The organism is Nonomuraea coxensis DSM 45129 (assembly GCF_019397265.1).
In the GTDB taxonomy this organism is placed as follows: Bacteria; Actinomycetota; Actinomycetes; order Streptosporangiales; family Streptosporangiaceae; genus Nonomuraea; species Nonomuraea coxensis.
This window is the reverse complement of the sequence record NZ_CP068985.1, coordinates 8,310,828-8,367,243: the sequence shown is the minus strand read 5'-3', so window position 1 is coordinate 8,367,243 and position 56,416 is coordinate 8,310,828. Positions and strand designations below refer to the sequence as shown.

52 protein-coding genes, 1 pseudogene and 1 riboswitch (2 of these 54 only partly in view) are annotated in these 56,416 nt (G+C 72.2%); of the genes and pseudogenes, 28 read left to right on the top strand and 25 right to left on the bottom strand.

The genetic code is table 11. The annotated features are described in order from the left end of the window. Nucleotides 1–540, bottom strand: partial view of an alpha,alpha-trehalose-phosphate synthase (UDP-forming) gene (locus Nocox_RS39195; RefSeq protein WP_020546483.1) — the 5' end (the start) only. 885 nt of this gene lie to the left of the window's left edge; only the first 540 of its 1,425 coding nucleotides appear in the window; its start codon is at nt 538–540; its stop codon lies off the left edge, out of view. Nucleotides 541–571: 31 nt separating this feature from the next. Here Nocox_RS39195 and Nocox_RS39190 point away from each other — a divergent pair, with 31 nt between their 5' ends. From Nocox_RS39190 to Nocox_RS39165, 6 genes are all read left to right on the top strand, one after another. Continuing rightward, nucleotides 572–1,126 carry an RNA polymerase sigma factor gene (locus tag Nocox_RS39190; RefSeq protein ID WP_026215019.1) on the top strand — a complete coding sequence of 185 codons (555 nt, stop codon included), beginning with the start codon at nt 572–574 and terminating at the stop codon, nt 1,124–1,126. A 79-nt stretch (nt 1,127–1,205) separates the two neighbouring features. Next, nucleotides 1,206–1,347, top strand: a riboswitch (SAM riboswitch). Nucleotides 1,348–1,360: 13 nt separating this feature from the next. Continuing rightward, on the top strand, nt 1,361–2,596 hold the full coding sequence (thrC, locus tag Nocox_RS39185) for a threonine synthase (RefSeq protein ID WP_020546481.1): 1,236 nt from the start codon (nt 1,361–1,363) through the stop codon (nt 2,594–2,596). 23 nt (nt 2,597–2,619) lie between these two features. Beyond that, entirely contained in the window at nt 2,620–2,895 is a 276-nt protein-coding gene (locus Nocox_RS39180; protein ID WP_020546480.1) for a MoaD/ThiS family protein, read from the top strand. Nucleotides 2,896–3,135: 240 nt separating this feature from the next. Continuing rightward, the gene (locus tag Nocox_RS39175; protein WP_020546479.1) at nt 3,136–3,336 is read left to right on the top strand and encodes a cold-shock protein; all 201 of its coding nucleotides are present in this window, start codon (nt 3,136–3,138) and stop codon (nt 3,334–3,336) included. A gap of 340 nt (nt 3,337–3,676) precedes the next feature. After that, nucleotides 3,677–5,302, top strand: coding sequence for a chaperonin GroEL (gene groL / locus Nocox_RS39170; RefSeq protein ID WP_219495549.1), 1,626 nt, complete (start codon nt 3,677–3,679; stop codon nt 5,300–5,302). Between the two features lie 147 nt (nt 5,303–5,449). Then, a complete protein-coding gene (locus tag Nocox_RS39165; protein WP_020547445.1) occupies nt 5,450–5,746 on the top strand; it encodes a hypothetical protein in 297 nt (98 codons plus the stop codon). Here Nocox_RS39165 and Nocox_RS39160 read toward each other — a convergent pair. Beyond that, entirely contained in the window at nt 5,734–6,264 is a 531-nt protein-coding gene (locus tag Nocox_RS39160; RefSeq protein ID WP_026215212.1) for a YbhB/YbcL family Raf kinase inhibitor-like protein, read from the bottom strand. The genes Nocox_RS39165 and Nocox_RS39160 overlap by 13 nt on opposite strands. 99 nt (nt 6,265–6,363) lie before the next feature. Then, nucleotides 6,364–8,373, bottom strand: a complete 2,010-nt coding sequence (locus Nocox_RS39155; RefSeq protein WP_020547447.1) for a HelD family protein — start codon at nt 8,371–8,373, stop codon at nt 6,364–6,366. Nucleotides 8,374–8,524: 151 nt separating this feature from the next. Between Nocox_RS39155 and Nocox_RS39150 the strand changes: the two genes are divergently transcribed. Further along, the gene (locus Nocox_RS39150; protein WP_020547448.1) at nt 8,525–8,854 is read left to right on the top strand and encodes a hypothetical protein; all 330 of its coding nucleotides are present in this window, start codon (nt 8,525–8,527) and stop codon (nt 8,852–8,854) included. 258 nt (nt 8,855–9,112) lie between these two features. Here Nocox_RS39150 and Nocox_RS39145 read toward each other — a convergent pair whose 3' ends face one another. The 4 genes and pseudogenes from Nocox_RS39145 to Nocox_RS39130 form a co-directional block, all read right to left on the bottom strand. Then, on the bottom strand, nt 9,113–10,765 hold the full coding sequence (locus Nocox_RS39145) for a DNA repair helicase XPB (protein WP_020547449.1): 1,653 nt from the start codon (nt 10,763–10,765) through the stop codon (nt 9,113–9,115). Nucleotides 10,766–10,828: 63 nt separating this feature from the next. Then, nucleotides 10,829–11,179, bottom strand: coding sequence for a hypothetical protein (locus Nocox_RS39140; RefSeq protein WP_020547450.1), 351 nt, complete (start codon nt 11,177–11,179; stop codon nt 10,829–10,831). A gap of 17 nt (nt 11,180–11,196) precedes the next feature. Beyond that, on the bottom strand, nt 11,197–11,724 hold the full coding sequence (locus Nocox_RS39135) for a class I adenylate-forming enzyme family protein (protein WP_219495667.1): 528 nt from the start codon (nt 11,722–11,724) through the stop codon (nt 11,197–11,199). A 47-nt stretch (nt 11,725–11,771) separates the two neighbouring features. Beyond that, nucleotides 11,772–12,966 (bottom strand): annotated as a pseudogene (locus Nocox_RS39130) (RNA-guided endonuclease InsQ/TnpB family protein). Between Nocox_RS39130 and tnpA the strand changes: the two are divergent. Together tnpA and Nocox_RS39120 are read left to right on the top strand one after the other, a co-directional pair. Then, on the top strand, nt 12,947–13,372 hold the full coding sequence (tnpA, locus tag Nocox_RS39125; protein ID WP_219495548.1) for an IS200/IS605 family transposase: 426 nt from the start codon (nt 12,947–12,949) through the stop codon (nt 13,370–13,372). The pseudogene Nocox_RS39130 and the gene tnpA overlap by 20 nt on opposite strands. A 174-nt stretch (nt 13,373–13,546) precedes the next feature. Further along, nucleotides 13,547–15,208 carry an IS1182 family transposase gene (locus Nocox_RS39120; protein ID WP_219495547.1) on the top strand — a complete coding sequence of 554 codons (1,662 nt, stop codon included), beginning with the start codon at nt 13,547–13,549 and terminating at the stop codon, nt 15,206–15,208. On the opposite strand, the gene Nocox_RS39115 is transcribed toward Nocox_RS39120, so the two are convergent. Next, a complete protein-coding gene (locus Nocox_RS39115) occupies nt 15,114–16,319 on the bottom strand; it encodes an AMP-binding protein (RefSeq protein WP_020543662.1) in 1,206 nt (401 codons plus the stop codon). The genes Nocox_RS39120 and Nocox_RS39115 overlap by 95 nt on opposite strands. Nucleotides 16,320–16,627: 308 nt before the next feature. Here Nocox_RS39115 and Nocox_RS39110 point away from each other — a divergent pair, with 308 nt between their 5' ends. Further along, a complete protein-coding gene (locus Nocox_RS39110; protein WP_020543661.1) occupies nt 16,628–17,992 on the top strand; it encodes a hypothetical protein in 1,365 nt (454 codons plus the stop codon). On the opposite strand, the gene Nocox_RS39105 is transcribed toward Nocox_RS39110, so the two are convergent. Both Nocox_RS39105 and Nocox_RS39100 read right to left on the bottom strand, forming a co-directional pair. Continuing rightward, a complete protein-coding gene (locus Nocox_RS39105) occupies nt 17,989–20,358 on the bottom strand; it encodes a helicase-associated domain-containing protein (protein WP_020543660.1) in 2,370 nt (789 codons plus the stop codon). The two genes, Nocox_RS39110 and Nocox_RS39105, sit on opposite strands and share 4 nt — an antisense overlap. A gap of 66 nt (nt 20,359–20,424) precedes the next feature. After that, nucleotides 20,425–21,042, bottom strand: a complete 618-nt coding sequence (locus Nocox_RS39100) for a TetR/AcrR family transcriptional regulator (RefSeq protein ID WP_020543659.1) — start codon at nt 21,040–21,042, stop codon at nt 20,425–20,427. Between the two features lie 181 nt (nt 21,043–21,223). On the opposite strand from Nocox_RS39100, the gene Nocox_RS39095 reads away from it, so the two are divergent. Next, on the top strand, nt 21,224–21,844 hold the full coding sequence (locus tag Nocox_RS39095) for an HAD family hydrolase (protein WP_020543658.1): 621 nt from the start codon (nt 21,224–21,226) through the stop codon (nt 21,842–21,844). Nucleotides 21,845–21,933: 89 nt separating this feature from the next. Further along, nucleotides 21,934–22,332, top strand: a complete 399-nt coding sequence (locus Nocox_RS39090; protein WP_020543657.1) for a cold-shock protein — start codon at nt 21,934–21,936, stop codon at nt 22,330–22,332. A 13-nt stretch (nt 22,333–22,345) separates the two neighbouring features. Here Nocox_RS39090 and Nocox_RS39085 read toward each other — a convergent pair whose 3' ends face one another. Continuing rightward, entirely contained in the window at nt 22,346–23,983 is a 1,638-nt protein-coding gene (locus Nocox_RS39085) for an MFS transporter (RefSeq protein ID WP_020543656.1), read from the bottom strand. Between the two features lie 126 nt (nt 23,984–24,109). Here Nocox_RS39085 and Nocox_RS39080 point away from each other — a divergent pair, with 126 nt between their 5' ends. Both Nocox_RS39080 and Nocox_RS39075 read left to right on the top strand, forming a co-directional pair. Further along, nucleotides 24,110–24,958 carry a DUF3027 domain-containing protein gene (locus tag Nocox_RS39080; RefSeq protein ID WP_020543655.1) on the top strand — a complete coding sequence of 283 codons (849 nt, stop codon included), beginning with the start codon at nt 24,110–24,112 and terminating at the stop codon, nt 24,956–24,958. 101 nt (nt 24,959–25,059) lie between these two features. Then, nucleotides 25,060–28,095 (top strand): sacsin N-terminal ATP-binding-like domain-containing protein, encoded by a 3,036-nt coding sequence (locus Nocox_RS39075; RefSeq protein ID WP_020543654.1) that lies wholly within the window; start codon nt 25,060–25,062, stop codon nt 28,093–28,095. A 78-nt stretch (nt 28,096–28,173) separates the two neighbouring features. On the opposite strand, the gene Nocox_RS39070 is transcribed toward Nocox_RS39075, so the two are convergent. After that, the gene (locus Nocox_RS39070; RefSeq protein WP_020543653.1) at nt 28,174–28,383 is read right to left on the bottom strand and encodes a DUF2530 domain-containing protein; all 210 of its coding nucleotides are present in this window, start codon (nt 28,381–28,383) and stop codon (nt 28,174–28,176) included. 84 nt (nt 28,384–28,467) lie between these two features. Here Nocox_RS39070 and Nocox_RS39065 point away from each other — a divergent pair, with 84 nt between their 5' ends. From Nocox_RS39065 to thpR, 4 genes are all read left to right on the top strand, one after another. Beyond that, nucleotides 28,468–29,922: an NCS2 family permease gene (locus Nocox_RS39065; RefSeq protein WP_026214417.1), complete on the top strand. Its 1,455-nt coding sequence runs from the start codon at nt 28,468–28,470 to the stop codon at nt 29,920–29,922. 127 nt (nt 29,923–30,049) lie between these two features. Beyond that, complete coding sequence (locus tag Nocox_RS39060; RefSeq protein WP_033409256.1) at nt 30,050–30,502, top strand: MarR family winged helix-turn-helix transcriptional regulator; 453 nt, start codon at nt 30,050–30,052, stop codon at nt 30,500–30,502. A gap of 23 nt (nt 30,503–30,525) precedes the next feature. Next, nucleotides 30,526–31,749 carry an MFS transporter gene (locus tag Nocox_RS39055; RefSeq protein WP_020543650.1) on the top strand — a complete coding sequence of 408 codons (1,224 nt, stop codon included), beginning with the start codon at nt 30,526–30,528 and terminating at the stop codon, nt 31,747–31,749. Between the two features lie 31 nt (nt 31,750–31,780). Next, nucleotides 31,781–32,338, top strand: a complete 558-nt coding sequence (gene thpR, locus Nocox_RS39050; protein ID WP_020543649.1) for an RNA 2',3'-cyclic phosphodiesterase — start codon at nt 31,781–31,783, stop codon at nt 32,336–32,338. A 99-nt stretch (nt 32,339–32,437) separates the two neighbouring features. Here the strand turns inward: thpR and Nocox_RS39045 are convergent, their stop codons facing one another. Then, nucleotides 32,438–33,406 carry an aldo/keto reductase gene (locus tag Nocox_RS39045; protein WP_020543648.1) on the bottom strand — a complete coding sequence of 323 codons (969 nt, stop codon included), beginning with the start codon at nt 33,404–33,406 and terminating at the stop codon, nt 32,438–32,440. 75 nt (nt 33,407–33,481) lie between these two features. On the opposite strand from Nocox_RS39045, the gene Nocox_RS39040 reads away from it, so the two are divergent. Beyond that, the gene (locus Nocox_RS39040; RefSeq protein WP_020543647.1) at nt 33,482–34,513 is read left to right on the top strand and encodes a hypothetical protein; all 1,032 of its coding nucleotides are present in this window, start codon (nt 33,482–33,484) and stop codon (nt 34,511–34,513) included. Nucleotides 34,514–34,520: 7 nt separating this feature from the next. Here Nocox_RS39040 and Nocox_RS39035 read toward each other — a convergent pair whose 3' ends face one another. Next, nucleotides 34,521–34,898 carry a hypothetical protein gene (locus tag Nocox_RS39035; RefSeq protein WP_020543646.1) on the bottom strand — a complete coding sequence of 126 codons (378 nt, stop codon included), beginning with the start codon at nt 34,896–34,898 and terminating at the stop codon, nt 34,521–34,523. A 93-nt stretch (nt 34,899–34,991) separates the two neighbouring features. Between Nocox_RS39035 and lhgO the strand changes: the two genes are divergently transcribed. From lhgO to Nocox_RS43845, 6 genes are all read left to right on the top strand, one after another. Beyond that, nucleotides 34,992–36,161 (top strand): L-2-hydroxyglutarate oxidase, encoded by a 1,170-nt coding sequence (lhgO, locus tag Nocox_RS39030; RefSeq protein WP_026214415.1) that lies wholly within the window; start codon nt 34,992–34,994, stop codon nt 36,159–36,161. A 13-nt stretch (nt 36,162–36,174) separates the two neighbouring features. Further along, nucleotides 36,175–36,870, top strand: a complete 696-nt coding sequence (locus Nocox_RS39025) for a response regulator transcription factor (RefSeq protein WP_020543644.1) — start codon at nt 36,175–36,177, stop codon at nt 36,868–36,870. Then, on the top strand, nt 36,870–38,282 hold the full coding sequence (locus tag Nocox_RS39020) for a sensor histidine kinase (RefSeq protein ID WP_020543643.1): 1,413 nt from the start codon (nt 36,870–36,872) through the stop codon (nt 38,280–38,282). The genes Nocox_RS39025 and Nocox_RS39020 overlap by 1 nt, the downstream gene beginning before the upstream one ends. 65 nt (nt 38,283–38,347) lie before the next feature. After that, a complete protein-coding gene (locus Nocox_RS39015) occupies nt 38,348–39,007 on the top strand; it encodes a response regulator transcription factor (protein ID WP_033409281.1) in 660 nt (219 codons plus the stop codon). A gap of 97 nt (nt 39,008–39,104) precedes the next feature. Next, nucleotides 39,105–40,943, top strand: coding sequence for a GTPase family protein (locus tag Nocox_RS39010; RefSeq protein WP_020543641.1), 1,839 nt, complete (start codon nt 39,105–39,107; stop codon nt 40,941–40,943). Continuing rightward, on the top strand, nt 40,940–42,577 hold the full coding sequence (locus Nocox_RS43845) for a YfjP family GTPase (protein WP_020543640.1): 1,638 nt from the start codon (nt 40,940–40,942) through the stop codon (nt 42,575–42,577). Before Nocox_RS39010 ends, Nocox_RS43845 begins: the two co-directional genes overlap by 4 nt. 1 nt (nt 42,578) lies before the next feature. Here Nocox_RS43845 and Nocox_RS39000 read toward each other — a convergent pair whose 3' ends face one another. The 3 genes from Nocox_RS39000 to tdh are packed head-to-tail and all read right to left on the bottom strand — an operon-like array spanning nt 42,579 to nt 45,732. Continuing rightward, nucleotides 42,579–43,499 (bottom strand): LysR family transcriptional regulator, encoded by a 921-nt coding sequence (locus tag Nocox_RS39000; RefSeq protein ID WP_026214414.1) that lies wholly within the window; start codon nt 43,497–43,499, stop codon nt 42,579–42,581. A gap of 35 nt (nt 43,500–43,534) precedes the next feature. Then, entirely contained in the window at nt 43,535–44,704 is a 1,170-nt protein-coding gene (locus tag Nocox_RS38995; protein ID WP_020543638.1) for a glycine C-acetyltransferase, read from the bottom strand. After that, the gene (gene tdh / locus Nocox_RS38990; RefSeq protein ID WP_020543637.1) at nt 44,704–45,732 is read right to left on the bottom strand and encodes an L-threonine 3-dehydrogenase; all 1,029 of its coding nucleotides are present in this window, start codon (nt 45,730–45,732) and stop codon (nt 44,704–44,706) included. The genes Nocox_RS38995 and tdh overlap by 1 nt, the downstream gene beginning before the upstream one ends. A 162-nt stretch (nt 45,733–45,894) precedes the next feature. On the opposite strand from tdh, the gene Nocox_RS38985 reads away from it, so the two are divergent. Next, nucleotides 45,895–47,028 carry an ROK family transcriptional regulator gene (locus Nocox_RS38985; protein ID WP_020543636.1) on the top strand — a complete coding sequence of 378 codons (1,134 nt, stop codon included), beginning with the start codon at nt 45,895–45,897 and terminating at the stop codon, nt 47,026–47,028. A gap of 137 nt (nt 47,029–47,165) precedes the next feature. Next, on the top strand, nt 47,166–48,344 hold the full coding sequence (locus Nocox_RS38980; RefSeq protein ID WP_020543635.1) for a Gfo/Idh/MocA family protein: 1,179 nt from the start codon (nt 47,166–47,168) through the stop codon (nt 48,342–48,344). Between the two features lie 13 nt (nt 48,345–48,357). On the opposite strand, the gene Nocox_RS38975 is transcribed toward Nocox_RS38980, so the two are convergent. The 7 genes from Nocox_RS38975 to Nocox_RS38945 all read right to left on the bottom strand — a co-directional run bounded on the left by Nocox_RS38975 (nt 48,358) and on the right by Nocox_RS38945 (nt 54,972). Next, the gene (locus Nocox_RS38975) at nt 48,358–49,431 is read right to left on the bottom strand and encodes an SPFH domain-containing protein (protein ID WP_020543634.1); all 1,074 of its coding nucleotides are present in this window, start codon (nt 49,429–49,431) and stop codon (nt 48,358–48,360) included. A gap of 2 nt (nt 49,432–49,433) precedes the next feature. Next, nucleotides 49,434–49,865: an NfeD family protein gene (locus Nocox_RS38970; RefSeq protein ID WP_020543633.1), complete on the bottom strand. Its 432-nt coding sequence runs from the start codon at nt 49,863–49,865 to the stop codon at nt 49,434–49,436. Between the two features lie 72 nt (nt 49,866–49,937). Then, complete coding sequence (locus tag Nocox_RS38965) at nt 49,938–51,086, bottom strand: L,D-transpeptidase (RefSeq protein WP_246649683.1); 1,149 nt, start codon at nt 51,084–51,086, stop codon at nt 49,938–49,940. A 108-nt stretch (nt 51,087–51,194) separates the two neighbouring features. Then, nucleotides 51,195–52,325, bottom strand: a complete 1,131-nt coding sequence (gene fahA, locus Nocox_RS38960) for a fumarylacetoacetase (RefSeq protein ID WP_020543631.1) — start codon at nt 52,323–52,325, stop codon at nt 51,195–51,197. After that, complete coding sequence (locus Nocox_RS38955) at nt 52,322–53,095, bottom strand: hypothetical protein (protein WP_033409272.1); 774 nt, start codon at nt 53,093–53,095, stop codon at nt 52,322–52,324. Before Nocox_RS38955 ends, fahA begins: the two co-directional genes overlap by 4 nt. Beyond that, nucleotides 53,092–54,261 (bottom strand): homogentisate 1,2-dioxygenase, encoded by a 1,170-nt coding sequence (locus Nocox_RS38950; RefSeq protein WP_020543629.1) that lies wholly within the window; start codon nt 54,259–54,261, stop codon nt 53,092–53,094. The genes Nocox_RS38955 and Nocox_RS38950 overlap by 4 nt, the downstream gene beginning before the upstream one ends. 81 nt (nt 54,262–54,342) lie before the next feature. Then, a complete protein-coding gene (locus Nocox_RS38945; RefSeq protein WP_051112577.1) occupies nt 54,343–54,972 on the bottom strand; it encodes an IclR family transcriptional regulator in 630 nt (209 codons plus the stop codon). Between the two features lie 71 nt (nt 54,973–55,043). Here Nocox_RS38945 and Nocox_RS38940 point away from each other — a divergent pair, with 71 nt between their 5' ends. After that, nucleotides 55,044–55,679: a hypothetical protein gene (locus tag Nocox_RS38940; protein WP_157383101.1), complete on the top strand. Its 636-nt coding sequence runs from the start codon at nt 55,044–55,046 to the stop codon at nt 55,677–55,679. Here Nocox_RS38940 and Nocox_RS38935 read toward each other — a convergent pair. Further along, on the bottom strand, nt 55,669–56,416 hold the 3' portion of the coding sequence (locus Nocox_RS38935; protein ID WP_157383100.1) for an MFS transporter. 494 nt of this gene lie beyond the right edge of the window; only the last 748 of its 1,242 coding nucleotides appear in the window; its start codon lies off the right edge, out of view; the stop codon is at nt 55,669–55,671. The two genes, Nocox_RS38940 and Nocox_RS38935, sit on opposite strands and share 11 nt — an antisense overlap.

Sequence of the window (56,416 nt, the reverse complement as noted above, 5' to 3'; positions counted from 1 at the left end):
CGCCCACGGGGTGTGGCTGAAGTGCGCGATGCGCAGGTCGGGCCGCTCGGCCCTGAGCATGGCGGGGGTGAGCGTCAGGTGGTAGTCCTGCACCATCACGCGGGCGCCGTGCCCGGCCTCCTCGGCGAGGGCGAGCGCGAAGGCGCCGTTGTAGTCGCGGTAGGACTCCCACTCGCGGGCGAAGCGGATGCCGAAGCTGGGCGCGTTGGGGATGTCGTAGAGCAGGTGGTTGACGAACCACAGCGTGGAGTTGGCCACGGCGTTGTAGGCGCGGTGGAAGGTGGCCGCGGGGATGTCGAGCATGCGCAGCGGCCCGGTGTCGTAGCCGGCCTGGTCGAGGCGGCCGCCCGGCGACAGGCGCACGGCGCTGCGGTCGTCGTCGGACAGCGCCGCGCAGACCCACAGGACGCCGTCGCCTTTCGTGACCCCGGACAGCCCGGAGACGAGACCGCCGCCGCCCCGTCTCATGGTGAGGACACCGTCGTCGGAGACGGTGAAGGAGACCGGCCCTCTGTTGGAGGCCACGAGGACGCTGTTCATCGAAGCTCCCTCCGATCATAGGATCCCAGCTATGGCGCTTGATGAGCTAACCGAGGAACTCGCCCGATCCGCCGCCGCTGGAGATCATCGCGCGCTCGGCGAGTTGCTGGCCAGGATCGAGCCCGATGTGATGCGCCACTGCTCCCGGATCCTGCCGTACCACCAGGACGCCGAGGAGGCGTCGCAGGACACCCTGCTCGCGGTGGCCCGCAACATCGGCCGCTTCGAAGGGCGCGCCAGGTTCAGCACGTGGCTGCACATCGTCACGGCCAACTGCGCGCGCACCACCTACCGGTCGCTGAAGCGCAGGGCGGCCGAGCAGACCTCCGACGAGCTGCCGACGCAGAAGCCCGACGCGCGGCGGGTGAGCGTGATCGCGGGCTCGCGGCTCGACCTGCTCGACGCGATGGAGGCGCTGGAGGCCGACAAACCCGACCTGGCGCAGGCGCTGGTCCTGCGCGACATCGTGCAGCTCGACTACAACGAGGTGGCCGAGCAGCTCGGCATCCCGCTCGGCACCGCGAAGTCGCGCATCCACCAGGCCCGCAAGTACGTGCAGGCAGCGCTGGGTGAGGACTATCGGTGAGACGCGCTGTCTCATGTGCTGAGACAGGTGGTAACTCCGGCCACTTCAGCGGGTAGAGTCGGGTTCAACAACTTCATACAGCTCATCCAGAGGGGTGGAGGGACCGGCCCTGCGAAGCCCCGGCAACCCTCCCGGCTTTCGACTCGCGACCTGGCGAGGCCGACCGGGACAAGGTGCCAATTCCGGTTCGCGGTCAAGGTGGCCGTGGGCGAAGATGAGGGAAGGCCTCGCTTCATGTCGCACGACTTTGGTCCTGCCGTCGCTCTGTCCTGCCGCGAGTGCGGCGCCCGCTACCCGCTCGGGCCGAGTTTCGCGTGTCTGGAGTGTTTCGGGCCGCTCGAAGCGGCCTACGAGTTCGGCCGGGTGACCCGCGAGGACATCGCCGCGGGCCCGGCCAGCATCTGGCGCTACCGCTCGCTGCTCCCGGTCCCCGCCGACGTGGCGAGCAAGCCCAACATGAACCCCGGCTGGACCCAGCTGGTCAGGGCGGGCAACCTCGGGCGGGCGCTCGGCATCAGGTCCCTGCACGTCAAGGACGACTCCGGCAACCCCACCCACTCCTTCAAGGACCGGGTGGTCGCCATCGCCGTCGAGGCGGCGCGCACCTTCGGCTTCCACACGCTCTCCTGCTCCTCCACCGGCAACCTCGCGGGCGCGGTCACCGCCGCGGCGGCGCGGGCCGGGCTCGACGCCTGCGTGTTCATCCCGGCCGACCTGGAAGAGGCGAAGATCGCCATGGCCCGGGTGTTCGGCGGCAGGCTGATCGGCATCGACGGCAGCTACGACGAGGTCAACCGGTTCTGCTCGGAGCTGATCGGCGACCCGCTGGGCGACAAGTGGGGGTTCGTCAACGTCAACCTGCGCCCCTACTACGCCGAGGGCTCCAAGACGCTCGCGTACGAGATCGCCGAGCAGCTCGGCTGGCGGCTGCCCGAGCAGATCGTCATCCCGATCGCCTCCGGCTCGCAGCTCACCAAGATCGACAAGGGTTTCAAGGAGCTGATCGCCCTGGGCCTGGTCGAGGACACCCCCTACAAGGTCTTCGGCGCGCAGGCGGCCGGGTGCTCGCCGGTGTCGGCGGCCTACAAGGCGGGGCACGACGTCGTCCAGCCGGTCAAGCCGGACACCATCGCGAAGTCGCTGGCCATCGGCAACCCGGCCGACGGCCCCTACGTGCTGGACATCGCCCGGCGCACCGGCGGGGCCGTCGAGGACGTCACCGACGCCGAGGTCGTGGCCGCGATCAAGCTGCTGGCCTCGACCGAGGGCATCTTCGCCGAGACCGCGGGCGGCGTCACGGTCGGCGTGCTGAAGAAGCTGGTCGAGACGGGGCGGCTCGACCCCGAGGCCGAGACCGTGGTCCTCAACACCGGCGACGGCCTGAAGACGCTGGACGCCATCGCCGGCGAGTCGTCGCGGCCCACCGCCGTGATCAAGCCGTCCCTCGACGCGTTCCGCGCGGCTGTCTGACAACCAGGAAAGGCGAGATAACCATGAGCGTTACTGTGCGGATTCCCACCATTCTGCGCACCTACACCGGCGGAAACGCGGAAGTGAGTGGCGAGGGCGCGACTCTTCGTGACGTGCTCGCCAAGCTCGACGCCGACTACCCGGGCATCGGCGCGAGAATTCTGGATGAATCGGGCAAGATTCGACGTTTTGTCAACGTTTACGTGGGGGAAGAGGACGTCCGTTTCGCCGAGGGCCTGGACACTCCGGCCCCGCAGGGCGCGCAGATCTCCATCATCCCGGCGGTCGCCGGCGGCTGAGGCCCGTACGACATGACAGAAGGCGCCCCTAGCGGGCGCCTTCTGCTTTTCGGACCTATTCAAACGTTGAAGTACCTGGGCTGCGAACAAATGCGTCGTTCGCGGATTGACTCTGTTGCCAAACCCCTTGCCACAGGTATGGTCGAGGCGATCGTCTGCCTGATTTGACATTAAGTCAGACGATTACGGGTCTCGCGGTGGAATGGGCGAGATCCGTAGCCCCAGTAAGAGGAGTCGGAAGTGGCGCAGGGCACCGTCAAGTGGTTCAACGCGGACAAGGGCTACGGCTTCATCGCGGTAGACGGTGGTAAGGATGTATTCGTCCATTACTCCGCGATCCTGATGGACGGGTACCGATCTCTCGAACAGGGCCAGCGGGTCGAGTTCGAGATCACGCAGGGCCAGAAGGGACCGCAGGCCGAGTCTGTCCGCGCGGTCTGATTCATGTCACCTGGTATGCACCGGCGGGACACGTGCGGCAACGCAGTCCGTACGAGCTCGCCACCCCCGTAGTCGTCGACCGACGGCGGGCCACACGGTGAGCGGCCCGCCGTCCGCGGCGCGAACCCGGCTGACCTGCGCGGGAGCCTCTCCAGAAGGTCGTTCGCTTGCACTCGGCAGGGTAGAGTGCTAAACAGTTCGTTGGCACTCTGTGTGGCAGAGTGCCAACGAACTCGGGATCGAGACGATGGGGTCTGCCGAACGGAGATGCAGTCCCTGGCCGTCGCGGGCGTCGGCTCGGTCCAGGACAAGCCACCCTGCATCTGGGAGGTCTAGCCTTATGGCAGCCAAGATGATCGCGTTTGACGAGGACGCCCGGCGCGGTCTCGAGCGCGGTATGAACCAGCTCGCTGACGCCGTCAAGGTGACCTTGGGCCCCAAGGGCCGCAACGTCGTGCTGGAGAAGAAGTGGGGCGCCCCCACCATCACCAACGACGGTGTGTCCATCGCCAAGGAGATCGAGCTCGAGGACCCTTGGGAGAAGATCGGCGCCGAGCTGGTCAAGGAAGTCGCCAAGAAGACCGACGACGTCGCCGGCGACGGCACCACCACCGCCACCGTGCTCGCCCAGGCGCTGGTACGTGAGGGCCTGCGCAACGTCGCCGCCGGCGCCAACCCGATGGCCCTGAAGAAGGGCATCGAGGCCGCCGTCGAGCGCGTCAGCGAGGAGCTCTCCAAGCTGGCCAAGGACGTGGAGACCAAGGAGCAGATCGCCTCCACCGCCTCCATCTCCGCCGCCGACCCCGAGATCGGCTCGCTCATCGCCGAGGCGATGGACAAGGTCGGCAAGGAAGGCGTCATCACCGTCGAGGAGAGCAACACCTTCGGCCTGGAGCTCGAGCTCACCGAGGGCATGCGCTTCGACAAGGGCATGGTGTCGATGTACTTCGTCACCGACTCCGACCGGATGGAGGCCGTCCTCGAGGACCCCTACATCCTGATCGTCAACAGCAAGGTCTCCGCCAACAAGGACCTGCTGCCCCTGCTCGACAAGGTCGTGCAGTCCGGCAAGCCGCTGCTGATCATCGCCGAGGACGTCGAGGGCGAGGCCCTGGCCACCCTGGTCGTCAACAAGATCCGCGGCCTGTTCCGCTCCGTGGCCGTCAAGGCCCCGGGCTTCGGTGACCGCCGCAAGGCCATGCTCAACGACATCGCCATCCTGACCGGTGGCCAGGTCATCGCCGAGGAGGTCGGTCTCAAGCTGGAGAACGCCACCCTCGACCTGCTGGGCCGCGCGCGCAAGGTGGTCGTCACCAAGGACGAGACCACGATCGTCGACGGCGCCGGTGACGCCGAGCAGATCTCCGGCCGGGTCAACGAGATCCGCGCCGAGATCGAGCGCACCGACTCCGACTACGACCGCGAGAAGCTCCAGGAGCGGCTGGCCAAGCTGGCCGGTGGCGTCGCCGTGATCAAGGCGGGCGCGGCCACCGAGGTCGAGCTGAAGGAGCGCAAGCACCGCATCGAGGACGCCGTGCGCAACGCCAAGGCGGCCGTCGAGGAGGGCATCGTCCCCGGTGGTGGCGTGGCGCTGCTGCAGGCCGGCGCGAAGGCGTTCGACAAGCTGGAGCTGTCCGGCGACGAGGCCACGGGTGCCGCGATCGTCAAGAAGGCTCTGGAGGAGCCGCTCAAGCAGATCGCGGTCAACGCCGGTCTTGAGGGCGGCGTCGTGGTGGAGAAGGTCCGCAACCTGACTCCGGGTGAGGGCCTCAACGCCGCCAGCGGCGAGTACGTCAACATGTTCGAGTCGGGGATCATCGACCCGGCCAAGGTGACGCGCTCCGCGCTGCAGAACGCCGCGTCCATCGCGGCGCTCTTCCTGACCACCGAGGCCGTCATCGCCGAGAAGCCCGAGAAGGCCACTGCCGCTCCCGCCATGCCGGGTGGCGGCGACATGGACTTCTAGGTCTGTTCGCGACGCCGACGCCAAGAGCGGCCCGGGTTTTCCGGGCCGCTCTTGTTTCGTTTACCGGACATTACGTTTCACAATTGATCCGCTACCCGTAGTGAGGAAATGTGTGTGCGGAACACGCATTCACGAAAGGAGTGGCGGATGTTTTCCCGTAGCAGCCGCATTTTCGGCGCGGGCCTCGTGGCCGTGGCCGCCCTGACCGCGACGGGCGGTCCCGTCAGGGCCGACGACGGTCGCACCTCGCCGATGCGGCTTCCGTACGAGCTGTGGTTCTGTCCGGCCGGCGGCGCGTTCGGACTGCCGATGGTCGACTCCCTGGTGGGGCAGGTCCTGGGCTGCGGCGGCCGGACGGGGCCGGCGAGCACGCCGGCCCCGGCGACCACCGTGGACCAGCCGGGCACCACGGGGCAGGCCGTCACCCTCGTTCAGACGCCGTAGACCGGGACGAGGTGGCCGCGGGCCAGGGTGTTGGCGGTGATGTTGAAGCCGACCACCGCCGGGCTGGCGTCGCTGTCCACGCCCAGCTTGTCGACGCCCAGGGCGTGGACGGTGAAGACGTAGCGGTGCGCGGGGCCGGGCGGCGGAGCCGCGCCGCCGAAAGCCTTGACGCCGTAGTCGTTGCGGGCGTGGACGGCGCCGTCGGGCAGCCCCTTGAAGTCGGGGGCGCTGCCCGCGCCCGCCGGCAGCTCGGTCACCGAGGCCGGCAGGTCGAACAGCACCCAGTGCCAGAACCCGCTGCCCGTGGGCGCGTCGGGGTCGTAGCAGGTGACGGCGTAGCTCCGGGTCCCTTCGGGCGCGCCGGACCAGCGGAGCTGGGGCGAGACGTTCTGGCCCGTCATGCCCCAGTCGTTGAAGACGTGCAGGTCGCTCAGCCGCTCGCCGTCCTGGATGTCGTCGCTCTCGACCACGAGCGCGGGAACCGACGGCAGGTGTTCATGGGGCAGCGGTGCTGGCACGGCATCCTCCTAGGTAGAGAGCGTTCCTGCTCGCCATCCTAGAAGCGGCCGGGCCGGTCGCCGATCAGGGCGTCGCCGGTTCCCGCGCGCGGCGCGCGGTCACATGGCGAGCTGCGCCGGCAGGGGCTTGTCGTGCAGGACCGTGAGAGAGGTCACCGCACGGGTCAGGACGACGTACAGCCGGGCCAGGCCGCGGGGCTCGGCGGCGACGATGTCGGCGGGCTCGACCACGATCACGTGGTCGTACTCCAGGCCCTTGGCGAGGGTCGCGGGGACGACGAGCAGGCGGTGCTCGCCCTCGCCGGCGGCGTCGGGGTCGAGCACGGCGTGCGGACGGCCGGACAGCGCCCGCGAGACCTCGGCGACCAGCGCGTCGGGGACGATGACGCCGATCGAGCCCTCCTGGGCGAGCGCCGCGTCGGCGGCCTCGGCCACGGAGCCGCCGGGACGGACGCTCAGCGAGCCCGCGCCGGGGCGCAGGGAGCGCGGCGCGGCCAGGCCGGGAGCGACGGACGGCAGGAGCCGGGCGGCGAAGTCGAGCACCTCGCGCGGCACCCGGAAGCCGAGCGTCAGCTCGGTCACCTCGCCCTCGGGCTGCCCGAGGTGCTGGAGCACGCTCTCCCACGAGCTGGTGGACCAGGGCGTGGTGCCCTGCGCGAGGTCGCCGAGCACGGTGGCGGAGCCGTTGCGGCAGCGCCGGCCGAGCGCGCGCAACTGCATCTCCGACAGGTCCTGGGCCTCGTCCACGACCAGGTGGCCGAGGGAGGGGGTGCGTTCCATGAGGTCGCGCAGCTCGTCGAGGAGCGCGGCGTCCGCCGCCGACCACTTGGCGGACTTGTGGCTGCGGTACGGCTTCGGCCAGAGCAGCAGGTCCCGCTCGTCGGGCGACAGGTCGGACCTGGCGGCCCTGGCCAGGAACTCCGGGTCGGAGAGCAGCCGGTGGAGCACCTGCTCGGGCGTCAGCTTCGGCCAGACCGCGTCCACGAGCTGCTTGACCGGCTTGGAGCGGGCCACGGCGTCCTGCACCCGGTCGTCGGGCGACTCGCCGCGCTGCTCCATCCGCACCAGCACCAGGTGGGCCAGCCGCTGCGCCAGCGCCGCCCGTCCGGGCAGGTAGCGGGTGGTGCCGCGCAGGGAGGCGACGATCTCGCGCACCTCGTGGTCGGCCACCCGGTAGCGGTAGGCGCCCTTCGTGAACACGAGGCCCTCCTCCGGCTTCACGATGTGCAGCCAGAGCGCGCGTTCCAGCACCGCGGCCATCCGGGCGTCGCCCTTGACCGCGGCCACCAGCGGGTCCTCCGGCGCGGCGTGCTCGCCGAGCAGGCCCGCCACCGTCGTCTGGTCCACCTTGACCTCGCCCAGCGCGGGCAGGACCGAGGAGATGTAGGACAGGAACGCGCGGTTGGGGCCGACGATCATCACGCCGGACCTCGCCAGGCGCTCGCGGTGGGTGAACAGCAGGTACGCGGCCCGGTGCAGGCCCACCGCCGTCTTCCCGGTGCCGGGGGCGCCCTGGACGCAGACCGTCTGGGCGAGCCCCGAGCGGACGATCTCGTCCTGGTCGGGCTGGATGGTGGCGACGATGTCGCGCATGGGGCCGGTGCGGGGCCGTTCGATCTCGTCGGTGAGGATCTTCGACGGGCCGAGCTCGACGTCCCCCTCGCCCAGGGGCTCGTCCTCGTACGCGGTCAGCGCGCCGCCGTGGTAGCCGAAGCGGCGGCGGCGTACGACGCCCATCGGCTCGGCCGGGCTCGCCTGGTAGAAGGCCCGCGAGACCGGGGCCCGCCAGTCGATCACCAGCGGCTTGCTGTGGCCGTCGTGGACGTGCCGGCGGCCGACGTAGATCGTGCCGGGCAGGTCGTCGCCGGACTCGCGGTCGAGCCGGCCGAAGAACAGCGGGGTGTCCGGATGGTCGGCCAGGGCGGCGACGCGCTGGTCGAGGAGGGACTGGAGGATCTGCTGCGACACCCAGTCGCCGGCCGCGTCGGCGGAGAGGGACTGGGCGTGGGCGCGCATCGCCGACAGCGCGGCCCTGGATTCGGCCAGGTGCTTCTGCTCGGCGGCGAGGACGTCGGCGGGTATGTCGGGGGCGAGTTGGTGTCCGGGCATGCGAAAGTGCCTCCTTGTCGGGATCGGAGGTGGTCAAGGCAGCGAATCGACCAGTTTAACCGGGCGCGGAGCGGCCTTCCACACCATTTCGCCGCGGCCGGGCGTGCCCCGGGAGCGGTTGGCGGTCAGGGGGCGCGGGTAGGACGAGGAGATGGCGCGGGCGCGGGTGCGGGTGTCGCCGGTCATCCCCACGATCGCGAGCTTCCTGCTCGCGGCGCTCTGGGGGTTGTCGGTGTTCGCGGGCTGGGGGCTGGAGGCGTTCTGCGCCGGGGGCGACGGGGACTGTTCGCGGCGGCTCGGGATGTTCGCCACGGTGTCGGGCCTGTTCGCGATGCTGGCGGCGTGCTGCACGGCGGCGGCCTGGCTGTTGCCGGTCTCGCGCGCCGACCTCCGGGTGTTCGGGCGGGTCATGGGCGCGGCGGTGCTGGCGTGGGTGGTGGCCGAGGGCGTGCTCTTCGTCGGCGGGCTCCTCGCCCGTTGATCATGCGCCCGCTGATCCCGGCCCGTTGATCCTCTCCTGCAGACAAGCTGGGAATACCGAAAAAATCGGGCATATCAGGTGGGTTTGCCGGATCATGGGGGTATGTCGCAGGCGGCGTGATAGTACGCAGGTGAGGGGGGTGGTTCGATTGTCGACGGCCCGCGGAGTTTCGTGGACGTAGCACCACACTGAACGCTCGGCCGCTCACGCGCGAGCGGCCGGGCGTCCACGGAGAGCCACCCTTGCCGAAGCCGGAGGTCAGACGCCGTCGAGCACGTCGTCGGCGTCGATGATCTGGTAGGCGTATCCCTGCTCGGCGAGGAACCGCTGGCGGTGCGCCGCGAACTCCTGGTCGACGGTGTCGCGGCTGACCACGGTGTAGAACCGCGCGCCCCCGCCGTCCGCCTTGGGCCGCAGCACCCGGCCGAGCCGCTGGGCCTCCTCCTGGCGCGAGCCGAACGTCCCCGACACCTGGATGGCGACGGACGCCTCCGGCAGGTCGATGGAGAAGTTGGCGACCTTCGACACCACGAGGACCTGGATCTCCTTGTCGCGGAAGGCCTGGTAGAGCCGCTCGCGTTCCTTGACCCGGGTCTCGCCCTTGATGACCGGCGCGTCGAGGTGCTCGCCGAGCTCGTCGAGCTGGTCGATGTACTGGCCGATGACCAGCACCTGCTCGCCCGCGTGCCGCCGCACCAGCGCCTCGGTGACCCGCGTCTTGGACGGCGTGGTGGCGCAGAAGCGGTAGCGCTCCTCCGACTCGGCCATCGCGTACGCCAGCCGCTCCTCGTCGGTGAGCGTGACCCGCACCTCGACGCAGTCGGCCGGCGCGATCCAGCCCTGGTTCTCCATCTCCTTCCAGGGCGCGTCGTAGCGCTTGGGGCCGATGAGCGAGAACACGTCGCCCTCGCGCCCGTCCTCGCGCACCAGCGTCGCGGTGAGCCCCACGCGCCGGCGGGCCTGGAGGTCGGCGGTCATCCGGAAGATCGGCGCGGGCAGCAGGTGCACCTCGTCGTAGACGATGAGGCCCCAGTCGCGCGCGTCGAACAGCTCCAGGTGGCTGTAGACGCCCTTCCGCCTGGTGGTCATCACCTGGTAGGTGGCGATGGTGACCGGGCGGATCTCCTTCTTGTTGCCGCTGTACTCGCCGATCTCGTCCTCGGTCAGGGACGTGCGCTTGAGCAGCTCGGTCTTCCACTGGTGGGCGGAGACGGTGTTGGTGACCAGGATGAGCGTGGTGGCCTGGGCGTGCGCCATGGCGGCCGCGCCCACGATGGTCTTGCCGGCGCCGCAGGGCAGCACGACCACGCCGGAGCCGCCGTGCCAGAAGGCGTCGGCCGCCTCCTGCTGGTAGGGGCGCAGCGACCAGCCCTCCTGGGCGAGCTTGATCGGGTGGGCCTCGCCGTCGACGTAGCCGGCCAGGTCCTCGGCCGGCCAGCCCAGCTTGAGCAGGGCCTGCTTGACGTTGCCCCGGTCGCTCGGGTGCACGATGACCGAGTCGGCGCCGAGCCGCTCGCCCAGCATGGGCGCGATCTTCTTGGAGCGCAGCACCTCCTCCAGCACCGCGCGGTCGCTGGAGGTGAGCACCAGGCCGTGCACCGGGTCCTTCTCCAGGCGCAGGCGGCCGTAGCGCGCCATGGTCTCGGCGATGTCGACGAGCAGCGCGTGCGGCACCGGGTAGCGGCTGTGGCTGATGAGCGCGTCGATGACCTGCTCGGCGTCGTGGCCGGCGGCGCGGGCGTTCCACAGCGCCAGCGGGGTGACGCGGTAGGTGTGCACGTGCTCCGGGGCGCGTTCGAGCTCGGCGAACGGCGCGATGGCCTTGCGGCACTCGTCGGCCTTGTCGTGGTCGACCTCGAGCAGCAGAGTCTTGTCCGACTGGACGATGAGCGGGCCGTCGTTCACGGACATCCCTTCCTACGGTTGACCCTTATCCAACACAGCCGACGGCAGGGAAAGTCCCGGAACGGGTCATCAATCGTCGAGATAGCCGTTGAGGCCGAGGAAGAGGAACAGGCCGATCATGAGGACGAAGCCGAGCCCGAACAGGACCCAGCTCCACGTCACCATGCTACGTGCCGTGGCGGGGTCGGAGCTCGCCCTGCTGAGCCCCAGCCCGGCCAGGATCGCCCCGGGCAGGGCGAGGACGTTGCAGCAGGAGACGAGGGAGAGGAGGTTGAGCACGAGGGAGACGATGGCGTTGGCGCTCGGCCCGTCGTCGCGCGGCGGCGGCGGATAGCCGTAGCCGTAGCCGGGCGGGGGCTGCTCGCCGTAGGTGGCGCCGTAGGGCGGATAAGGGTAACCCGACGGGTCCTGCTGGGTCATCGTCACCTCCAGACACGTCAACACTTATCACGGAAACCAGGTGGGTCCGGCCCGGTCGCGTGATCCGTGCGTCCGGCGTGCTGGAGGCGGGCGCGCATGGCCTTGCGGTCGAGCTTGAGCACGCTGGTGACCGGGATGTCGTCGACGAAGCGGATCTCGCGCGGGTACTTCACCCGGCCGACGCGGTCGCGGGCCCACTCGACGAGCTCCTCGGCGCTCGCCGTCCCGCCCGGCTCCAGCTGCACGAACGCCACGACCTCCTCGCCGTGGCGGGCGTCGGGCCGGCCGACCACGCAGGAGCGGGTCACGTCGGGGTGCTGGTCGAGGGCGTACTCGACGTCGCGGGGGAAGACGTTGAAGCCGCCGCGGATGATGAGGTCCTTCTTCCTGTCCACGACGTGGAGGTAGCCGTCGTCGTCCACGCAGCCGATGTCGCCGGTGCGCAGCTCGCCGCCGACCAGCGTGGTGCCCTCGAGGTCGGGCTCGTGCTCGCCCCATTGACGCGCTCTCCGGCCTGAAGGTCGGCGATTCAGCCCGTGCCGCACGTGCGGCACTTCTGGCGGCTTCCTGTTTCGCTGGGTCCGGCCCTCCGCTAGGCGGCGGGTCTTACGGTCCCTCCGCAGGCGTTTAGCCTCTCCGCCCGTCCGGCGGCGAGGATGTTGATCGCGGCGTTGACGTCCCGGTCGTGGACCGCTCCGCACGGGCAGGTCCACGACCGGATGTTCAGCGGCATCGTGCCCGCCACGGCGCCGCACGCCGAGCACAGCTTGCTGGAGGGGAAGAACCGGCCGGCCTTGGCGAAGGTGCGGCCGTACCGTCCGGCTTTGTACTCCAGCATGGCCACGAACTGCGACCAGCCCGCATCGTGCACGCTCTTGGCCAGCCGGGTGCGGGCCAGGCCCTTCACGCACAGGTCCTCCACATACACCGCTTGATTGTCGCGGATGATCTGCGTGGAGAGCTTGTGCGCGAAGTCCCGGCGCGCGTCGGCCACCCTGGCGTGAGCACGGGCGACCCGGGCCGCGGCCTTCTTCCGGTTCGCCGACCCCTTGCCCCTTGCGGGACAGGGCCTGCTGAGCCTTCTTCAACCGTCGTCCGGCGCGGCGCAGAAACCTCGGGTTGTCGATCTTCCGGCCGTCTGAGAGCACCGCGAAGTGGGTGAGCCCCAGGTCGATACCGACCTCGTCCGGCGTCTGCGGCAACGGATCTGCGCCGGTCTCGACCACGAACGAGGCGAAGTACCGCCCCGCCGCGTCCTTGATGACCGTCACGCTGGAGGGCTCGGCGGGCAGCTCACGAGACCATCGCACCGGCACGTCGCCGATCTTCGGCAGGCGCAGCTTCCCGCCCGCCGTGACCGTGAAGCGGGCGTTCCTGGTGAACCGGATCGCCTGCCGGTTGTCCTTGCGGGAGCGGTACCGGGGCGGCGCGACTTCCGGGCCTTTGCGCCTGCCGGTGATCGAGGCGAAAAAGTTCCGGTACGCGGTGTTCAGGTCGGCCAACGCCTGCTGAAGGACGACCGCCGACACCTCGCCCAGCCAGGCGCGTTCCGGCGTCTGCTTCGCCTGCGTGATCACCAGTTTGGACAGGTCCCCGTCCGAGACGTACGGCAGCCCCTGCTCCCGGGCCTCCTGCCGTAAGCGCAGCCCGTCGTTGAACACCGTCCGCGCGCACCCGAACGCCCGCGCCAGCGCCTGGCGCTGACCGGCGGTCGGGTAGAGGCGGAAGTTGTACCGGAGCTGCACGCCAAGATCGTACCATTGGCCTATGGGTGAACATGGAGACATCAGAACAGGCAGGCACTGCGTTTTCGTCCTGCACGCACACTTGGTTTTCGTGACAAAGTTCCGGCATCCGGTATTCACCGACGCCCACCTGAACCGGATGGAAGAGATCATGCGGGACGTGTGCGCCGACTTCGAGACCGAGCTGAGCGAGTTCAACGGCGGGAGCAACCACGTCCACCTGCTGGTGAACTTCCCGCCGAAGGTCGCACTGTCTCGCCTGGTCAACTCGCTCAAGGGCGTCTCGTCACGGCGAATGCGCCAGGAGTTCCCCGAACTGGCCCGCCACTACTACCGGGCCAGCAAGCTGTGGTCGGGCTCCTACTTCGCAGGAAGCGTGGGCGGCGCCGCGATCAGTGTCCTGCGGCAGTACATCGAGCAACAGAACCGCCCGGTCCGAGCCGGGTAGACGCCGGATCGCCCGGGGGTCCGGCTTTCCCTGCCCCGCTCCGCGGGAGAGTCCGCTTCACCCCCGGCCTGAAGGACCCCGTTGGGGATCTCTCATTACGACCATTGTGTTCATTGAGCTATCAAATCGACACTGATGGTGAAAGGCGGCGCGTGGGCGAGGGAGACGAGATCGATGCTGGAGAAGCGACGTGGGCGACAGGTGCCCGAGCTGACGGCCCGGGTGGTCGCGGCGGCCTTCCCCAAGGGCACCCTGGCGGTGTGGCTGCGTGATGCGCTGGGCGAGGTGTTCTCCGACGAGTTGTTCGCCGAGGCGTTTCCAGCCGATGGGCGCCCGGCCATCTCGCCGGGCGCGCTGGCGGCGGTGTCGGTGTTGCAGTACGCCGACAACCTCTCCGACAGGCAGGCGGCCGAGGCGGTGCGAGCCCGGATGGACTGGAAATACCTTTTGGGGCTGGAGCTGACAGACCCGGGGTTCGACCACAGCGTGCTCAGCGACTTCCGCGCACGGCTGGCCGAGCACGGCCTGGAGGAGAAGATCTTCGAGGCGGTGCTGGAGGCAGCCGCCGCTCGCGGGCTGCTGCGCCCGCGCGGGCGGCAGCGGACGGATTCCACCAAGGTCTTGGCCGATGTGCGGCTGCTCAACCGGATGGAGTTCGTCGGCGAGGTGCTGCGCACGGCGCTGGAGGCCCTGGCCGCTGCGCACCCGTCCTGGCTTGAGGAGGTGCTGGCAGGGCAGGAGGAGCGGTGGCTGCGCCGCTATGGGGAGCGGATCGACTCCTGGCACGGGGACCTGCCTGGTGCCGATCGCGAGCAATGGCTGCGGCAGGTGGGCGAAGACGGCTTCTTCCTGCTGGAGAAGATCGAGGATGCGAAGGCGCCGGCATGGCTGCCTCTGATCCCCGCCCTGGCGGCGCTGCGCCGCTGCTGGGATGAGCAGTACCTGCGCGACGAGCACGGCGTGCAGGCCCGCGAAGGCGCACAGTTGCCGCCCGGGGCCCAGCGCATGGCCAGCCCGCACGACCCGCAGGCCCGCTACGGGGTCAAGCGCGGGCAGGGCTGGGTCGGCTACACCCTGCACGTGACCGAGACCTGCGAGGCGGACGCGCCCCGCCTGATCACGGACGTGGCCACCGGCACCGCCGCCGACGGTGATGACAGCGCCGCGCTGCCGGGCATCCACCAGCGTCTTGAGCGACGCGGTCTGCTGCCCGCCGAGCACCTGCTCGACAGCGGCTACGTCACCGCGGCGAACCTGGTCGAGGCCGCCGGCACCCGCGGCGTCGTCCTCATCGGCCCGGCCCGCCCCATCACCGCGGCCGCGGCTGACGGCCGCTTCACCCACGAGGACTTCCGCATCGACGACCAGGCGCGCACCGCCGTCTGCCCCGGCGGGCAAACCAGCATCTCCTGGGTCCCGGCCCACTCGGCCAGGGGCGTCCCCGTTATCCAGGTACGTTTCGCCGCCGCCGGCTGCCGCGCCTGCCCGCTGCGGCAGCGTTGCACCACGGCCGACAACCCGCAGTGGGGACGGACGCTGACCCTGCGCCACCCCCGCCAGCGGGCCGCCCTCCAGCAACGCCGCCACGAGCAGGACACCCCCGCCTGGCGGCACCGCTATCGGCCGCGCGCCGGCATCGAGGCCACCATCCACCAGCTGACCTCCCGCACCGGCCTGCGCCGCAGCCGCTACCACGGCCTGCAACGCACCCACCTGGGCCACTGCCTGGCCGCAGCAGCCGTCAACCTGATCCGCATCCACGCCTGGGAACACGGCATTCAACCTGATCCAACACGAAGAACCCATTTATCCCGATTGCTCGGCAGATGCGCGTAATGAGAGATCCCCAACGGGGTCCTGAAGGCCGGAGCACTGCGGACGACCCAGGGTAGCCGAGCATCAGCGGCTCGCCCGAGACGCAGATCTCGCCGACCTCCCCGGCCTCCACCGCCTCGCCGTCGCTGTCGCGGACGGTGATCGAGTAGCCGGGCAGCGGTAGGCCGACGCTGCCGATCCTGCGCCGTCCCGGCGGGTTGAAGGTGGTGACCGCGCAGGTCTCGGTCAGGCCGTAGCCCTCCAGGATCCGCACGCCGGGCAGGCGGCGCTCGAACTCCTCCAGCAGGCTCCGGCCGAGCGGGGCGGCGCCGCAGGTGAGGTGGGACAGCTCGGGCAGCGGGTACGACTCCAGCGGCTCGGCGAGCAGCATCTGGAGCATGGCGGGCACGACGGTGCCGTAGTGGACGCGCTGCCCGGCGGCCAGCTTGAGGAACTGCCCGGGGTCGAACCAGCGCATGAGCACCGCGTGCTGCGGCTCGGTGGCGTGCATCCAGGCGATCGTGACGATCAGCCCGTACGAGTGCGACAACGGCACCGGCACGATGATCCGGTTCTTGCCCTCCTGGTACGACGTGTCCCAGACGGCCTTGCCCACCTGCCAGAGGCCGCGGTGGCTGAGCATGACGCCCTTGGCGCGGCCGGTGGTGCCGCCCGTGTACATGAGGGCGGCCAGGTCGCCGGGGCCGCGCGCGACGGGGCCGTGCCCGGGGGCCCGTTCGAGCTCGGCGGTGTCCACGTGGACGGGGATGTCCACGCCCGTGGCCCGTACGGTGGCCTCCAGCTCGGGGGAGGTGACGACGGCCACGGCGCCGCTGTCGAGCAGGATGTGCCGCAGTTCCTCCGCGCCCACCAGGAACACCACGGGGGTCACCACCGCGCCGGCCGCCCACAGGGCCTGGTAGAGCACCGGGACCTCGGGGGAGTTAGCCATCATGACGGCCACCCGGTCGCCGGGCCGGACGCCCGCCGCGACGAAGCCGCCGCACATCCGGCGCGCGCGCTCCGCGAGCTCGTGACTGCGGTGCCAGACCCCTTCGTAGTACATCGCGTCGTGGTCGGCGAAACGGCCCCAGGACTCCTCGGCCAGTCGGCCCAGCGTTTGCTCGGTCACATGCCCAACCTGCTGCGCGGGGGAGCGCGGCGTCAAGACCCTTTCACCCTCTTGACTGATCACTGTCGAAGATGTCTTCATTATCGGTAAATAAAGTGATATCTCCTACTCGGGTCATTCGAGTATTCACGGCGGCCCGGATCGTGTAAATGTGGGAGATCCAGGACGCGGGTCGGCGTCCCGGTAAGGAAACACCTGGTCAGGCTGGCACGATGACGCAGCGCGACCGGCTCGTGCGGCACGGAGAAAGTCGTGCCCGCGCGGTAATTGGTGGAGACAAGTTTCGTGTCCAGCCCCGAGGTGACTTCGTGACCGACACGCCTCAATCAGGCGAGCTCGACCTCGACGGCCACGCGCTCACGCGCGGCCGTCCCGCGCCCGGCGGCCGGCCGCCGGCGACCATCCGGCCCGTCCCCCGCGAGCTCGCGCGGCGGGAGGCCGACGCCCTGCTGCGCTCCTACCTGGAGCCGCCCTGCTTCCCCGAGGCGGTGCGCAGGCTCTCCGCCCGCCACCTGCTCGTGCTGGTGGGCGAGGGAGAGATCGGCAAGCGGCTGGGCGGGCTGGCCCTGCTGTCGCGCATGTCGCTGGCCGAGAGCACGATCACCGTCCTGTCGCCCGCCGGCACCGTCGCCGAGCTGCTCGGCGGGACCGAGTACGCGCCGGGACGGGCGTACCTGCTGCACGACTGGATCGCCGCGAGCACCGACCCCGCCGAGCTGGCCGGGCTGGCGCGCAAACTGGCCGAGCTGGGCTCCTACCTCGTCATCACCCGCGACGGCGCGCCCTCGCGGGCCGTGGAGGCCGAGCAGCCCTGGGCCGCGCCCGACCCCCGGGAGCTGTTCGACCTGTGCGTCAGCACGTACCGGCTGCGCGCCGGAGTGGCCCCCGACACACTCGTCAAGGCCCGGCACCGGGCGGCCGAGCTGCCCACGCCCGCCCAGGTCGTCCGGCTGGCCGCCGGGCTCGCGCCGGACGGGGAACAGGCGGGCGCGGTGCGGGCGGCCGAGGAGGTCGCCGCCTGGTTCGACACCAAGCCGGCCATGCGGGAGGTGCTGGCCGCGGCGGCGCTCGCGTTCACCGCGCCGCTGCCCGAGGCGGTCTTCGAGGCGCGGCTCGCCCGGCTCGACCCGATCTGGCAGGCGCACGAGAACGGCCCGCCCACGCCCTCTGGGCCTCACCCGCTCATCAGCCGCGCCGGCGGGCAGGCCGGCTTCCCGACCCCCGAACACCGCGGGCAGGTGCTGGCCGAGCTGGCCGCCCGGTACGGGTTCTGGCTGTGGCAGCCGCTGCGCGCCTGGGTCAGGTCGCTGGCCGCCGAGGAGCCCGAGGTGCGCGGCCGGGCCGCCGAGGGCGTGGCGGCGCTGGCCGCGTACGCGCTCAAGGAGGCCAGGGCCGAGTTCCTGGAGGTGTGGGCGGCGGGCACGGCGGGGGAGCGGCTGGCGGCGGCGGAGGCGCTGTCGTCCATGTGCGCCCGCGACACCCTCGCCCCCGAGGCGCTCCGGCTGGCGCTGGACTGGGCGGCCGACCCCGCCCGCGCCGTCACGGCCGCCGTGGCGCTGGGCGGCGACCTGGCCCTGCGCTACCCGGCCGACTGCGAACGGGCCCTGCGGCGGCTGTCCGCCGGCGACGGCCCGGCCGCGGCGGTGGCCAGGCGCATGATGCCGGACGCCTAGACTCCCGCGACGCCGGTGATGCGGTGCAGCGCGAAGCGGTGGACGGCGGCCCTGGTCTCGTCGTACGCCGTCAGGTAGCCGCCCTCCATCCTGGCCGGCTCCAGGATGCGCGAGGTCGCGTTGCCCTGCGAGTCGAGATAGCCGATCCACACCCGTACGCCCTGTTTGATGGCCTCCTGGAGGGCCGAGATCGTGGCCGTCGCCGGGCCGCGCGGGACCTGGCCGTTGGGGGCGTCCGCGGGCTCGCGCCGGGACAGATGCGCCGCGTCGCCCGCGCGCAGCGCCCGTACGGCCGCCGCCGCCACGTCGGGATCGATGCCGTTGGCCGAGGCCACCGCGCGCACCGGCGGCGCCGCCTCGGTACGCCTGCTGTCGAGCTGCGAGATGATCACGTCCCCGTCGAGCGACTCGGCGACCGGGGAGTAGCCCATGGCGCGCAGCGAGTCGACCAGCGCCGCCCGCGAGGAACGGGAGGCGATGACCGTCGGGGCGAGCCGGCGCAGCCGCAGCGCGGCCGAGCGCCGGTCGGCCGTGATCTGGTCGAGCAGCGCCGGGTCGTCGCAGCGGACGTACGCGCTCGCCGTGCCCACCCTGATCCGCCCGTGCCGCCGCGCCACGTCGCCCACCAGGTAGGACAGCGCCTGCGGCACCGGCGTGGCCGAGTGGCGGGCCAGCATCGCCAGCAGCTCCTCGCCGCCGTGGCCCGCGTCGAGCGCCCGGCGGATCGACTGCTCGCTGAACCGGTAGACGGTGGCCCCGCCCTTCGACTCGACGTCGGCGGTGAGCGTCATCCACCGGTTGAGCTCACTGGTCAGCGGGCCCGGCGCGACCGCGGTCAGGTCGGCCTGCAGCAGCACGTGATCGACCGGCTCGGGCAGCAGCGGCGCCAGCGTGGCCGCCGCCGCCCCCGTGTCGCCGCCCTCCAGCAGCGCCCGCCCGTGCCCGGACAGCGCGCCGAGGCCGGTCACGCCGATCTGCTCGGCCTCGCGCAGGGCGAACTCGGTCAGGTGCTCGCGCAGCGGCCCCCGGCGGCGCGGCTGCTCCCAGGCCAGGCGTTCGAGCACCGCGTCGCGGGACGGCGCGCGGCCCGGCGCCGCCGCCAGCACCCCCAGCGTCGCCGCGCGCACCCCGGGCGCGGCCGAGCGGCGCAGATCGGCGTGCAGCGCGTTGAGCGGGCGGTCGCGTTCGTCCCGGTCGCCCACCAGGCCGGGCACGCGGTCCATGTGCAGCCAGGTCGCGGCCAGCGCGGCCCAACGGTCGGCGGTGCCCCTCACCCGCCACAGGTCGTAGCCGGGGGTCGGCAGCCACTCGCCGTCCACGCCGCCGCCGGCCGCGATCAGCCCGGCCGCGTGCGCCACCTCGACGACCAGCGCCGTCACCCACTCCGGCAGGTCCAGCTCGGCCGCCGTGCGTTTCAGGTCGCGTACGCCGAGCCCGCCCGTGCGCAGCACGCCAGGCGGCTCGATGCTCCACCGCTCGCACAGCTCCTCGACCGCGCGGACGAACATGAACGCCTGCCCGGCAGCCGTACGGTCGGCCAGCTCCCGGTCGCGCTCGGCGCCCTCCAGCGGCGGCGGCACCGCGAGCAGCCCCCGGTGCACCCGGCCGCCGCGCAGGTGCAGCCCCACCTCGCGGGGCAGCGTCACGCTCTCCTCGCCGGTCGCCGCGAGCAGGCCGCGGGCCAGCAGCTCCTCGATGGGGGAACGGGCGGTCGCGACGCGCACCTCGCGCCGGGCGTTGGGCACCCGGCCGGTCGGCGGGCCCCAGGCGAGCTGGTCGAGCGCGGCCCGCGCCTCGGGCGACACGGCCGCGACCAGCGCGGCGGGCTCGGCCAGCGCCGCGGCCAGGCGTTCCTTCCCGGTGCCCGGGGTGCCGGGCGCGACGTCGTCGGCCATCTCGTCGAGCTGCTCGGGCGGGTGGTGCCGGAACGCCTCCACGGCGCGCGGGCCCAGGCCGGCCGGGTCCTCCAGCACCTTGCGGACGCCGGGGCCGAGGTCGAGCGCGTCGTCGGGGCCGTAGACGAGGGCGAGGTCGCGCAGCCGGTCGAGCGCCGCCGACAACGCCGGCTCGGGGGCGGGAAGCTCGGGCGGCGGGTTGCTGGGCGAGCCGGTGGGCAGGGCCGCGGCGATGAGGGCGCGCAGGCGCTCCTTCGTCGCCGGGCCGTCCAGGACCGCCAGCGTCTCCACGACCGCCAGCGTGAACCGGTCGAGCCGGTCGAGCGCCCTGCCGATCGCCGACGGACTGGCCGCCCGCGACGCCAGCCCCTCCAGATGCGCGGGCACCGGAGTGATCAGCTCGGGACGCGACGAGACGAGCGCCCGCAACTGGTCGTCGGTGCGCCCCCTGATCCACTCCGTGAACTCCATCGTTGCCATGGTATGTCCCCCCTGATCGGGGCGGCATTACCGGACGTGACCTCGACGGGAGTCGCCTCAGCTGACCGGCGCCGGGCTCGGCAGCAGCCCGACGGCGAGCCGCACCCAGGCCGTCACGAACTGCTCCTTGTCCGCGTGCCCCGCCAGCTCGCCCACCGTCTCCTGGAAGAGCCGGTAGTGCACGACGGCGCCGCCGAGCACGGTCGCGATGCCCCACCAGTCGATCTCGACGTCGCGGTACTCGGGCTGCGCGCGGAACCAGGTGACGATGGCGTCGAACATGGGCTGCAGCAGCCCCTCCCGTACGACGGCGACCAGCTCGGGGAACTGGCTGAGGTCGCGGAAGAAGACCCGGGTCAGCTCCGACTCCTCGCGCACCTTGGCGAGCCCCGCCCGGCAGACGAGCGACAGCCGCTCCTCCAGATCCGCCGAGGACTCCATGGCGCTCAGCTCGGCCAGGCTGCCGGCCACCTGACTGCGGGTACGGGTGGCGTGTTCGTTGATGGCGGCGGCGAGGACCTCGTACTTGGACTTGAAGTGCCTGTAGAGCCCTCCGGCGCCGGGAGACAGCCCTGAGGCGGCCTCGATCTCGGCCACGGAAGTGGCGGAGTAGCCCCGCTCGGCGAACAGCCGCAGGGACTCATCGATGATCCGCTCACGGGTGGATCTGGTCATGTCTATCCTGATACCTCCGTAAGGAGAGTAGTCGTTACGGAGCGGCGCGCTGGATCGGGCTCGCCAGGACCGGGCCGGTGACGGGCCCTCCACTCCGATAAGTAATTCCTTTCTTTCATTCCCACCATCCCACAACAAGGGCCGTTACCGGGTGTGGAGCGGTGTTTGGCATCCTGCACGGGTGACGACATCGGTAGGTTTCGACCTTGACATGACATTGGCTGATACGCGGGTGGGCATAGCGGCCGCCATGGACGAGCTGTCGGCGCGTTTGGGGGTGCCGATCGACAGCGCGGCCGTGGTGCGGCGGCTCGGGCCGCCGTTGGAGATGGAACTGGCGAACTGGATGCCCGCTGAGCAGGTCGCCGCCGCGGCCGAGCTGTATCGGGAGATTTATCCGGATATAGGGGTTCCGGTGCATACGGCCATGGACGGCGCGCACGACGCCATCGCCGCCGTACGAGCCGCCGGCGGCCGGGTCATCGTGGTGACGGGCAAGAACCCGCGCGACGCCGCCGGCACCGTCGAGGCGCTGGGGCTGGCCGTGGACGAAGTGGTCGGCTCGCTTTTCGGGGCGGGCAAAGGATCGGCACTCGCGCGGTTCGGCGCCGCCGCCTATGTTGGTGACCATGTCGCGGACATCGAGGCTGCCCGCGCGGGCGGCGCCGTGAGCGTTGCCGTCGCCACGGGGCCGTACACGGTGGAGGAGCTGCGCGAGCACGGCGCGGATGTGGCCCTTCCCGACCTCACCGAATTCGCCGGTTGGTACGCCCGCTGGTGCCGCCGTGATGAAGTCCGGTAATTCATCGGCATTTACCCGGTCGCTCCCGCGCCCTTCGGGGCATAACCTACATCCATCAGCCTTTTCGACTGTTTGAACGAGGTCCTCCTGTGCCGAGTGGCAAGGTCAAGTGGTACGACGCCGACAAGGGATTCGGCTTCCTCACCCGTGACGACGGCGGTGAGGTCTTCGTACATTCCTCCGCGCTGCCTCCTGGCGCCGCCCCGCTGAAGCCCGGCCAGAAGGTCGAGTTCGGCGTCGCCGAGGGCCGGCGCGGCCAGCAGGCGCTGTCGGTGCGGATCCTGGAGCAGCCGCCCACCCTGGCCAAGCCCAAGCCGAAGGGCAAGCGGAAGAAGCCCGACGAGATGGTCGTCATCGTCGAGGACCTCATCAAGCTGCTCGACGAAGTCTCGGGCACCTACCGGCGGGGCAAGCACCCCGACGTCGCGCACGCCAAGAAGATCGCCCAGGTGCTGCGCGCCCTCGCCGACGACCTCGACGGGCAGTGACGTCCCGGCCCGTTCAGCCGTGCGGGTTGGTCAGCGGTTTCGTGGAGTCGAGCGTGTCCCCGCGCCTGGGGTCACGCTCGGCGGGCGCGGGCGCGGGCCACTCGGCCGTCGGCGCGGACGCCGCGTCGTAGCCGCCGGAGCGGTCGCCGGAGCCGGCGCCGGAGTAGTCGCCGGCACGGGCGCCGGAGCGGGCGCCTGAAGGGCTGGCAGGGTCGTACAGGCCGTGTTTCCTGGCGGCCTCGGCCTCGGCGGCGCGCACCCGGCGCACGCGGGCGAACACCAGCCACCCGAGCGCGGCGGCCAGCACCACGGCCGGCCCCGTCAGCCCGGCGGACGCGCTGCGGGCCAGCGACAGCACCAGCCCGACCAGCCCGCCGAACACCCACGCGAGCTGCAGCACCGCCTCCACCACGCCGAACGTGGACGAGCGCACCTCCTCGCCGATCTCGCGCTGCACGATCGCGTCCAGCGCGAGCTTGCCCAGCTCCTGCGCGAACGCGGTGACCAGCGAGATCGCCAGCGCCGCCCACACGCCGAACAGCAGCGCCGTCACGACGGCGGTCACCACGGTGAGCGCCAGCGTGGCCGGCACGATGAGCTGCGGCGCGTGGTTGCGGGTCCAGTTGGCGACCGCCGCGCCGGCCAGCCCGCCGAGCCCGGCCGCGCCGGCCAGCAGCGCGATCGTCCGCGGCACGTCGAAGAACGGGTCCCGGCCCGCCAGCCACGGCACCGCGTGGTCCTGTACCAGGAACAGCAGGAAGAACAGCAGGAAGCCGGAGAAGACGCGGATGGCGACGTTGGCCCAGACCGCCTCGGCGACCGCCGGGCCCACCTTCAGCAGCGTGCGCCAGCGGTGCCTGGCGCCCTCCTCCTCCAGGTCGGGGGAGTCGATGTGGCGCGGCAGGCGTACCGCGACGACCCCGAGCAGCAGGAAGGCCAGCATCGCCACGCGCAGCACCACGGCGCTGCCCAGCCACGCGGTCAGCCCCGCGCCCACAGGCACCGCCACGCCGGCCGCGACCAGCGTGAACAGCGCCACCCTCGCGTTCGCCGACACCAGCGTGATGTCGGCGGGCAGCACGTTCGGCATGATCGCCGCCCGCGACACGTTGTACGCCTTCGACAGCACCAGCACGCCGAGCGCCCCGATGAACAGCGTCGGCAGGTCGCCGGGCCCGACGGCGGCCGCCATCGCGAAACAGAGCAGCCCCCGCCCGAACAGCGTGCCCGCCATCACGTAGCGGCGGCCGGACCTGAACCGGTCGAGTATCGGCCCGACGAACGGCGCCAGCAGCGCGAACGGCAACATCGTGATGACGAGGTAGAGGGCCACCGAGCCGCGGGCCTCGCCGACCGGCACCCCGAAGAAGACCGTGCTGGCCAGCGCCACCGTCACCAGGGCGTCGCCGGCGCTGTTGCCCGCCGACAGCTCGATCAGCCGGCCCAGCCCGGTGCGGCCCGCCCCGCCCGCGTACGTCAGCCGCCGCGTGGCCCTGCCGACCGACCGCACGCCGTCGGCGGTCGCCCGGCCGGCCCGGACGGTGCCCCCGGCGGTGGCCCGGCCGGCCCGTCCGGCGGCGCGGCCGGCGTCGGCCATGCCGCGCCCCATGCGCCGCGCGGCCTCGCGCGCCCGGTCCCAGCCTGCGTCCACGCCTACCAGTCTTACCCGATTCGGGCGAAGAGTCGGCGGAGGATCCGGCGTTCCCGGCCCGTCCAGGTCCCGTCATGGGTGAGAATGAAGTGTGAGCGAACAGCACCTTTCGCCGGAGGCGGCCCGATGAGCCGCACAAGGGCCCGTGTCCCCGCTCCCGACCAGGCTTGTGCCGAGGCGGTCGAGCTGGCACGCGCCGCGGCCGAGGAGCTTGCGCGGCCGGGCGAGCCCGGGGAGCACCTCGGCTTCGAGAGCGAGGGTGACCGCATCGTCACCCACTACTTCGCCTGCCTCGACCGCGCCTACCGCGGCTGGCGCTGGGCCGTCACCGTCACGCGCGCCTCGCGGGCGAAGAAGGTGACGGTCAGCGAGGCGGTGCTGCTGCCGGGCCCGGGCGCGCTGCTCGCGCCCGAGTGGCTGCCGTGGAGCGAGCGGCTGCGCCCCGGCGACCTGGGCGTGGGCGACCTGCTGCCCGCCGCGGAGGACGACGACCGGCTGGCGCCGGGTTTCACCGAGGTCGACGAGGACGCCGACCATCAGGCGCTTTTCGAGTACGGCCTGGGCCGGGCACGTGTGCTCTCGGCCATCGGCAGGGACCGGGCTGCCAGGCGCTGGCACTCCGGCGAGCACGGGCCGCATACACCGATCGCACACGCCGCTCCCGCGCAGTGCTCCACCTGCGGCTTCTACTGGCTGCTCGCGGGTGGGCTGCGGCAGATGTTCGGGGTGTGCACCAATGAGTACACCCCCGACGACGGCAAGGTGGTCTCCGCCGACCACGGGTGCGGCGCCCATTCCGAGGCCGCCGTGCTGCCGCCGCCGATGGAGGCGGCCATCCCGATCCTCGACGACCTCGGCTTCGACCTGATGGAGGAGGAGCCGGGGCCCGTCGACGTGTTCGACGAGGAGCCGGGCTCCGCCGAGGAGCCGGGATCCGTCGACGAGTCGGGGTCGGAGGAGCTCGGTCATTCCTGATCGAGGTGTCAGGCTGGGGGCAGGGCGGTAAGCGGGTTTCCTGTCGCCGGTGGCCGCTAACCTACCCTGGCCCACCCTCAACCTCATCAGGATCGTGATCGATGACCGACACCTTTGGCTGTGACCGGATGCGGGCCGCAGTCCTCGCCGCGTGGACCGCCTCGCCCGCCAGGTTCCGCGAGGACGCCAACGCCGAGGAGGACTTCGCGCTCGGCGGCTACCGCGACCGGCTGATCGTCGAGCTCGCGCAGAACGCCGCCGACGCGGCCCTGCGGGCGGGCGTGCCAGGGGTGCTGCGGCTGACGTTGCGGGGCGACGTGCTCACCGCGGCCAACACCGGCGCGCCGCTCGACGCGACCGGCGTGCAGAGCCTCTCCACGCTGCGGGCCTCCGGCAAGCGCGACGAGGCCGGCGCGGCCGGGCGCTTCGGCGTCGGGTTCGCGGCGGTGGTCTCGGTGACCGACGCGCCGTCCATCGGCTCGCGCGGCTCCGGGGCGGTGCGGTGGTCCCGCACCGACACCGCGGCACTGGTCGCCGACGTCCCGGCGCTGGCCGGCGAGCTGGCCGACCGGTCGGGGCACGTGCCGCTGCTGCGGCTGCCGTTCGACGAGCCGCCCCTGGTCGACATCCCTGAGGGCTTCGACACCCTCGTACGCCTGCCGCTGCGCGACGCCGCCACGGTCGAGGCGGTGCGCCGCATGCTGGCCGAGACCGGCCCGGCCCTGCCGCTCGGCCTGCCCGCGCTGGAGCTCATCGAGATCGACGTCGACGGCGAGAAGCGCAGGGTCGTCGCCGACGGCTGGCACGTGGTCTCCGACTCGGGGGAGTTCACGCCCGAGCAGGTGGCCGCGCTGTTCGCGGACCGGCCCACCGAGGAGCGGGCCCGCCCCTACTGGTCGCTGCGCTGGGCGGTGCCCGTCACCGGCACCGGCGAGCCCGGGCCGCTGCCCGCGGGCGTGCCGCCCGTGGTGCACGCCCCGACGCCCAGCGACGAGCCGCTCGACCTGCCCGCGCTGCTGATCGCCTCGTTCCCCATGGCCACCGACCGGCGGCACGTCGCCAAGGGGCCGCTGGCCGACTTCCTCGTCGAGCGGGCCGCCGACGCCTACGTCCGGCTGCTGCGCGAGCTGCCCCGCACGTCGAAGCTGCTCGACCTGGTGCCCGCCTTCATGGGCAAGGGCGAGCTGGACGCCCGGGTCCGGCGGGCCGTGCTCGACCGGCTGCCCGGCACGCCCCTGCTGCCCGCGCTGTCCGCGCCCGCGCCGGCCGTGCAGACGCCGTCGTTCGCCGACGCCGAGGTCTACGAGCCCGACGCCGCCTGGCAGGTGGAGCAGCCCGCGCCCGAGCCGGAGGCGGGCGGCTGGGTGGTGAGCGGCAGGGAGGCCGCCGTGCTCGCCGCCGGGTCGGCCGAGCTGCTGGCCACGGTCGCCGCCTTCGTACCCGGCCTGCTGCCGGCCGGCTGGCCGCCGCGCCATCCGGCGATGACCGCGCTCGGCGTGCGCCGGGTCGAGCTGGCCGACGTGGTCGACCTGCTGTCGGGCGAGGCCGTGGAGGGGCGCGAGCCGTCCTGGTGGCGCTCGCTGTACGAGGTGCTGCCCGCCGACGACCCCGAGTCGCTGGGCGCGCTGCCGGTGCCGCTCGCCGACGGGCGCGTGGTGCGCGGGCCGCGCGGCACGCTCATCCTGACCGACGGCGGGGCCGAGCTCGACCTGACGCCGCTCGGGCTGCGCATCGTCCACCCGGAGGCGGCCCATCCCGCGCTGCTGCGGCTGGGCGCGGCCGAGGCCACGCCGCGCACGGTCCTGGAGGACCCGCTGACCAAGGCCGCCGTGGCGCAGTCGCTCGACAGCCCCGACCCCGAGCCGGTGGCGCGGGCCGTGCTCTCCCTCGTCCAGGCCGCAGGGCTGGCGCCGGGCGAGGCGCCCTGGCTGGCCGAGCTGGCCCTGCCGGGCGCCGACGGCGAGCTCTACCCGGCCGGCGAGCTCATGCTGGCCGACGGCGCGCTGGCCGGGGTGCTGGAGCCCGGCGGCCACCTGGGGATCGCCTCGGCCGCGCTGGAGGAGGCCTACGGGCCCCGCGTGCTGGCCGCGGCGGGTGTGCTCGACGGGTTCGCCGTCGTCCACGACGAGGACGTCCTGCTCGACCCCGACGAGTGCGACCACGACCTCGACGGCGAGGTCGACTGGCTCGACCACGTGCTCGACCTGCTGCCCGACCTCGACGTGCCCCCGCTGATCCCCGAGTTCACGGCGGTGCGCGACCTGGAGCTGGTGGCCGACTGGGCGGCCGCGCTGGCGCTGCTGGCCCGGCCGCCGCTGCGGGCCGCGCTCCACCCGCTGCGGATCGCCGGCGTCGAGGTGCCGTCCTACACCGCGTGGTGGCTGGCCCGCCATCCGGTGCTCGACGGGCGCAAGCCGCTGGAGCTGCGCCTTCCCGGCGCCGATCCGCTGCTGCAGGGCCTCTACGCCGACGCTCCCGCCGGGCTCGACGAGGGGGCGCTGGCGATGATCGGCGTCCGCACCACGCTGGCCGAGCTGCTGGCCTCGCACGGCGGTCCCGAGGAGCTGCTCGACCTCATGGCCGACGAGGCCGTCGAGGTCGACCGGGCCCAGCTGCGCGCGCTGTGGGTGGCGCTGGCGGGCGTCGAGCCCGAGCGGGTGGCGCCGCCGTCGCGGGTGCGGGCGGTGCTGCGCGGGTCGATCGTGGTGGCGGCGGCCGAGGACGCCGTGGTCGTGGAGGCGCCCGACCTGCTGCAGCTCGTCGCCGACCGGCCGCTGGTGCTGGCCCCCTACGACCTGGCCGAGGCGCTGTCGGAGCTGCTCGACCTGCCGCTGGCGGGCGAGCTGACGGCCGGGGAGGTGACCTCGGCGGGCGAGGTGCGCGAGGTGCCGGCCGAGGTGCGCTCGCTGCTGCCGGCGGCGCCCGGCACGTACGTGGAGCACGAGAAGCTGCTGGTGGACGGCGTGGAGTGCGCGTGGCGCTACTTCGAGGGCGCCGTGCACTGCACCGGGATCGACGGGCTGGCCCGTGGGCTGGCCTGGGCCACGGGCCAGTGGGGCGACCGGCTCGCGGTGGCCGCGCTGCTGCGCGACCCCGACGCGGTGCCGCTGCTGCTCGCCGAGGCCGACCTGTCGTAGCCGAGAGTCCCGGGCCGCGAGCCGGAGGGCGCGCGCCCGGGGCCCATGGGTCCCGGGCCGCCACGGCGGTCCGGGGCGTCAGCTGTCGCGGGGGCGGCGGACCATCCACATGCCGAGGAAGCCGAACGCCACTCCCGTGACGCAGGTCCAGATCCACCACTCGTTCTCGGGGGCGGGACGGAAGATCAACAGGACGACCAGGGCGACGGCCCAGACGGCCGTGCCGACGCCGACGGCGGCGACGTCGTTGGTCTTGATCGGCTCAGGGTCGGGGTGCCACTGCTTCACGTGGTTCAGCCTAGCTTCCAATAGTGTCTCGATATCATTACTGACACTTTCCGCAGGTCATCCCATACTGTCACCCTTCGCGTCGTGAGCGACACAAAGAACACTGAACCTCGATCCGCACTGGACCGCTTCTTCGCCATCACCGAGCGAGGATCGACCGTCTCCCGGGAGGTCCGGGGCGGTCTGGCCACCTTCTTCACGATGGCGTACATCGTCGTGCTGAACCCGTTGATCATTGCGTACGGCAAGGACATCGAAGGCCAGTACATCGGCGACGGCACCGAGCCCAACGTCGCGCTGGTGGCCGCCGGCACCGCGTTCGTGGCCGGCGTGATGACGATCCTCATGGGCGTCATCGGCAAGGTGCCCTTCGCGATGGCGGCCGGGCTCGGCCTCAACGCTTTCGTGACCTTCAACATCGCGACGATGATGAGCTGGGAAGAGGCCATGGGCCTGGTCTTCCTGGAAGGCGTCATCATCGCGATCCTGGTGCTGACAGGGCTGCGCACGGCGGTCTTCCACGCCATTCCGGCCCAGCTCAAGACCGCGATCAGCGTGGGCATCGGCCTGTTCATCGCGCTGATCGGCTTCGTGGACGCCGGCTTCGTGCGCAAGGCCCAGGGCACGCCCCTGGAACTGGGCATCGCGGGCAACCTCACCTCGTGGCCCATCTTCGTCTTCATCGTGGGCCTGCTCGCCACCGCCGCCATGGTGGCGCGCAAGGTGAAGGGCGCCATCCTCATCGGCATCGTCGGCACCACGATCCTGGCCATCGTCGTCGAGGTGTTCGCCAAGGCCGGCAAGTCCTCGGCCGAGAACCCCGGCGGCTGGCAGCTCAACCGGCCCACCGTCCCCGAGCAGATCTTCGGGTTCCACAACCCGCTGGCGCTGTTCACGGAGTTCGACCCGATCGGCGGCTTCCAGCGGGTGACGATCCTGCTGGCCGTGCTGTTCGTCTTCACCCTGCTCATCACCGACTTCTTCGACACCATGGGCACGGTCGTGGGCGTCGGCCGGCAGGCGGGGCTGGTCGGCGAGGACGGCATGCTGCCGCGTACCAAGCAGATCCTGCTCGTGGACTCGATCGGCGCGGCGGCGGGCGGCGCGGGCTCGGTCTCCTCCAACACGACCTACATCGAGTCGGCCGCCGGCGTCGGCGAGGGCGCCCGCACCGGCCTGGCCAGCGTGGTGACCGGTGCGCTGTTCCTGGTGGCCATCTTCTTCGCGCCGCTCGTGACCGTGGTGCCGTACGAGGCCGCCGCGCCCGCGCTCGTCGTCGTCGGCTTCCTCATGATGACCGCGATCCGCGACATCGACTGGAACGACTACGAGATGGCCATCCCGGCGTTCCTCACCATCGTCATCATGCCGTTCACCTACTCGGTCTCCAACGGCATCGGCGCCGGCTTCATCAGCTACGTGCTGATCAAGGTGGTGCGCGGCAAGGCGCGCGAGGTGCACCCGCTGCTGTGGGGCACCGCGGTGCTGTTCGTGCTCTACTTCGCGATCGGTCCGATCCGGGCGCTGCTCGGGGTCTGACCTCGGTTCACGCAAGGCCGAAGCCGCTCCGCACGTGCGGGGCGGCTTCGGGGTATCAAGGGGTGAGACGACCGAGGAGTTGGGGAAATATCATGCCCTGCCGTATAGTTAGCAAAGGTAATGACTCATGCTAACCAACACCCCGCACAGGACGGGTCTGCGCGGCGACGCGGGTCTGGCTTCGGCCTTGCGCGTCTCGCTGGCCAGGCTGAACCGGCGCCTGAGACGACAGGCGGCGGCACACTCGCTGACGCCCACCCAGTTCGCGACGCTCGCCGCGGTGGAACGGCACTCCGGGATAACCCCCGGCGAGCTGGCCGAGCTGGAGAAGGTGCAACCGCCCTCGATGACGCGCGTGATCGCCGGTCTCGAGGAGCGCGGCCTGGTCGCCCGCACCCCGCATCCGACCGACCGGCGCCAGGTGACCGTGACCGTGACCGAGGCCGCCCAGAAGCTGCTGAAGGAAGAACGCCGCCGCAAGGACGCGTGGCTGACACAGCGGCTGAAGGAGCTCTCCCCGGAGGAGAGGTCCATCCTCAGGCAGGCCGCGCCGATTCTGGAGAAGCTCAGCAGGATATAGAGCCCGAACAACCCAGGACCGGGATGTTCCGGTCGCTCAGGATTCGCAACTACCGCATGTTCGCGGCCGGGGGCGCCGTCTCCAACGTCGGCACCTGGCTGCAGCGCACCGCCCAGGACTGGCTGGTGCTCGACCTGACCAACGGCAGCGCGGCGGCGCTCGGCACGGCGACCGCGCTGCAGTTCCTGCCGATGCTGCTGTTCGGCATGTTCGGCGGCGTGCTCGCCGACCGCTACCCGAAGCGCCCGATCCTCGTCGCGGCCCAGAGCCTCATGGCCATGCTGGCCCTCACCATCGGCGTGCTGACGATGACCGGCAGCGCCCAGGTGTGGCACGTGTACGTGATGGCGTTCCTGCTCGGCCTGATCTCCTGCGTGGAGGTGCCGACCCGGCAGGCGTTCGTGGTCGAGATGGTCGGCCGCCGCGACCTGCCCAACGCGATCGCGCTCAACAGCTCCATCTTCAACCTGGCCCGCGTGGTCGGCCCGGCGCTGGCCGGCGTGCTGATCTACGTGCTCGGCGGCACCGGCCCCATCTTCCTGGTCAACGCGCTGACGTTCGGCGCGGTGATCTCCTCGCTGGTGTTCATGCGCGCCTCCGAGCTCAACCCGGCCGAGCCGGTGCCGAGGGCGAAGGGGCAGCTCCGCGAGGGCCTGCGGTACGTCGTGCGGCGCGAGGAGCTGCTGCTGCCCGTGCTGCTCATCGGGTTCGTGTCGATGTTCTCGCAGTCGTTCTCGATGTCGATCGCGCTGATGGCGCGCGAGGTGTTCAAGGCGGGCGCGTCGTCGTTCGGCCTCGCCTCCAGCATGTTCGCGGTGGGCGCGCTGGGCGGCGCGCTGCTCGCGGCGCGGCGGGCCAAGCTGACGAACAAGGTGCTGTTCGCCGGGGCGCTCGGGTTCGGGGCGTTCCAGATCCTCACCGGGCTGGCCCCGTTCTACCCGGTCTACCTGCTGCTGCTGGTGCCGACCGGGGTCGCGCTGATCACCGTCAACACGGCGGCCAACGCCAGCGTGCAGCTCGCCACGTCGGCCGCGATGCGCGGCCGGGTCATGGGCATCTACATGCTGGTCTTCACCGGCGGGGCCCCGCTCGGCGCGCCGCTGGTCGGCTGGCTGTCGGAGCTCGGCGGACCGCGCATGGGCGTGATGCTGTCCGGCGTGCTGGTGCTGGTCGGCACCGGGCTCGCGGTCGTGGTGACGCGGCTGATCAGCCGCCGGGTCTCCAAGCCCTCCTTCGCGATGGCCTGACCCTCCGGCCCGCCGGGCACAATGGGATGGCATGAGGCTCTTCGCGGCCCTGGTGCCGCCCGACGAGGTGCTGGACGAGGTCGAACGCGCGATCGCGCCGCACGTCGGGCAGGTGCCGGGGCTGCGCTGGCCCGACCGGGCCACGTGGCACATCACGCTGGGCTTCTTCGGCGAGGTGCCGGAGCGGGCGCTGCCGGAGCTGGAGACCCGCCTGGCCCGCGCCGTGCACCGGCACCATGCGCTCGACCTGGCCTTCGCCGGCTTCGGCGCCTTCTCCTCCGTGCGCAGGGCCCGCGTCTTCTGGATCGGCGTCACCGGCGACTCGATGACGAGGCTCGCCGACTCCGTACGCGCCGGCGCCCGCCGGGCGGGAGCCGCGCAGACCGACGCCAAACCCCTCCACCCGCACCTCACGCTGGCCCGCGCGAAGACCGAGACGGACCTCCGCCCGCTGGTGGAGTCGCTGTCGGGCTTCAGCGGCTCGCCCTGGCGGGCGGAGGCGGTGCGGCTGGTGCGCAGCAGCGGCGGACCGCAGGTGAGGTACGAGTCACTCGCCGAATGGGCGCTCGCACCCGCCGAGCGGGACTAGGCTCCAGGGCGTGGATCGTCCTCGTTCCTGGCTGCTGCCCCTGGTGCTCGGCCTGCTCCTGCTGATCGTGGTGCTCGGCGCGCTGTTCACCTGAGCCCTTTACCAGGCGTAGTCCTCCGGCGCGGTTTTGTGACCGGGGAAGATCTCGTCCAGGCGGGCCAGCACGGCGTCGTCCAGCTCGATCTCCAGCGTGCGCATGCTGCCTTCGAGCTGCTCCAGCGTGCGCGGGCCGATGATCGGCGCGGTGACCGCCCGCTGCCTGAGCAGCCAGGCCAGGCCCACGTGCGCCGGGTCCTCGCCCAGCTCGTCGCAGAGCTTCTCGTACGCCTCGATCTTGTCGCGGTGCTTCTCCAGCTGCTTGACGATCTGCTCGCTCGCCGAGCGGCCCTTGTCGATCTTGCGGAGCACGCCGCCCAGCAGGCCGCCGGCCAGCGGGCTCCACGGGATCACGCCGAGCCCGTAGTCCTCGCAGGCGGGCAGCACCTCCAGCTCGACCGCGCGGGTGAGCAGGTTGTAGTGGGACTGCTCGCTGACCAGGCCGAGGAAGTTGCGCCGGGCGGCGGTCTCCTGGGCCTTCGCGATGTGCCAGCCGGCGAAGTTCGAGGAGCCGACGTAGAGGATCTTGCCCTGCCGGCGCAGGACCTCCATCGCCTCCCAGAACTCCTCGAACGGGGTGTTCCTGTCGATGTGGTGCGCCTGGTAGATGTCGATGTAGTCGGTCTGCATGCGCTTCAGCGAGGCGTCGCAGGCCCGGCGGATGTTGAGCGCCGACAGCTTGCTGTCGTTGGGCCACTCGCTCATCCCGCCGTAGAGCTTGGTCGCGATGACGGTCTTCTCGCGCCGCCCGCCGCCCTGCGCGAACCATCGGCCGATGATGTTCTCCGTGATGCCCTCGCCCAGCTTCCAGCCGTAGACGTTGGCGGTGTCGAAGAAGTTGATGCCCAGCTCCAGGGCGCGATCCATGATCGCGAAGGAGTCTTCCTCCGAAGTCTGCGGGCCGAAGTTCATGGTGCCGAGGCAGAGGGGGCTGACCTGAAGGCCACTGCGTCCGAGGTTGACATAGTCCATGGGTTCAACCCTAAAGACCTGGAGCGCACTCCAGGCCAGACGCTTTCCGGCGCGCCGGTGGGGCATGATGGCGGCGTGGGGGACGTCATGATCCGGATGCTCGCGGCCGTGTTCGCGGCCTACTGCCTGGCCGCCGTGCCCGCCCATGCGGCGGCGGCCGACGACGACGAGGGGGCGGAGAAACTCTTCACCTTCAAGGACCCGCGGATCACCGAGTCGAGCGGGCTCGCCGTCTCTCCCACCCACCCCGGCGTCTACTACACCCACAACGACAGCGCCGCCGCGCCGACGTTCTACGCCGTGGACGGCCAGGGGCGCACGAAGGCGACCTACCGGCTGCGCGGCGCGGAGGCGCGCGACTGGGAGGCGATGGCCGCGAGCAAGGACCCGCGCACCGGGCGCGGCGTGCTCTGGTTCGCCGACATCGGCGACAACCTCGACGGCGCCTGGCCCGACGTGTCGATCTACAAGGTGATGGAGCCGCAGCGGCTCGGCGACGCCACGCTGCCCGCCGTCCGCTACCGGTTCCGCTACGCCGACGGCGCGCGCAACGCCGAGGGCATCATGGTCAACCCGAGGACCGGGCGGCTCTACGTGGTGTCCAAGGAGTTCGCCGGCTCGGTCTACGCCGCGCCGAAGACGCTGCGCACCGACCGGACGAACGTGTTGCGCAAGGTGGGCTCCGCGCCGATCATGGCGACCGACGCCGCGTACGCGCCCGATGGGTCCTCTTACGTCGTACGCACCTACTTCTCCGCCACCCTCTACAAGCCCTCCGGCGAGACGATCGCCAGGGTGGCGATGCCGCAGCTGGAGCAGGCGGAGTCGATCGCGTTCACGGCGGACGGCACGGCCCTGCTCACCGGCAGCGAGGGGGTGAGGAGCCCGCTCTACCGGGTGCCGCTGCCCGCCCGCGCGGTCGCCGCCGCCTCGCCGAGCGCCACCCCCACGCCCACGCCCAGCCCGGCGAAGGCCGAGAGCAGCCTGGACGCGCAGGCGGACGGCCCGGCGGACGGCGGGCTGTCGCTGAAGGACGTGCTCATCTGGCTCGCGGCGGCGGCGACGGCCATCGGCGTGATCACCTTCATCGCCCGCCGCACCGCCTGACCGGGCGTCACCGGCCGCCGCCGCGCATGGTCGCGGTGAACATGTCGCCGCGCAGCGCCCGCTCCACCACCTCGATCGAGCGCGACAGCCGCACCAGGCGCGGGCCCTCCTGCCGGTAGACGTCGAGCACCGCCTCGACGGCGTGCGGCGGCAGGTGTGCCTTGAGGTCGACGGCGGCGGCGCGGTAGCCCGCGCGGGCGGCCTCGACGGCGGAGCTCACGTGGTGCCTGGCCATGCTGGCGAGGGCCACGGGGTGGCGGCGCAGCACCTCGTAGGCGCGGTAGTCGGGCGGGACCGCGTCGAGCAGCCAGGCCACGGCCGAGGTCTCCCAGTCGGGGACGCTGGGCGGGCGCACCTCGGCGGGCCACTCCGGCGGGACGTACATACGTGCATCGTACTCATGTTCGATTCGTCCTGATATGGCGGGGACGGGCGGTAAGCCGGGAAAATCGGTCATGTGACGGAGAGAATCGGGATCGTGGGCGCAGGGATTGTCGGGCTGGCGGTGGCGCGCGAGCTGGCCGCCGCCCGGGGCGCCGAGGTGACGGTGCTGGAGAAGGAGGACGGCGTCGCCGCCCACCAGACCGGGCACAACAGCGGCGTCGTCCACGCGGGCATCTACTACCCGCCCGGCTCGCTCAAGGCCCGGCTGTGCCGGGAGGGCGTGGCGCTGCTCAAGGACTACTGCGCGCGGCACGGGCTGCCGTACGAGGAGGTGGGCAAGCTCGTCGTGGCGAGCACCCACGCCGAGCGGGCGGGCCTCGCCGCGCTGGCGGAGCGGGCGCGCGCGAACGGCGTCCCCGGCATCGCCGAGCTGGACGCCCTGGGGCTGCGCGAGGTCGAGGCGCACGCGGTGGGCGTCGGCGCGGTGCACTCCCCGCACACCGCCATCTGCGACTTCCCCGCCGTCGCCCGCCGCCTCGCAAGGGACGTGGAGGAGCTGGGCGGGTCCGTACGTCTCGCGCACCCCGTACGGGCCATCCGTGAGCGCGCGGGCGGCGTGCAGGTGCTGGCCGCCCGCCGGATCTTCACCTTCGACCGCCTGGTGGTCTGCGGCGGGCTCGGCACGGACGCCGTGGCCGCGATGGCCGGGCGGCCGGGGGAGGTGCGGATCGTCCCGTTCCGTGGTGAGTACTACGCGCTCCATAGTGCGGCGAAGGAGCTCGTGCGCGGGCTGATCTATCCGGTGCCCGATCCGCGCTATCCGTTCCTGGGGGTGCACCTGACCCGTACGATCGGCGGCGAGGTGCTGGTGGGGCCGAACGCGGTGCTGGCGCTGGCGTACGAGGGCTACAACTGGCGCAAGTTCGGAAATATCCGGCAAATTCTGGGCTGGCCCGGCACCCTCCGCCTCGCCCGGCAGCACTGGCGCACCGGGATCAAGGAAGTGCACGGCAGCCTCGTCAAGGGAGCCTTCGTCCGGGCCGCCCGCCGCTACGTCCCCGAGCTGACCGCCGCCGACCTGGTCCGCGCGCCCGGAGGCGTCCGCGCCCAGGCCGTCGCCAGGGACGGGCGGCTGGTGGACGACTTCGTCGTGGACGTGCACGACAACGTGGTCCTGGTGCGCAACGCCCCGTCGCCCGCGGCCACGTCCAGCCTGGCGATCGCCAAGCATGTAGCCGGAATTGTCCCAGCACTCGTCCGATAAGGGCATCCTTGTCATGATGGAATCACGCCTGCTGATCGTCGAGGACGACCCCAACATCCTCGAACTCCTCGCCGCGAGCCTCAGGTTCGCGGGATTCGACGTGACCACGGCGAAGAGCGGCGTCGACGCCGTCGCCGCCGTGCAACGCCACCGCCCCGATCTCGTCGTGCTCGACGTCATGCTGCCCGACCTGGACGGTTTCGAGATCGTCAGGCGGCTGCGCGGCGGCGGGGTGCACACGCCGGTGGTGTTCCTGACCGCCCGTGACGAGACCGAGGACAAGATCCGCGGCCTCACCATCGGCGGCGACGACTACGTGACCAAGCCGTTCAGCCTGGAGGAGGTCATCGCGCGCATCCACGCGGTGCTCCGCCGTACCAGCGGCGACCAGCCGGCCGCGCCGCCGCGGCTGACGTTCGCCGACATCGAGCTGGACGAGGAGAGCCACGAGGTGTGGCGCGGAGGCGCCGCCGTGCCGCTGTCGCCGACCGAGTTCAAGCTGCTGCGCTACTTCATGACGAACGCCGGCCGCGTCCTGTCCAAGCCGCAGATCCTCGACCACGTCTGGGACTACGACTTCCGCGGCGAGGTGGGCATCGTCGAGTCGTACGTGTCCGTGCTCCGCCGCAAGATCGACAACCGGAGCCCCCGCCTCATCCACACCCTGCGGGGCGTCGGATACGTGCTGCGCCTGCCGCCGAGCTCCTGATGGCCCGGCTGCCGCTGCGGATCAAGCTGATGGCGTCCATGCTGGCGCTGCTCGGATTCGGCATGGTCTTCATCGGCCTGGTCAGCGTGTCGGTGCTGCACGGCTACCTCCTCGACCGCGTGGACGGGCAGCTCACCCTGCTCAGCGAACGCATGCACAAGAAGGTCGTCAACGACCGGCGCAACGACAGGGAGACCCCCGACCGGCCGATCCTCATCGAGTCCGACGCGATCGTCCTGGTCAAGGAGCCCGGCGGCGACTTCGTGCCGATGCTGAACGACCGCGACGTGGACGCCAAGCCCAAGCCCTTCCTCGCCGGCGCGCCCGGCCAGGACGCCTACACCACCCGCGCGACCAGCGGCGACGGCGAATGGCGGGTGCTGGAGCGCCAGGTGCAGCGCACCACGCTGGTCGTCGCCGTGGACCTGGAGGAGGTCGACGCGATCACCAAGCGGCTCCTGCTCATCGAGCTGCTGGGCGGCGGCGGCAGCCTGCTCATCCTCGCCGTCGTCGGCGTCACCATCGTCCGGCGCAGCATGCGCCCGCTCGCCCAGATCGAGCGCACCGCCGAGGCCATCGCCGGCGGCGAGCTGGGCCGCCGGGTCCCCGACGCCGACCCCCGCACCGAGGTGGGCAGCCTGGCGAGGTCGCTCAACGGCATGCTCGCCCAGATCGAGGCCGCGTTCGCCGCCCGCTCGGCCTCCGAGGAGGCGGCCCGGCGCTCCGAGGACCGCATGCGCCAGTTCGTCGGCGACGCCTCCCACGAGCTGCGCACCCCGCTCACCTCCATCCGCGGCTTCGCCGAGTACGCCCGCCAGAACCCCGGCGCCGACCCCGTCGAGCTCATGCAGCGCGTGGAGAAGGCGGCCGGCCGGATGAGCCTGCTGGTGGACGACCTGCTCCTGCTGGCCAGGGTGGACCAGCAGCGGCCGCTGAAGATGCGCCCGGTGGACATGCTGGCCCTGGCCGCCGACGCCGTGCAGGACGCCCGGATCATCGCGCCCGACCGTACGATCAAGCTCGACGTCGTCGGCGGCGCCGCCCTGATCGTCTCCGGCGACGAGGTACGCCTGCGCCAGGTGGTCAGCAACCTCGTCACCAACGCGATCGTCCACACCGAGCCGGCCTCGCCGATCGTCGTCCGGGTCGGCGCCGGCGGCGGCCGGGTCTTCCTGGAGGTCGCCGACCAGGGCCCCGGACTCACCCCCGAGCAGGTCGAGCACGTCTTCGAGCGCTTCTACCGGGCCGACACCGCCCGCGCCCGCCGCCGCTCCACCGAGGAACGAGGCACCGGGCTCGGCCTCGCCATCGTCCAGGCGCTCGTACGGGCCCACGGCGGCGAGGTCACCGTGACCAGCACCGTCGAGGACGGCTCCACGTTCCGGGTCGAACTCCCACTAGCTTTGGAGTGACCGTTCAGCTAACCCTCAGGTCGTTTTGTCACGCTGAGTAGGTGACGAAACCCGAGGCGCTGATCATGGTGGTGGACGACGAACCCAGCATCAGGGACCTGCTCTCCGCCAGCCTGCGCTTCTCCGGGTTCGAGGTCCTGACCGCCGCCGACGGTCAGGAGGCCGTCGAGGTCGCCGAACGCGCCTCGCCCGACCTCGTCGTGCTCGACGTGATGCTCCCCGACCTCGACGGCCTGGAGGTCGCCAAGCGGATCGACGCGCCCGTGCTCTTCCTCACCGCCCGCGACGCCACCGAGGACAAGATCGCGGGCCTGCGGGTGGGCGACGACTACGTGACCAAGCCGTTCAGCCTGGAGGAGGTGCAGGCCCGCATCCGGGCCGTGCTGCGCCGCACCCGCGCCGAGGGCGTGGCCGCCACCCGGCTCAAGGTCGCCGACCTGGAGCTGGACGAGGACTCCCGCGAGGTCTGGCGCGGCGGCCGTCAGGTGCGCCTGTCGCCGACGGAGTTCAAGCTGCTGCACTACTTCATGGTCAACGCCGGGCGGGTGCTGTCGAAGGCGCAGATCCTCGACCACGTCTGGAACTACGACTTCGGCGGCGACGCCGGGGTGGTCGAGTCGTACGTATCCTACCTGCGGCGCAAGGTGGACGACGTCGAGCCGCGGCTCATCCACACCCTGCGCAGCGTCGGCTACGTGCTCCGCGAGCCGCCGTCCGCCCCCTGACGGTTCGCCAGGACCGGTCGCGGGCTGTGCGGAGGGGGCGTACGCCCACCTTGCCTTGCGCCGCTGAACCGGCCCCCTCGTGGGTAGCGTGAGGCGTATGGATCTGCTGGGCGCGTTGGAGGCCTTGCGCCGGCCGTTGGACCGCGAGCTGTTCCCGCTGGCGATCGGCGAGGCGGCGGCGGACCGGCGCGCGCTGCGTGAGCTGACCGGGCAGCTCGACGACTACCTGCTGCCACGGCTGCGGGCGATCGACGCGCCGCTGCTGGCCGTCGTCGGCGGCTCGACCGGGGCGGGCAAGTCCACGCTGGTCAACTCGCTGGTCGGCGCGGACGTGGCCGAGCCGGGCGTGCTGCGGCCCACCACGCTGACCCCCACGCTCGTGGTGAACCCCGCCGACCGGCCCTGGTTCATGGGCCAGAACGTGCTCCCGGGGCTGTCCCGCGCCACCGGCGAGGGCCCTGGCGCGCTGCGCGTGGTGACGTCCGACGCGGTCGGGGCCGGGCTGGCGCTGCTCGACGCGCCCGACATCGACTCGGTCGTCACCGCCAACCGGGAGCTGGCCGCGCAGCTGCTCGCCGCCGCCGATCTGTGGCTGTTCGTCACGACCGCCGCCCGGTACGCCGACGAGGTGCCGTGGGGCTTCCTGCGTTCGGCCCGCGAGCGGAGCACGGCGCTGGCGGTGGTGCTCGACCGCGTGTCGCGGGAGGCCGTCGAGCCGGTCGTCCGCGACCTCAACCGGCTGCTCGCCGAGAACGGGCTCGACGGCACCCGCCTGTTCACCGTCCCCGAGGCGGCCCTGCCGGACGAGAAGGCGCGCCTGCCCGAGGAGTACGTACGCCCCATCGCCGCCTGGCTCGACGGGCTGGCCGAGGACGCCGCCGAGCGCGCCCGCGTCGTGCGCCAGACGCTCTCCGGCGCCCTGGACAGCCTGGAGACCCGGGTGCCCGCCCTGGCCACGGCGGTCGCCCGGCAGCAGGCGGGCTTCGACGGGCTGCGCGCGATCGTCTCGAACGCCTACGCGGGCGGCCTCGCCGACTTCGACGGCGGCATGCGGGACGGCTCGCTGCTGCGCGGCGAGGTGCTGGCCCGCTGGCAGGACTTCATCGGCACCGGCGACCTCATGCGCACGCTGGAGAGCCGGGTCGGCTGGCTGCGCGACCGCATCGTGGGCTTCTTCACCGGGCGGATGCCGGAGACGCAGCTCAAGGAGGCCCTGGAGAGCGGCGTCGAGTCGCTGATCAGGAGCTCCGCCGACGGGTCCGCCGAGCGGGCGCTGGAGGGCTGGTCCGCGGCGCCCGGCGGCGCGGGGCTGCTCGACCGGCTCGGGGCCGTCGAGGCGGCCCGGCTCGGACGGGCCTCGCCCGACCTCGGCAGGCGGGCGGAGGCGGCGGTGCGCGGCTGGCAGGAGTTCGTGCTCGACCTCGTACGCGACGAGGGCGCCGAGCGGCGCACCGCGGCCCGGGTGGCCTCGTTCGGGGTGAACGGGGCGGGGCTGCTGCTCATGCTGGGCGTGTTCGCCTCCACGGGCGGGCTGACCGGCATCGAGGTCGGGATCGCGGGCGGCACGAGCGTGCTGTCGCAGAAGGTGCTGGAGGCCGTCTTCGGCGACCAGGCCGTCCGTACGCTGACCGTCACGGCCCGCGAGGACCTGCGCGAACGGGTCAGCGTCCTGCTGCGGGAGGAGGCGGCCCGCTTCGACGCCCTCCTGGAGTCCGCCGAGCCGCCGAAGGGCACGGCCGAGCAGCTCGACCGCGCGCTCGCCGAGATCCGCGCCCAGCGGGCGTTGCGCGCCGACCTCCCGGCTCCGGCCGCGCCGCCTGCCGTGGAGGCCGCCGCGCGACCGGCCGTGGAGGCCGCGCCGCCCCCGGGGGCGCTGCCGTCCGCCGTCACCATGGAGCTGCCGGTCCAGCCCGGCGCCGAGGAGGAGGGCCGGTGAAGCTGCTGCGGCGCAAGGAGGGGCCGTCCCTCGACACGCGGGTGAGCGCGCTGCTGGAGGCGGCCACGCTCGGCGAGGGCCGGCTGCCGGAGGAGGCGGTGGCCGCCGCGCGGGCCGTCGCCGAACGGGCGGGAGCGCGTACCGGCCTGTCCCTCGACCACACCGTGGCCGCGCTGGCCGGGGCGACCGGCAGCGGCAAGTCGTCCCTGTACAACGCGCTGGCGGGGGAGGAGCTGGCGGCGGTCGGCGTCACCCGGCCCACGACCTCGACCGCGCAGGCGGCGCTCTGGGACGGCGAGGGGGCGGGCCCGCTGCTCGACTGGCTGGACGTCCCGCACCGCCACTCGGCCGCGGACGCGGACGGGTCGGGGCTCGTCCTGCTGGACCTGCCCGACCACGACTCCATCAGGCTCTCGCACCGGCTGGAGGTGGACCGCCTGGTCGAGCTGGTGGACCTGCTGGTGTGGGTGGTGGATCCGCAGAAGTACGCCGACGCGGCGCTGCACGAGCGCTACCTGCGTCCGCTGGCCGGGCACCGGGACGTGATGCTGGTGGTGCTCAACCAGGTCGACCGGCTGCCGCCGCAGGCCGTCGAACGCTGCGTCGGCGACCTGCGGCGGCTGCTGGAGGGCGACGGGCTGGCGGACGTCCCTGTGCTGGCCGTCTCGGCGCGTACCGGTGAGGGCATGGCCGTGCTGCGGAGCGTGCTCGGCGAGCGGGTCGCGGCCCGCCGGTCGTGGGCGGCCCGCCTGGGCGCCGACGTCGCCGCGGCGGCCGCGCACCTGGGCGTCGCCGAGGGCGAGGGCAAGGGGCTGGACAAAGGGGTGGACAAGGGGCTCAGGGCGGCGCTCGCGCGGGCGGCCGGGGTGCCGCTGGTGGTGGCGGCCGTGGCCAAGGGGCACCGGCACCGGGCGGTGGTCGCGACCGGGTGGCCGGTCACCCGCTGGCTGCGGCGCTTCCGCCCCGATCCGCTGCGCCGGCTCCGCCTGGGGATGACGGCGTCCCCGGACGCGCGCCCCCAGCTCCCCACGCCGGAGGAGACGGAGGGGATCGTCGGGCGGACGTCCGTGCCGGGCGCGTCCGCCGTGCAGCGGGCGCAGGTCGAGATCGCGCTCAGGGACGTCGGCGCGTCCGCCGCCGCCGGCCTGCCCGCCCCCTGGGCGGCGGCGGTGCGGCACGCGGCGCGCTCCCACGCCGCCGAGCTGACCGACGCGGTGGACCGGGCGATCGCCATGACCTCGCTGGATGCGACCCGCCGCCCCCGCTGGTGGAGCGCGGTGAACGCGCTGCAGTGGCTGGTGTTCGCGGCCATGCTGGCGGGCGGGCTCTGGCTGGGGGTGCTGTTCGGGATGGACTACCTGCGCCTGCCGCAGCCGCCGCTCCCCACCGCGGGGCCGGTCCCGTGGCCGACGGTGCTGCTGGCGGGCGGGGCGCTGGCGGGGGTGCTGGTGGCGCTGGTGTCCCGGCTGCTGGCCTGGCTGGGTGGTCGCCGCCGCGCCCGCCGTACGGGGAAGGCGTTGCGGACGGCCATCGCGGAGGTGAGCGATCGGCTCGTGCTGGAGCCCGTACGGGAGGAGCTGGACCGGCACGCCCGCTTCACCGAGGCGCTCCGCCTGGCCCGCGCCGACGTGTGAGTCAGGACGGGTCGGGCGGGGTGCCGCCGATCGAGGACGCCACCTCCCGCAACGCCGCCAGCACCGGCCGGACGACCGGATGCGAGTCGGCCCCCCGGCGCACGGCCGCGAAGACGCGGCGCTCGGCCGGCCCCGGCGTACGGCGTACGACGACGCCGGCGGGCGCCATGTCCCGCAGCGCCAGCCGGGGCACGAGCGCCACCCCCGCCCCCGCCCCGACCAGCGCCACCACGGCGCGGAAGTCGTCGGAGCAGTGGGCGACGTTGGGCGTGAAGCCCGCCTGCTGGCAGGCGAACGTGATCACGTCGTGCACCGGGTTGCCGGGATAGGGCCCGATCCACCGTTCGCCGGCCAGCGACACCAGCGTGGCCGAGTCCGCGAGCGGATGGCCGCGGGGCAGCACCAGGTCGAACGGCTCGGCGTACAGCGGCAGCCGGGACAGCCGCCGGTCGGCGGCGTCGGGCGCCCCGCGGTACTCGACCGCGACCGCGAGGTCGGCCTCGGAGTCCAGCAGCATGGCGAGCCCCTGGTCGCCCTCGGCGTCGAGCACCCGCACCTGGATGCCGGGCGCGCTCGCGCGCAGCGCCGCGATCGCGGGGGAGAGCACGGCGCTGATCGCCGTGGCGAAGCAGGCCACGGTGACCTCGCCGGCCTCTCCCGCGGTGTACGCGGCCACGTCCGCGCGGGCCCGTTCGAGCTGGGCCAGCACCTCGTTGGCGTGCCCGAGCATGATCCGGCCGACCGCGGTGAGGCGCACGCCGCGCCCGTCGCGGGTGAACAGCCGGTGCCCCACCTCGTGCTCCAGCGCCACGAGCTGCTGCGACACGGCCGACGGCGTGAGGTGCAGCGCGGCCGCGGCGGCGGTGACCGTGCCGTGGTCGGCCACGGCACGGAGCGTGCGCAGCCGCCGCGTGTCTATCACGCAGGTGAGGATACTCAGCTGCGTGCGCGTACGAATCAGCCGCGCGCCCGCACGAAGGCGGCCACCGCCCGGTCGACGTCCTCCTCGCGGTGCGCGGCCGAGAGCTGCACCCGGATCCGCGCCTGCCCGTGCGGCACCACCGGGTACGAGAACCCGACGACGTAGATCCCGAGGTCGAGCAGGCGCTCGGCCATCGCGCCCGCCTCGGCCGCGTCGCCGATCATGACGGGCACGATCGGGTGGTCGCCGGGCAGGATGTCGAAGCCGGCCTCGGTCATCGCGGCGCGGAAGCGGGCGGTGTTGGCGCGCAGCCGTTCGCGGGCCTCGCTGGTGGTCTCCAGCAGGTCGAGGATGCGCAGCGACGCGGCGGCGATGACGGGCGCGAGGGAGTTGGAGAACAGGTAGGGGCGCGAGCGCTGGCGCAGCAGCTCGCAGATCTCCGCGCGGGCCGCGACGTAGCCGCCGCTGGCCCCGCCGAGCGCCTTGCCGAGCGTGCCGGTGATGATGTCCACGCGGTCGGTGACGCCGTGCAGCTCCGGCGTGCCGCGGCCGGTGGGGCCGACGAAGCCGACGGCGTGCGAGTCGTCCACCATGACCATGGCGTCGTAGCGGTCGGCGAGGTCGCAGATCTCGCGCAGCGGGGCGACGTAGCCGTCCATGGAGAAGACGCCGTCGGTGACGATGAGCCGCCGCCGGGCCTCCGACGCCTCCTTCAGCCGGGCCTCCAGCTCGGCCATGTCGCGGTTGGCGTAGCGCAGGCGCTGGGCCTTCGACAGGCGGATGCCGTCGATGATGCTGGCGTGGTTGAGCGCGTCGGAGATGACCGCGTCCTGGGCGTCGAGGAGGGTCTCGAAGACGCCGCCGTTGGCGTCGAAGCACGAGCTGTAGAGGACGGAGTCCTCCATGCCGAGGAAGTCCGACAGCCGGGACTCCAGCTCCTTGTGCACCTCCTGGGTGCCGCAGATGAAGCGTACGGAGGCCATGCCGAACCCCCACCGGTCCAGCGCCTCCTTGGCCGCCGCGACCACCTCGGGGTGGTCGGCGAGGCCCAGGTAGTTGTTGGCGCAGAAGTTGAGCACCTCGCGCCCGGCCACGCCGACCTGGGCGCTCTGCGGGGTGGTGATCACCCGCTCGGGCTTGAGCAGCCCGGCCTCGGCGATCTCGTCGAGGGTCGCCCGCAGCTGCCCGCGCACGTTGGTGAACATCAAGCGCTCCAATCCAGAATGACCTTGCCGGTGCGGCCTCCGGCGGCCGTGTCGAAGGCCGCCTCGAAGTCGCGGTAGCCGAACCTGTGGGTGATGACGGGGGAGAGGTCGAGCCCCTTCTCCAGCAGGACCGACATGTTGTACCAGGTCTCGAACATCTCCCTGCCGTAGATCCCCTTGATGGTGATCATGGAGGTGACGACCGTGGCCCAGTCGATCGCGAACTCCTCGGCGGGCAGCCCGAGCATGGCGATCTTGCCGCCGTGCGTCATGTGCGCGATCATCTCGCGCATCGCCGCCGGGTTGCCGGACATCTCCAGCCCCACGTCGAAGCCCTCGCGCATGTGGAGCCTGCTCATGCCCTCCTCCATGGAGGAGCGGGAGACGTTGAGCGCGAGCGAGACGCCGAGCTTGCCGGCGAGTTCGAGCCGCTCGTCGCTGACGTCGGTGATCATCACGTTGCGCGCGCCCACGTGGGTGGCGACGGCCGCCGCCATCAGGCCGATCGGGCCGGCGCCGGTGATCAGGACGTCCTCGCCGACCAGGGGGAAGGACAGCGCGGTGTGCACGGCGTTGCCGAACGGGTCGAAGATGGCCGCGATGTCCGGGTCGACCGGGGTGCGGTGCACCCACACGTTGGTGGCGGGGAGGGTGACGTACTCGGCGAACGCGCCGTCCCTGTTGACCCCGAGGCCGATGGTGTTGCGGCACAGGTGGCGGCGGCCGGCCATGCAGTTGCGGCACTTGCCGCAGACCAGGTGACCCTCGCCGCTGACCAGGTCGCCGACGGCGACGTCCTCGACGCCGGGCGCCACCTCGACCACGTGGCCGCTGAACTCGTGCCCGGCGACGAGGGGCAGCTTCAGCGTGTGCCTGGCCCAGTCGTCGTACTTGCGGATGTGCAGGTCGGTGCCGCAGATGCCGGTGCGCAGCACCCGGATCTTCACCTCGCCGGGCCCCACCTCCGGCTCCGGGACGTCCACCAGCCACAGACCGGGCTCGGCCTTCTCCTTGACCAGCGCTTTCATGGCCCTCTCTCCCCCTAGGTCGAACCTAACGCACTGTGCCCGGTCCACTCGTGAGGTGTCCATCGAGGACTTCTTAAGTGCCCCCACAGCTCAGCTTCACGCGGTCCTGCGAGCAGGCACAATTACGCAATAGGCTTGAAGATGACTCGATGTGGAGGTCACGTGCGACAGCAGAGCGGCGACGCCTCCCTCCTGCGCAGGCTCAACTCGGCGGCGATCCTGCGCGTGCTGCGCGAGGTGGACGTCGCCACGCTGTCCGAGCTGGCCAGGGCCGCCGGGGTGTCGCGGCCGACGGCCGAGGTCATCGTGGACGACCTGATCGCCGAGGGCTGGGCCGAGGAGTGGACCGAGGACCAGGGCGACCGGCAGCGCGGGCGGCCGGCCCGGCGGTTCAGGTTCCGGTCGGCGGCCGGGCACGTGCTCGGCGTCGGCATCGGCGGCTCCAGCCTGCGGGCCATGGTGGCCGACCTCGCGGGCACGGTGGTGGCCTCCCGCTGCGTGCCGAGCCACCGGCACCTGACCGCGGCCGAGCGGCTGGACGCGGTGGCCGCGCTGGCCGTGGAGACCGCCGGACGCGCGGGCCTCACGCTGGAGGGACTGGCCGCCGCCGGTGTGGGCACCACCGGCACCGTGGACGCCGCGGGCCGGGTGGTCAAGAGCGTCGCGCTGGACGACTGGACGGGGCTCGACCTGCGCGGCGAGCTGGCCCGCCGGCTGCCCGTCCCGGTGCTGGTGGACAACGACATGCGCCTCGCGGTGCTGGCCGAGCACTGGCGCGGCGCGGCGCGGGGCCGCTCCGACGTGGTCTACCTGTTCACCGGCGACCGCATCGGCATGGGCCTGCTGGTCGGCGGCCGGCCGCACCGGGGCGCGCACGCGGCCGGGGGCGAGATCGGCTCCCAGCCCAACGACAACTGGACGGCGTTCCGTCACGTCATCGACTACGCGATGGCGGCCGAGCCGGGGGAGCTGCGCTCGATGCGGCAGAGCGCCGACTTCGCGATCGGCCGGGCCCGCGCGGGCGAGGAGAAGGCCGCGCTGGCCGTGCGCGAGCTGGCCCGCGGCCTCGCGGCGGGCCTGGTCACCGTGGTCAACCCGCTCGACCCCGAGATGGTGGTCATCGGCGGCGCGCTGGCCTCGGCCGGCGACCTGCTGGTGGAGCCGGTACGCGAGGTCTTCGAGCGGCATTGCCTCTATCCGCCCGAGGTCGTGGCCTCGGACCTGGGCGACGACTGCATCGCGGTCGGCGCGGTCCGCCTGGCTCTCGACCACGCCGACGAGCACCTTTTTAAGTAGCTCGGTTGCGTTTAGTGCCGTAACGATCCGGACTCGAAGCCCTAACGGGACAAAACCATACTCGAATAAAGCTAGTTGCTTTCATAATTGAGCGCTAGCCTCCAGGTCACGTGATGCTCGAAGGAGGAAGGACTCCTGTGGAAGACCTGCGCATCGGAGTCATCGGCCTCGGCCTGCGGACGAGCCTCGCGCTGCACGCGCACCGTCCCGGCCGCGGTTCGGTCGTGACCGCGCTCTGCGACTCCGACCCCGCGGTGCTCAAGAGCCAGTCGGCCCGCTTCGAGGCGGACGTCCTCGCCGAGGATCACCGCGAGCTGCTCGACCGGCCCGACCTCGACGCCGTCATCGTCAACACCCCCGACGACACCCACGAGCGCATCGCCATCGACTGCCTGGAGGCCGGCAAGGCCGTCTACCTGGAGAAGCCGATGGCGATCACCGTGGAGGGCTGCGACGCCGTCCTGCGCGCCGCCCGCCGCACCGGCACCCGCCTGTACGTCGGCCACAACATGCGCCACATGGGCGTGGTCCGGCTGATGCGCGACATCATCCGCAAGGGCGTCATCGGCGAGCCGAAGACCGTCTGGGTGCGCCACTTCGTCGGCTACGGCGGCGACTACTACTTCAAGGACTGGCACGCCGACCGCACCCGCACCACCGGCCTGCTGCTGCAGAAGGCGGCCCACGACCTCGACGTCGTCCACTGGCTGGCCGGCGGCTACACCACCCGGGTCAACGCCCTCGGCGACCTCATGGTCTACGGTGACCTGCCGCGCCGCGCCCCTGGCACCCCGCGGCCCGGCAACTGGCTGCGCGAGTACGAGTGGCCCCCCACCGCCCGCCGCGACCTGCACCACATCGTGGACGTCGAGGACGTCTCCGTCATGAACATGCGCCTGGACAACGGCGTCATCGCCGCCTACCAGCAGTGCCACTTCTCGCCCGACTACGTGCGCAACTACACCGTCATCGGCACGGAGGGGCGGCTGGAGAACTTCGGCGACGGGCCCGGCGACACGGTCAAGGTCTGGAACACCGGGCCGACCGGCTACCGGGACGACTGCGACATCGCGTACAAGGTGCCGCGGGCCGAAGGGTCGCACGGCGGCGCGGACGCCGAGATCATCGCCGAGTTCCGCAGGTTCGTCCAGGAGGGCGGGGCGACCGACACCTCGCCGGTGGCGGCGCGCATGAGCGTGGCGGCCGGCTACATGGCGACGATGTCGCTGCGCGACGGCGGCATGCCGTACGACGTGCCGCCGCTCGATCCCGGCCTGGCCGCCTACTTCGCCAACGGGCAGAGCGAGCCCGCCTGAACCGCGACGGGGCTCAGCGCTCGGTCTCCTTGGGCTGCGGGTCGAGGTCGGGGAAGGGAGACGGCTCCTTGAGGGCCTGCGTGAGCTGACGCGGGCCCTTCGGTTCGGCCTCCTGCGCGTCGGCGACGGCCTCGGCCGCGGCCTCCGCCGCGCGGGCGGCGTCCTCCTCGGCCGCCGAGCTCTCCGGCGCCTCCTCGCGGGTGGCCGCCGAGCGCGGCAGCGCCTCGGTGAACGCCTTCGACACGCCCGTCAGCGCCGAGGTGACCTCGCTCGGGATGACCCAGAACGTGTTGCCCTGCCCCTGGGCGAGCTGCGGCAGCACCTGGAGGTACTGGTAGGCGAGCAGCTTGGGGTCGGGGTCGTTGCGGTGCACGGCCTGGAAGACCTGGTCGATGGCCCGCGACTGGCCCTCGGCCTCCAGGATCGCCGCGGCCCTGGTGCCCTCGGCGCGCAGGATGCGGCTCTGCTTGTCGCCCTCGGCCGTGAGGATCTGCGACTGGCGCTGGCCCTCGGCGGTCAGGATCGCGGCCCGCTTGTCCCGCTCGGCCCGCATCTGCTTCTCCATCGCGTCCTTGATGGTCTTGGGCGGGTCGATGGCCTTGATCTCGACGCGGTTGACGCGGATGCCCCACTTGCCGGTGGCCTCGTCGAGCACGCCGCGCAACTGGCTGTTGATGGTGTCGCGCGAGGTCAGCGTCTTCTCCAGGTCCATCGAGCCGACGACGTTGCGCAGCGTGGTGACGGTGAGCTGCTCGACGGCCTGGATGTAGTTGGCGATCTCGTACGCCGCCGCCCGCGGGTCGGTCACCTGGAAGTAGAGGACCGTGTCGATCTCGACGACCAGGTTGTCCTCGGTGATGACCGGCTGCGGGCGGAACGAGACGACCTGCTCACGCAGGTCGATCATCGGGTAGACGCGGTCGATGTACGGGATGACGAAGTTGAGCCCGGGTTTGAGCGTGCGGTGGTAACGGCCGAGCCGCTCGACGTTGCGGGCCCGGGCCTGCGGCACGATCCGCACGGCCTTGAGCACGGTGAAGACGGCGAACAGGATGACGAAGATGCCGACCAGCAAGAGCGGATCCATGCCTACTCCCGGGGATATACGAGGGCGGTCGCGCCCTCGATCTCGATGATGTCTACGGTCGCCCCGGCGGGGATCACGAGTGTCTCGTCGTAGGCGCGCGCCGACCACTCCTCGCCCCCGACACGGATCCGCCCCTCACGCCCCGTCACTTCGGAGACGGTGTAGGCGGGCTTGCCGACGAGGGCCTCCACGCCGAACCGCTGGAGCTGCGGCTGCTTGACGTGCCGCAGGGCGAGCGGCCTGACGACCAGGAGACCGGCCGCTGAGGCGGCGGCGAAGAAGAGTAACTGCAAGGGCACGGGCAGGCCGAGGGCGGCGGTCGCGGCGGTGAGAAGGGCTGCCGCGCCGAGCAGCCCGAGAGCCGCCGTGAAGGTGAAAAGCTCCGCCACGCCGAGGACGACTGCGAGGATTACCCAGATGACCCATTCATCCATGTCCGGCCCTCCACTAAGAACAACGGGCCCGTGCCGCGGGTGGTTCCCCCCTCTATCACCGTAGTCCCGGAGTCAAGCCGGTGACACCATCTCACCTGCGGCGTCGGCCGCCCGCAGGGCACTTCCCTCGATCCATCTCTCCCAGGTGAGCTGCCAGAAACCCCACCCGTTGTCCCAGGCGAGGACGCGGCCGGTGCCCGTGATCGTGACCGGATCGCCGCGCAGGGAGCTCCTGTAGAACCAGGCGGCCTGGTCGGGGCGGGCGTTGACGCAGCCGTGGCTGACGTTCATGCGCCCTTGGGCCCACACGTTGTCCTTGGCGTGGATGTACTCGCCGGTGTCGGAGATGCGTACGGCGTGGTCGATGAGCAGGTCGTAGAAGCCGGGGTCGCCCTCCTCGCGGCCGGGGGAGACCATGCGGACCGGGTTGCCCTTGTCCATGGTCAGGTGCACGCCGCTGGTCGTGGTGTATTCGCGGGTGGTGGCCATGCCGGCGCTGATGGGCATGCGCCGGGTGACGTGGCCGTCGCGTTCGACGGTCATCCGGTGGGTGCGGGTGTCGACCACGCTCGTCTGGGCGCGGCCGACGGTGAAGGCGAAGGTGGAGTCGACGGCGCCGTGGACGCCGCCCGCCGCGCGTACGCCCGCCAGGTGCGCGGTGACGGTGACCCGCTGCCGGGGCGTCCAGAAGCGGCGCGTGCGGTAGATCACGCGGGTGTCGCCGGCCCAGCGCCAGGCGCCCTCGCCGGGTTGCTCGGACCTGACCTCCAGCGCCCGCTCGACGGCCGCCTTGTCCTCGATCGGGCGGTCGAAGTCGAGGATGACCGGCATGCCGACGCCGACCGTCTCGCCGGGCAGGGGAGCGGTGGCGGCGAGGCCGAAGGTCTCCTCGGCGGGGCGGGTGCGGAAGCGGCCGGCCAGCACGGTGGCGGGGCCGCCCGGGGAGGTGGCGGTGGCGGTCACGGCGTATTCGGCGCCGGGCTTGAGCGTCCAGTCGGAGCGCCAGACGCGCCGCTCGGCGTCGAGCCGGCCGGGCACCGGCTCGCCGCCGGTGTGCGCCGCCACCTCGCTCAGCGTGCCGCCGGTCGCCCTGATGACCAGGCCGCGGTCGGGCCGGGCGCGGACGCTGTCGAGCGCCGGCGCGACCTGCACGACCGGCGGCGTGGCCGGCGTCTCCGCGGTGACCGGGCCGCAGCCGCACGTCACGGACACCACGGTCATGGCGCAGACCAGGAGAAAGGCGACACGAAGCATCGCGGCACGCCGCATGAGAGAGGACTCCCGCTGTCCGAGGGAAGGGATCACCCAAGGTTAGCGGGAGGTCACCGGTCAAGCACCTTGAGTGACATCAAGGGCTTGTACGACAGTTCCGGACACCTCCCCCAAGGTCACGTCGCCGGCCGTCGCCCGGATCGTCACCGTGTCGCCGTCCTCCAGGAACGTGCGGGTCTCGCCGCTGCCGAGCTTGATCGGGTCGGTGCCGTTCCAGGTCAGCTCGATGAGCGAGCCGCGCTGGCCGCGCTCGGGCCCCGAGATCGTGCCGCTCGCGAACAGGTCGCCGGTGCGCAGCGCGGCCCCGTTCACGGTCAGGTGGGCGAGCATCTGGTCGGGCGTCCAGTACATCTCCGCGTACGGCGGCCGGGACACGACCTCGCCGTTGAGCAGGATCTCGACCGCGACGTCCAGCCCCCAGTCGGCCTTCCTCCGCAGGTAGGGCAGCGGCTCGGGGTCCTGCGCCCGCCCCGGGATCCTGGGCAGCGCCTCCAGCGGCGTCACCCACGGCGAGACCGACGTGGCGAACGACTTGGCCAGGAACGGCCCGAGCGGCCGGTACTCCCACGACTGGATGTCCCGCGCGCTCCAGTCGTTGACCAGCGTCACCCCGAACACGTGGTCCTCGAACGCCCCCGCCGGCGTGCCCATCTCCGTCGGCACGCCGACCACGAACCCCAGCTCGGCCTCCACGTCCAGCTTCGCGCACGGCCCGAACCGGCCCGCGCCGAGCTGCCCCTGGGGCCGCCGGACCGGCGTGCCGGACACCACGACCGTGCCCGACCTGCCGTGGTAGCCGACCGGCAGGTGCCGCCAGTTGGGCATCAGCGGCTCGGCGTCCGGCCGGAACATGCGGCCGACGTTGCTCGCGTGCTCCAGCGAGCAGTAGAAGTCGACGTAGTCGGCCACCTCGACCGGCATGTGCAGCTCGACCTGCGCCAGGGGGATCAGGTGGCGCTCGACGACCGAGAGGTCGTTCGTCAGCTTCTCCTGGATGAGCGCCCTGGTGTCGCGCCAGGCCGCGCGGCCCCGCGCCATGAACGGGTTGAGCGACGGCGCGGCGAACACCTCGTCGTGCAGCGCCGCCGTCAGGTCGAGCACCTTGTCGCCGTAGCGCACCCCGACACGGGGCGCCTGCCCCGGCAGGGAGAAGACGCCGTACGGCAGGTTGTCGATCCCCCAGCTCACTGATCCTCCTCGATCAGGCCCAGCGTACGCAGGTCCTCGACGGGTGTGTGGGTGGCGCACGAGCCGTAGCTCACCAGCAGCCGCCGCGCCCGCGCCGCGATCTCCTCGGGCACCGCCCGCGCCATCCGCACGAGCTGCCCCACGTCGGTCATGCGCAGGGCGTGCGCCGGATCGCGCCCCTGCACGGCCTCGCAGACGGCCAGCAGCAGGTTGAGGAACCCGTGCCGGTCCACGCCGAGCGAGGGGTCGAAGTGCCGCACCGCGTGGTGCAGCCCGGCGGTGGCCTTGAACGGCACGTCGTGGTCCACGCACGACTTGACGAACGCCGCCAGCTGCTCCACCGGCGGGAACGCCTCGGCCGTCAGCCCGCCGCAGCGCACCTTGAGCCCGGTGCCCTCGGGCACGTCGATCGCCAGCTTGCGCGGCTTGACCTCGGCGAACAGCCGGACCCCCGGCGGCAGCCCGAGCTCCGCGGCGAGCGCCTCGACCGTCATGCCCTCGGGCAGCGGCGTCTCGACGAGGTCGATCGGCAGGTCGCCGAAGTCGGGAAGGTGCTCGTTGTCGAGGATCAGCCCGACGCGCGCCGGCCGGAACTCCTGGCCGCGCAGCCGGTCGAGGCGGCCGGCCGGGCACAGGAAGCGGTGGGTGAGCACCGGGTTGCCGCTCTCCAGGTCGCGCCGGTTGCGGGCGAGCGCCTCCTCCATGTGCAGGGACGTCGGCGGGAACAGCCCGGCGTCGTCCACGAGCCCGGCGTACAGGGTCCCGCTCATCGGGCCCACGTCCAGGCGTAGCCGGCGTCCTCGCAGGAGAGGGCGGCCGGGCCGAGGTCGAGCGGGCGGAAGGTGTCGACCATGACGGCCATCTCGCTGGTGGTCGTCACGCCCTTCGCCATCGCGTCGATGACCGCCTCGACCGCGCCGGGCTGCGGCCCGTGCGTGAACCCGGCCGGGTGCAGCGACACCGAGCCGACGTCGATGCCCGAGCCCTTGCGGGCGGAGTAGTCGCCGCCCACGTAGAACATGAACTCGTCGGAGTCCACGTTGTGATGGTTGTACGGGATCGGCACGGCCTCGGGGTGGTAGTCCAGCGGCCGGGGGCAGAACGAGCACACCACGAACCCCGGCCCCTCGAACGTCTGGTGCACCGGCGGCGGCGCGTGCGTCTTCTTCACGACCGGCTCGAAGTCGTCGATGTTGAACGCGTACGGATAGAGGCAGCCGTCCCAGCCCACCACGTCGAACGGGTGGTCGCGGTAGACCAGCCGGGTCAGCCCGCCGCGCGTGCGCACCAGCACCGGCACCTCCTCGCCCTCGGCCAGCAGCGGCTCGGAGGGCGCGCGCAGGTCGCGCTCGCAGTAGGGCGCGTGCTCAAGGAACTGGCCGTACTGCGACAGATAGCGCTTCGGCGGCCTGATGTGCCCGGACGCCTCGATGGCCAGCACACTGACCTCGCCGTCCGGCACCCAGCGGTGGATGGTGCCGGTCGGGATGACGACGTAGTCGCCCTCGCCCGCCTCGATGGCGCCGTAGGTGGACTCGAAGCGCACCCGGCCGCGCTGGACGTAGACGCACTCGTCGCCCATGGAGTTGCGGTAGAGCTCGCTCGGGCGGTCGCTGACGGCGTACGACAATCGGACGTCGCCGTTGCCCGCCAGCAGCATGCGCCCGCCCACCAGGTCGCCCGCGCTGACCAGCTCCTGCGTGCGGAAGTGGCGCGGCGACAGCGGCAGGTTGGGCTCCAGCCGTGTGGTGGTGACCGGCTCGACGGCCTCGGCCTTGACGATGGCGGTCGGCAGGTGGCGGTGGTAGAGCAGCGAGGAGTCGGACGAGAAGCCCTCCTCGCCCATCAGCTCCTCGGCGTAGAGCCCGCCGTCGGGCCGCCTGAACTGCACGTGCCGCTTGCGCGGCACCTCCCCCACGACCCGGTAGTACGGCATACCGGCCCCTCCAAGGCTGTCCTGTTATCGGACGTAAGTGTCCTCTATGTGTACTAACCGTCTGTCATGTGCCGGACGATGTCAACCCAGCGCGGCCGACAGCTCGGCCGCCGCGGCCACCACACGCGCCCCCGCGCGCTCGTCCAGCGGCCCGAACGTCACCACCCCCACCGACGCCTCCAGCCACGGCAGCCCGGTCACCGGCGCGGCGACGCCGCGGGCACCCTCCTGCAACTGCCCCTCAGAGACGAAGTAGTCGCCGCGCCCCTCGCGCAGCGCCAGGATCGCCTGCCCGGCCGCGCCCCTGGTCAGCGGATGCCGGGAGCCCTCCCGGTAGGCCACGTGCATGTCGGTCCACGACGGCTCCACCACCGCCACCGCGAGGCCGTCGTCGCCCTCGGCGACGGTCAGGTGCGCGGTCGCGCCCACCTCCTCCGCCAGCCGCCGCAGCGTCGGCACCGCGGCGGCCCGCAGCAGCGGCTGCACCGCCTGCGCCAGCACCAGCACGCCGAAGCCGAGGTGCACCCGCCCCTCGGCGTCACGGCGGACGAACCCCTCCGCCATCAGGGCCGTCAGCAGCCGGTAGACCACCGGACGGCTCAGCCCCAGCTCGCCCGCCAGCTCCGTCGGCGTGCGCCCGGCCTTGCCGTCGGCGAGCACGCGCAGCAGGCGGAGCCCGCGTTCCAAGGTCTGTACGGATTCAGCGGCCATTCTCCGATTATCCAGTGACGCAGCGCCGCGAAAGGGGTACGTACGGGAAGCGGCAGAACCGGGGGGTGAACGTGCGGCAAAGGTGGGTCTTCCTGCTCGCCGGGCTGGCCGTGTGCGGCCTGGCCGCCGCGGTGCCGTCGCTCACCGCGCCGCTCGCGCCGGTCGCGCTGATGGCGAGGGAGACGCCTTACCAAAGCCCCGAGGGCGCCCTGGTCGAGGACACCTTCTACGTCACCGAGGGCATCGAGGTCGCCGAGCGGCTCCTGCCCACGGCGAAGGGCGTCGCCGTCCGGCCGGCCTACCTCGCCGTCGGCGTCCGGGTGGACGCGAGCGGCCGCCTCTACGGCAAGCCCGCCCGTTCCGGCACCTACTTCGCGCCCGTCCAGCTCTGTTCCGGTTCGTCCTGTCAGGAGACGCGGGTGCGGCTGGTGGTGCTCGGCAACGTCCCCTGGGTGCCGCGCGACCTGACCTTCCCCGGCAGGGCCGGGGTCCCGCTGGACGGCGAGATCGGGATCAACGGCGGCCCGCCCGGCGTGATCCCCACCTTCACCGTCACCGACCACGGCAGGGTGCCGGAGGGCGTCGCCATCGGTCCCGACGGGCACGTGGGCGGAGTGCCGGCCGCGGCCGGGATCTCGGAGGTGCCGGTGCGGATCTGCGTGGCGGGCAACTGCGCGGGCGTGGTGGTCCGGCTCATCATCGTGTGACCGGCGCGACCGGCGCGCGCAGGTTCCGCACGCCGGGGGCCAGCAGCGCGGCCAGCGTGCACACCACGATGATCACGGCGCAGGCCAGCAGCGACGTCTCCGGCCCGAACACGTCCGCCGCGCCTCCGGCCAGCAGCAGCCCGAGCGGCCCGAACATGAGCGAGCCGAGCATGTCGTACGAGCTGACCCGCGACAGCGCCTCGGCCGGCACCTCCCGCTGCATCGTGGTCTGCCAGAGCACGCCGAAGACGTCGAAGCACACCCCGAGCACGAACGCCGCGGCCACCGCCGCCCAGAGCGGCGCGTCGCTGCCGAGCAGCACGTACGGCAGCGCGGTCGGCAGGCACAGCAGCACCGCCACCAGGATCGGCCGCCGGGGCCGCAGCCGGATCGACACGAGCACCCCGGCGATCATCCCGATGGCCTCGCCCGCGAGGAACGCCGACCAGGCCGCGGGCCCGCCGAGGCGGTCCTTGAACAGGATCGGCCCGAGCACGCCGTGCCCGGCCTCGAACGCCATGACCAGCAGCGAGAACTGCGCCACGACCACCCAGAGCCACTGCCGGGTGCGGAACTCCCGCCAGCCGTCCCGCAGGTCCTTCAGCACCGAGTGCCGCTCGCCCGGCGGGCGCTCGATCCGGTCCAGCCGCATGAGCGCGACGAGCACGCCCGCCCCGCCGAACATCGCCCCGCTCGCCAGCAGCGCCCAGCCGCCGCCGAACAGCGTCACCGTGCCG

Bases quoted from the DNA above. Each gene is read 5' to 3' on its own strand.
- Nocox_RS39190 (WP_026215019.1), top strand. From the start codon at position 572: ATGGCGCTTGATGAGCTAACCGAGGAACTCGCCCGATCCGCCGCCGCT.
- thrC (WP_020546481.1), top strand. From the start codon at position 1,361: ATGTCGCACGACTTTGGTCCTGCCGTCGCTCTGTCCTGCCGCGAGTGC.
- Nocox_RS39180 (WP_020546480.1), top strand. From the start codon at position 2,620: ATGAGCGTTACTGTGCGGATTCCCACCATTCTGCGCACCTACACCGGC.
- groL (WP_219495549.1), top strand. From the start codon at position 3,677: ATGGCAGCCAAGATGATCGCGTTTGACGAGGACGCCCGGCGCGGTCTC.
- Nocox_RS39165 (WP_020547445.1), top strand. From the start codon at position 5,450: ATGTTTTCCCGTAGCAGCCGCATTTTCGGCGCGGGCCTCGTGGCCGTG.
- Nocox_RS39155 (WP_020547447.1), bottom strand. From the start codon at position 8,373: ATGCCCGGACACCAACTCGCCCCCGACATACCCGCCGACGTCCTCGCC.
- Nocox_RS39150 (WP_020547448.1), top strand. From the start codon at position 8,525: ATGGCGCGGGCGCGGGTGCGGGTGTCGCCGGTCATCCCCACGATCGCG.
- Nocox_RS39145 (WP_020547449.1), bottom strand. From the start codon at position 10,765: ATGTCCGTGAACGACGGCCCGCTCATCGTCCAGTCGGACAAGACTCTG.
- Nocox_RS39140 (WP_020547450.1), bottom strand. From the start codon at position 11,179: ATGACCCAGCAGGACCCGTCGGGTTACCCTTATCCGCCCTACGGCGCC.
- tnpA (WP_219495548.1), top strand. From the start codon at position 12,947: ATGGGTGAACATGGAGACATCAGAACAGGCAGGCACTGCGTTTTCGTC.
- Nocox_RS39120 (WP_219495547.1), top strand. From the start codon at position 13,547: ATGCTGGAGAAGCGACGTGGGCGACAGGTGCCCGAGCTGACGGCCCGG.
- Nocox_RS39105 (WP_020543660.1), bottom strand. From the start codon at position 20,358: ATGGAGTTCACGGAGTGGATCAGGGGGCGCACCGACGACCAGTTGCGG.
- Nocox_RS39100 (WP_020543659.1), bottom strand. From the start codon at position 21,042: ATGACCAGATCCACCCGTGAGCGGATCATCGATGAGTCCCTGCGGCTG.
- Nocox_RS39080 (WP_020543655.1), top strand. From the start codon at position 24,110: ATGAGCCGCACAAGGGCCCGTGTCCCCGCTCCCGACCAGGCTTGTGCC.
- Nocox_RS39075 (WP_020543654.1), top strand. From the start codon at position 25,060: ATGACCGACACCTTTGGCTGTGACCGGATGCGGGCCGCAGTCCTCGCC.
- Nocox_RS39060 (WP_033409256.1), top strand. From the start codon at position 30,050: ATGCTAACCAACACCCCGCACAGGACGGGTCTGCGCGGCGACGCGGGT.
- Nocox_RS39055 (WP_020543650.1), top strand. From the start codon at position 30,526: ATGTTCCGGTCGCTCAGGATTCGCAACTACCGCATGTTCGCGGCCGGG.
- thpR (WP_020543649.1), top strand. From the start codon at position 31,781: ATGAGGCTCTTCGCGGCCCTGGTGCCGCCCGACGAGGTGCTGGACGAG.
- Nocox_RS39045 (WP_020543648.1), bottom strand. From the start codon at position 33,406: ATGGACTATGTCAACCTCGGACGCAGTGGCCTTCAGGTCAGCCCCCTC.
- Nocox_RS39035 (WP_020543646.1), bottom strand. From the start codon at position 34,898: ATGTACGTCCCGCCGGAGTGGCCCGCCGAGGTGCGCCCGCCCAGCGTC.
- Nocox_RS39025 (WP_020543644.1), top strand. From the start codon at position 36,175: ATGATGGAATCACGCCTGCTGATCGTCGAGGACGACCCCAACATCCTC.
- Nocox_RS39020 (WP_020543643.1), top strand. From the start codon at position 36,870: ATGGCCCGGCTGCCGCTGCGGATCAAGCTGATGGCGTCCATGCTGGCG.
- Nocox_RS39015 (WP_033409281.1), top strand. From the start codon at position 38,348: ATGGTGGTGGACGACGAACCCAGCATCAGGGACCTGCTCTCCGCCAGC.
- Nocox_RS39010 (WP_020543641.1), top strand. From the start codon at position 39,105: ATGGATCTGCTGGGCGCGTTGGAGGCCTTGCGCCGGCCGTTGGACCGC.
- Nocox_RS38995 (WP_020543638.1), bottom strand. From the start codon at position 44,704: ATGTTCACCAACGTGCGCGGGCAGCTGCGGGCGACCCTCGACGAGATC.
- tdh (WP_020543637.1), bottom strand. From the start codon at position 45,732: ATGAAAGCGCTGGTCAAGGAGAAGGCCGAGCCCGGTCTGTGGCTGGTG.
- Nocox_RS38975 (WP_020543634.1), bottom strand. From the start codon at position 49,431: ATGGATCCGCTCTTGCTGGTCGGCATCTTCGTCATCCTGTTCGCCGTC.
- Nocox_RS38970 (WP_020543633.1), bottom strand. From the start codon at position 49,865: ATGGATGAATGGGTCATCTGGGTAATCCTCGCAGTCGTCCTCGGCGTG.
- Nocox_RS38965 (WP_246649683.1), bottom strand. From the start codon at position 51,086: ATGACCGTGGTGTCCGTGACGTGCGGCTGCGGCCCGGTCACCGCGGAG.
- Nocox_RS38955 (WP_033409272.1), bottom strand. From the start codon at position 53,095: ATGAGCGGGACCCTGTACGCCGGGCTCGTGGACGACGCCGGGCTGTTC.
- Nocox_RS38950 (WP_020543629.1), bottom strand. From the start codon at position 54,261: ATGCCGTACTACCGGGTCGTGGGGGAGGTGCCGCGCAAGCGGCACGTG.
- Nocox_RS38945 (WP_051112577.1), bottom strand. From the start codon at position 54,972: ATGGCCGCTGAATCCGTACAGACCTTGGAACGCGGGCTCCGCCTGCTG.